This window comes from Mesorhizobium jarvisii (genome assembly GCF_003601985.1).
Lineage (GTDB): Bacteria > Pseudomonadota > Alphaproteobacteria > Rhizobiales > Rhizobiaceae > Mesorhizobium > Mesorhizobium jarvisii.
This window is the reverse complement of sequence record NZ_QZXA01000022.1, coordinates 1-56185: the sequence shown is the minus strand read 5'-3', so window position 1 is coordinate 56185 and position 56185 is coordinate 1. Positions and strand designations below refer to the sequence as shown.

Annotated in this window: 54 protein-coding genes (1 of these 54 cut by a window edge); 26 read left to right on the top strand and 28 right to left on the bottom strand. The window is 64.9% G+C overall.

All coding sequences use genetic code 11. The features are described from left to right. On the top strand, positions 1-212 hold the 3' portion of the coding sequence (locus D3242_RS32635; RefSeq protein WP_147377523.1) for a hypothetical protein. 976 nt of this gene lie to the left of the window's left edge; the window shows 212 of its 1188 coding nt (coding positions 977-1188); the start codon falls outside the window, past its left edge; the stop codon is at positions 210-212. A 47-nt stretch (positions 213-259) separates the two neighbouring features. Here D3242_RS32635 and D3242_RS32630 read toward each other — a convergent pair whose 3' ends face one another. The 10 genes from D3242_RS32630 to D3242_RS32580 form a co-directional block, all read right to left on the bottom strand. After that, positions 260-1504: an amidohydrolase family protein gene (locus D3242_RS32630; RefSeq protein ID WP_120145573.1), complete on the bottom strand. Its 1245-nt coding sequence runs from the start codon at positions 1502-1504 to the stop codon at positions 260-262. A gap of 324 nt (positions 1505-1828) precedes the next feature. After that, positions 1829-2362, bottom strand: coding sequence for an isochorismatase family protein (locus D3242_RS32625; protein WP_019859516.1), 534 nt, complete (start codon positions 2360-2362; stop codon positions 1829-1831). A gap of 90 nt (positions 2363-2452) precedes the next feature. After that, positions 2453-4048: a transcriptional regulator gene (locus tag D3242_RS32620; protein WP_064985760.1), complete on the bottom strand. Its 1596-nt coding sequence runs from the start codon at positions 4046-4048 to the stop codon at positions 2453-2455. Positions 4049-4392: 344 nt separating this feature from the next. Beyond that, on the bottom strand, positions 4393-5163 hold the full coding sequence (gene xth, locus D3242_RS32615) for an exodeoxyribonuclease III (protein WP_064985762.1): 771 nt from the start codon (positions 5161-5163) through the stop codon (positions 4393-4395). A gap of 7 nt (positions 5164-5170) precedes the next feature. Continuing rightward, positions 5171-5815, bottom strand: coding sequence for an alpha/beta hydrolase family protein (locus tag D3242_RS32610; RefSeq protein ID WP_064985765.1), 645 nt, complete (start codon positions 5813-5815; stop codon positions 5171-5173). 215 nt (positions 5816-6030) lie between these two features. After that, positions 6031-7155: a tetratricopeptide repeat protein gene (locus D3242_RS32600; RefSeq protein WP_019859519.1), complete on the bottom strand. Its 1125-nt coding sequence runs from the start codon at positions 7153-7155 to the stop codon at positions 6031-6033. Then, positions 7152-8060, bottom strand: coding sequence for a non-homologous end joining protein Ku (ku, locus tag D3242_RS32595; protein WP_064985767.1), 909 nt, complete (start codon positions 8058-8060; stop codon positions 7152-7154). Before ku ends, D3242_RS32600 begins: the two co-directional genes overlap by 4 nt. Positions 8061-8338: 278 nt before the next feature. Beyond that, positions 8339-10840: a DNA ligase D gene (ligD, locus tag D3242_RS32590; protein WP_064985769.1), complete on the bottom strand. Its 2502-nt coding sequence runs from the start codon at positions 10838-10840 to the stop codon at positions 8339-8341. A 70-nt stretch (positions 10841-10910) separates the two neighbouring features. Continuing rightward, entirely contained in the window at positions 10911-11135 is a 225-nt protein-coding gene (locus D3242_RS32585; protein ID WP_064985771.1) for a hypothetical protein, read from the bottom strand. A gap of 101 nt (positions 11136-11236) precedes the next feature. After that, a complete protein-coding gene (locus tag D3242_RS32580; RefSeq protein ID WP_019859523.1) occupies positions 11237-11413 on the bottom strand; it encodes a Flp family type IVb pilin in 177 nt (58 codons plus the stop codon). A 438-nt stretch (positions 11414-11851) separates the two neighbouring features. Between D3242_RS32580 and D3242_RS32575 the strand changes: the two genes are divergently transcribed. After that, positions 11852-12166 carry an EthD family reductase gene (locus D3242_RS32575; RefSeq protein WP_019859524.1) on the top strand — a complete coding sequence of 105 codons (315 nt, stop codon included), beginning with the start codon at positions 11852-11854 and terminating at the stop codon, positions 12164-12166. 71 nt (positions 12167-12237) lie between these two features. Here D3242_RS32575 and D3242_RS32570 read toward each other — a convergent pair whose 3' ends face one another. Genes D3242_RS32570 through D3242_RS32555 form a run of 4 tightly spaced genes read right to left on the bottom strand, consistent with a single transcriptional unit; the run spans position 12238 to position 17196 of the window. Then, complete coding sequence (locus D3242_RS32570) at positions 12238-13461, bottom strand: GNAT family N-acetyltransferase (protein ID WP_064985773.1); 1224 nt, start codon at positions 13459-13461, stop codon at positions 12238-12240. A gap of 28 nt (positions 13462-13489) precedes the next feature. Further along, positions 13490-14725: a GNAT family N-acetyltransferase gene (locus D3242_RS32565; RefSeq protein ID WP_064985775.1), complete on the bottom strand. Its 1236-nt coding sequence runs from the start codon at positions 14723-14725 to the stop codon at positions 13490-13492. 3 nt (positions 14726-14728) lie between these two features. Continuing rightward, on the bottom strand, positions 14729-16030 hold the full coding sequence (locus D3242_RS32560; RefSeq protein ID WP_064985778.1) for an MATE family efflux transporter: 1302 nt from the start codon (positions 16028-16030) through the stop codon (positions 14729-14731). Next, on the bottom strand, positions 16027-17196 hold the full coding sequence (locus tag D3242_RS32555) for a glycosyltransferase family 4 protein (protein WP_081296230.1): 1170 nt from the start codon (positions 17194-17196) through the stop codon (positions 16027-16029). The genes D3242_RS32560 and D3242_RS32555 overlap by 4 nt, the downstream gene beginning before the upstream one ends. A gap of 442 nt (positions 17197-17638) precedes the next feature. On the opposite strand from D3242_RS32555, the gene D3242_RS32550 reads away from it, so the two are divergent. Together D3242_RS32550 and D3242_RS32545 are read left to right on the top strand one after the other, a co-directional pair. Continuing rightward, complete coding sequence (locus D3242_RS32550; RefSeq protein WP_064985783.1) at positions 17639-18808, top strand: DUF1972 domain-containing protein; 1170 nt, start codon at positions 17639-17641, stop codon at positions 18806-18808. Beyond that, positions 18805-20067 carry a glycoside hydrolase family 5 protein gene (locus D3242_RS32545; protein ID WP_064985786.1) on the top strand — a complete coding sequence of 421 codons (1263 nt, stop codon included), beginning with the start codon at positions 18805-18807 and terminating at the stop codon, positions 20065-20067. Before D3242_RS32550 ends, D3242_RS32545 begins: the two co-directional genes overlap by 4 nt. Before the next feature lie 42 nt (positions 20068-20109). On the opposite strand, the gene D3242_RS32540 is transcribed toward D3242_RS32545, so the two are convergent. Both D3242_RS32540 and D3242_RS32535 read right to left on the bottom strand, forming a co-directional pair. Further along, on the bottom strand, positions 20110-21444 hold the full coding sequence (locus D3242_RS32540) for a VpsF family polysaccharide biosynthesis protein (RefSeq protein ID WP_064985788.1): 1335 nt from the start codon (positions 21442-21444) through the stop codon (positions 20110-20112). Between the two features lies 1 nt (position 21445). Continuing rightward, positions 21446-23533, bottom strand: coding sequence for a GumC family protein (locus D3242_RS32535; RefSeq protein ID WP_019859532.1), 2088 nt, complete (start codon positions 23531-23533; stop codon positions 21446-21448). 328 nt (positions 23534-23861) lie between these two features. On the opposite strand from D3242_RS32535, the gene D3242_RS32530 reads away from it, so the two are divergent. Both D3242_RS32530 and D3242_RS32525 read left to right on the top strand, forming a co-directional pair. Beyond that, positions 23862-25385 carry a glucosamine inositolphosphorylceramide transferase family protein gene (locus tag D3242_RS32530; RefSeq protein ID WP_064985791.1) on the top strand — a complete coding sequence of 508 codons (1524 nt, stop codon included), beginning with the start codon at positions 23862-23864 and terminating at the stop codon, positions 25383-25385. A gap of 113 nt (positions 25386-25498) precedes the next feature. Then, positions 25499-26683, top strand: coding sequence for an FAD-dependent oxidoreductase (locus tag D3242_RS32525; protein WP_064986094.1), 1185 nt, complete (start codon positions 25499-25501; stop codon positions 26681-26683). Between the two features lie 177 nt (positions 26684-26860). On the opposite strand, the gene D3242_RS32520 is transcribed toward D3242_RS32525, so the two are convergent. Both D3242_RS32520 and D3242_RS32515 read right to left on the bottom strand, forming a co-directional pair. Then, positions 26861-27715, bottom strand: coding sequence for a sugar phosphate isomerase/epimerase family protein (locus D3242_RS32520; protein ID WP_019859534.1), 855 nt, complete (start codon positions 27713-27715; stop codon positions 26861-26863). Positions 27716-27763: 48 nt separating this feature from the next. After that, positions 27764-28819, bottom strand: coding sequence for a LacI family DNA-binding transcriptional regulator (locus tag D3242_RS32515; RefSeq protein WP_064985794.1), 1056 nt, complete (start codon positions 28817-28819; stop codon positions 27764-27766). A 201-nt stretch (positions 28820-29020) separates the two neighbouring features. On the opposite strand from D3242_RS32515, the gene D3242_RS32510 reads away from it, so the two are divergent. From D3242_RS32510 to katE, 3 genes are all read left to right on the top strand, one after another. Further along, positions 29021-30052: a hydroxyacid dehydrogenase gene (locus tag D3242_RS32510; RefSeq protein WP_064985796.1), complete on the top strand. Its 1032-nt coding sequence runs from the start codon at positions 29021-29023 to the stop codon at positions 30050-30052. A 274-nt stretch (positions 30053-30326) separates the two neighbouring features. Beyond that, on the top strand, positions 30327-30542 hold the full coding sequence (locus D3242_RS32505) for a CsbD family protein (protein ID WP_019859538.1): 216 nt from the start codon (positions 30327-30329) through the stop codon (positions 30540-30542). A gap of 150 nt (positions 30543-30692) precedes the next feature. Then, positions 30693-32801 carry a catalase gene (gene katE, locus D3242_RS32500; protein ID WP_064985798.1) on the top strand — a complete coding sequence of 703 codons (2109 nt, stop codon included), beginning with the start codon at positions 30693-30695 and terminating at the stop codon, positions 32799-32801. Positions 32802-33002: 201 nt separating this feature from the next. Here katE and D3242_RS32495 read toward each other — a convergent pair whose 3' ends face one another. Next, positions 33003-33296 (bottom strand): hypothetical protein, encoded by a 294-nt coding sequence (locus tag D3242_RS32495; protein WP_019859540.1) that lies wholly within the window; start codon positions 33294-33296, stop codon positions 33003-33005. Between the two features lie 270 nt (positions 33297-33566). On the opposite strand from D3242_RS32495, the gene D3242_RS32490 reads away from it, so the two are divergent. From D3242_RS32490 to D3242_RS32465, 5 genes are all read left to right on the top strand, one after another. Beyond that, complete coding sequence (locus tag D3242_RS32490; protein ID WP_038648254.1) at positions 33567-33812, top strand: hypothetical protein; 246 nt, start codon at positions 33567-33569, stop codon at positions 33810-33812. Positions 33813-33954: 142 nt separating this feature from the next. Then, complete coding sequence (locus tag D3242_RS32485; protein WP_019859542.1) at positions 33955-34314, top strand: low affinity iron permease family protein; 360 nt, start codon at positions 33955-33957, stop codon at positions 34312-34314. 66 nt (positions 34315-34380) lie between these two features. Further along, positions 34381-34980 (top strand): SOS response-associated peptidase, encoded by a 600-nt coding sequence (locus D3242_RS32480; protein WP_064985800.1) that lies wholly within the window; start codon positions 34381-34383, stop codon positions 34978-34980. Between the two features lie 621 nt (positions 34981-35601). Further along, positions 35602-36366: a helix-turn-helix domain-containing protein gene (locus tag D3242_RS32470; RefSeq protein ID WP_064985802.1), complete on the top strand. Its 765-nt coding sequence runs from the start codon at positions 35602-35604 to the stop codon at positions 36364-36366. A 151-nt stretch (positions 36367-36517) separates the two neighbouring features. Next, the gene (locus D3242_RS32465) at positions 36518-37189 is read left to right on the top strand and encodes a GntR family transcriptional regulator (protein WP_064985804.1); all 672 of its coding nucleotides are present in this window, start codon (positions 36518-36520) and stop codon (positions 37187-37189) included. A 65-nt stretch (positions 37190-37254) separates the two neighbouring features. On the opposite strand, the gene D3242_RS32460 is transcribed toward D3242_RS32465, so the two are convergent. Both D3242_RS32460 and D3242_RS32455 read right to left on the bottom strand, forming a co-directional pair. Then, positions 37255-38256: an NADP-dependent oxidoreductase gene (locus D3242_RS32460; RefSeq protein WP_064986096.1), complete on the bottom strand. Its 1002-nt coding sequence runs from the start codon at positions 38254-38256 to the stop codon at positions 37255-37257. Positions 38257-38383: 127 nt separating this feature from the next. Then, positions 38384-39199: an oxidoreductase gene (locus D3242_RS32455; protein ID WP_064985807.1), complete on the bottom strand. Its 816-nt coding sequence runs from the start codon at positions 39197-39199 to the stop codon at positions 38384-38386. A gap of 107 nt (positions 39200-39306) precedes the next feature. On the opposite strand from D3242_RS32455, the gene D3242_RS32450 reads away from it, so the two are divergent. Further along, complete coding sequence (locus D3242_RS32450; RefSeq protein WP_064985810.1) at positions 39307-39894, top strand: TetR/AcrR family transcriptional regulator; 588 nt, start codon at positions 39307-39309, stop codon at positions 39892-39894. Between the two features lie 146 nt (positions 39895-40040). Here D3242_RS32450 and D3242_RS32445 read toward each other — a convergent pair whose 3' ends face one another. Further along, positions 40041-41288 (bottom strand): NAD(P)/FAD-dependent oxidoreductase, encoded by a 1248-nt coding sequence (locus D3242_RS32445; RefSeq protein WP_064985812.1) that lies wholly within the window; start codon positions 41286-41288, stop codon positions 40041-40043. Positions 41289-41349: 61 nt separating this feature from the next. Continuing rightward, positions 41350-42738 carry an aminotransferase-like domain-containing protein gene (locus D3242_RS32440; protein ID WP_064985815.1) on the bottom strand — a complete coding sequence of 463 codons (1389 nt, stop codon included), beginning with the start codon at positions 42736-42738 and terminating at the stop codon, positions 41350-41352. 286 nt (positions 42739-43024) lie between these two features. Between D3242_RS32440 and D3242_RS32435 the strand changes: the two genes are divergently transcribed. The 8 genes from D3242_RS32435 to D3242_RS32400 all read left to right on the top strand — a co-directional run bounded on the left by D3242_RS32435 (position 43025) and on the right by D3242_RS32400 (position 51362). After that, a complete protein-coding gene (locus D3242_RS32435; protein ID WP_064985816.1) occupies positions 43025-44158 on the top strand; it encodes an ABC transporter ATP-binding protein in 1134 nt (377 codons plus the stop codon). A 43-nt stretch (positions 44159-44201) separates the two neighbouring features. Then, the gene (locus D3242_RS32430; protein WP_081296213.1) at positions 44202-45254 is read left to right on the top strand and encodes an ABC transporter substrate-binding protein; all 1053 of its coding nucleotides are present in this window, start codon (positions 44202-44204) and stop codon (positions 45252-45254) included. A gap of 6 nt (positions 45255-45260) precedes the next feature. After that, the gene (locus tag D3242_RS32425; RefSeq protein ID WP_064985820.1) at positions 45261-46541 is read left to right on the top strand and encodes an ABC transporter permease; all 1281 of its coding nucleotides are present in this window, start codon (positions 45261-45263) and stop codon (positions 46539-46541) included. 2 nt (positions 46542-46543) lie between these two features. Then, positions 46544-47371: an ABC transporter permease gene (locus tag D3242_RS32420; RefSeq protein WP_081296214.1), complete on the top strand. Its 828-nt coding sequence runs from the start codon at positions 46544-46546 to the stop codon at positions 47369-47371. Positions 47372-47819: 448 nt separating this feature from the next. Beyond that, positions 47820-48125, top strand: coding sequence for a hypothetical protein (locus D3242_RS32415; RefSeq protein WP_064985822.1), 306 nt, complete (start codon positions 47820-47822; stop codon positions 48123-48125). Positions 48126-48260: 135 nt separating this feature from the next. Beyond that, positions 48261-48758, top strand: coding sequence for a DUF2306 domain-containing protein (locus D3242_RS32410; protein ID WP_064985825.1), 498 nt, complete (start codon positions 48261-48263; stop codon positions 48756-48758). A 138-nt stretch (positions 48759-48896) separates the two neighbouring features. Continuing rightward, positions 48897-50867 carry an acyltransferase family protein gene (locus D3242_RS32405; protein ID WP_064985828.1) on the top strand — a complete coding sequence of 657 codons (1971 nt, stop codon included), beginning with the start codon at positions 48897-48899 and terminating at the stop codon, positions 50865-50867. A gap of 192 nt (positions 50868-51059) precedes the next feature. Next, the gene (locus D3242_RS32400; protein ID WP_064985830.1) at positions 51060-51362 is read left to right on the top strand and encodes a hypothetical protein; all 303 of its coding nucleotides are present in this window, start codon (positions 51060-51062) and stop codon (positions 51360-51362) included. Positions 51363-51420: 58 nt separating this feature from the next. Here the strand turns inward: D3242_RS32400 and D3242_RS32395 are convergent, their stop codons facing one another. From D3242_RS32395 to D3242_RS32380, 3 genes are all read right to left on the bottom strand, one after another. After that, positions 51421-52014 carry a DUF6456 domain-containing protein gene (locus tag D3242_RS32395; RefSeq protein WP_064985833.1) on the bottom strand — a complete coding sequence of 198 codons (594 nt, stop codon included), beginning with the start codon at positions 52012-52014 and terminating at the stop codon, positions 51421-51423. Positions 52015-52188: 174 nt separating this feature from the next. Further along, positions 52189-52566: a hypothetical protein gene (locus tag D3242_RS32385; RefSeq protein WP_147377521.1), complete on the bottom strand. Its 378-nt coding sequence runs from the start codon at positions 52564-52566 to the stop codon at positions 52189-52191. Further along, on the bottom strand, positions 52487-53188 hold the full coding sequence (locus tag D3242_RS32380; RefSeq protein ID WP_064985837.1) for a YdaU family protein: 702 nt from the start codon (positions 53186-53188) through the stop codon (positions 52487-52489). The genes D3242_RS32385 and D3242_RS32380 overlap by 80 nt, the downstream gene beginning before the upstream one ends. An 80-nt stretch (positions 53189-53268) precedes the next feature. Between D3242_RS32380 and D3242_RS32375 the strand changes: the two genes are divergently transcribed. Together D3242_RS32375 and D3242_RS32370 are read left to right on the top strand one after the other, a co-directional pair. After that, positions 53269-53550, top strand: a complete 282-nt coding sequence (locus tag D3242_RS32375; RefSeq protein ID WP_019859563.1) for a DUF982 domain-containing protein — start codon at positions 53269-53271, stop codon at positions 53548-53550. Between the two features lie 84 nt (positions 53551-53634). Further along, positions 53635-53952 carry a DUF982 domain-containing protein gene (locus tag D3242_RS32370; protein WP_032921203.1) on the top strand — a complete coding sequence of 106 codons (318 nt, stop codon included), beginning with the start codon at positions 53635-53637 and terminating at the stop codon, positions 53950-53952. Between the two features lie 199 nt (positions 53953-54151). Here D3242_RS32370 and D3242_RS32365 read toward each other — a convergent pair whose 3' ends face one another. After that, entirely contained in the window at positions 54152-54829 is a 678-nt protein-coding gene (locus tag D3242_RS32365; RefSeq protein WP_064985839.1) for a GcrA family cell cycle regulator, read from the bottom strand. A gap of 128 nt (positions 54830-54957) precedes the next feature. Further along, positions 54958-55119, bottom strand: a complete 162-nt coding sequence (locus D3242_RS34215; protein ID WP_223217902.1) for a hypothetical protein — start codon at positions 55117-55119, stop codon at positions 54958-54960. Between the two features lie 298 nt (positions 55120-55417). On the opposite strand from D3242_RS34215, the gene D3242_RS32355 reads away from it, so the two are divergent. Next, positions 55418-56122 carry an XRE family transcriptional regulator gene (locus tag D3242_RS32355; protein WP_019859568.1) on the top strand — a complete coding sequence of 235 codons (705 nt, stop codon included), beginning with the start codon at positions 55418-55420 and terminating at the stop codon, positions 56120-56122. The last annotated feature ends 63 nt before the right edge of the window (positions 56123-56185 follow it).

Genomic DNA, 56185 nt, shown 5'->3' with positions numbered 1-56185 from the left:
TCGGTAAAAGCAGTGGCTCTGGCGTCATTGTCGACAGCGCGGCAAATTTTGGAAACATAACTGGAAACGTTTACCAGTATCTAAGGGTCGCAAATTCTCTTGGTGCAAGCTCAAGCGGATGGAACATTCAGTCGAACGCCTACGGCTCAAAGATTTCGAAGTGGAACATAAATTCTGGCAAGAGAAACAAGGTCGGCGGCGGCTCCCCGTAATCAACGCTTGTTTCCCTTGTCGGGGGGAGGCTGCTGGCCAACACCCCTCACCCCATCTTGCCATCCTCCGCTACCGCCCTGCCCCGGCGATAGACCGTGCGGTCCTTTGGCACGGCGACCACCGCCTCGGGCACGTGCTGCGCCGACATGGCGACGAAGTCGGCGCTGGCGCCGACAACGATGCCATAGTCCGCCAGCCCCAGCGCGCTGGCGCCGGCACGGGTCACCACATCGAACGCCGCCTCGAGCTCGCGGTCCTCGTAGAAGCCGGAGCGATAGCCGATCATGTTGGCCCGGTTCAGCATGTCGCCATCGCCGTAGGGCCACCAGGAATCGCGGATGTTGTCGGAACCGCTGAACACGGTGACGCCAGCCTGCCGCAGGGCCGCCACCGGCGGGAAGGCATGGTTGCCGGGCGCGTTGGTCATGATCGCCACGCCGGCGGCCGCCAGCATCGCGCCGGCCTTCGCCACGGCGTCGGCGGGGATGTCGCCAAGGCCATAGGCATGGCTGACGGCGACATGGCCCGCCATGCCGAGCGCCTTTGTCCGCGCGGCGATCTCCTCGACCTGGAACACGCCGAGCGCGCCGCCATCATGCAGGTGGATGTCGACGCCGGCGCCATGCTTCTGCGCCAGGGTGAACACCACATCAAGATGGCCGTTCACGTCGCGGTCGAAGCTGGCGGGGTCGAGCCCGCCGACAAGGTCGCAGCCGAGCTTCAGCGCCTCGTCGAGCAGTTCCGCCGTGCCAGGCGAGGACAGGATGCCGCTTTGCGGGAAGGCAACGAGCTGGATGTCGATGAGGTCGCGGTATTTTTCGCGCACGGCCAGGATGGTTTCGACATGGCTGAGCCCGACCGAGGCGTCGACCATGACATGGCTGCGCATGACCAGGCTGCCATTGCCGACGCAGAGCTCGAGCTGGTTCTTCGCGCGCTCCGCCATCGGCGCGGCGCCGGCAAGGTTTCGCGCCTGGAAGGCGACACGCTCGCGCACGTCGAACCCGTTGGTGCAGGGAATGTGCGGGCGCCAGGCATCGCCATAAAACGAGGTGTCGAGATGGATGTGGCCCTCGACGAAGGCCGGCACGACAAGCTGGCCATCAAGGTCGATGATGGCGGGGTCGACGGTGCCGGGGGCAACGGCGGCGAAATCAGCCGGCGGCGCCTTGCCGGCTGGCGCGATGGCGCTAAAGCGGCCGCCGGTGACGAAGAAATCCGCCAGCGACCCATCGGCCAGCTTCGCGTTGCGGAAAATCGTCTGTTCGCTCAAAATCGTCCGCTCGCTCATGGGCGCCATCTCTCCTGAAAGCGCCAGTCCTCGCCGCCCGCCCGCCGCGGGTCAATGCGGCGGCGGCGAAAAACTGTTTCACGAAATTGCCCTTGGCGAATGTTCCGGCGAGGCAGAGCGCGAATCCGCACCGCGGCTCTTGCCTATTCCGCTTTCGCGGAAGTTTCGGCGGCCCGGCAATGTGCCATTGTGTTATCGCGGCGGTACGAGCCGCCCTGGTTGACGCGGGCGCCCAGCCATCCCAACAATGCGCCCCCCCGCCCGCGTCGGCCATGGCTTGGCACTGTGATCCGTCCGGCGGGCCGGCCTGCTATGACTGCCGCTTCAGCCGCCAACCAGCACCTTCGTCGTCACCAGATTGACGCCGGCCTCGGCGAATTCGTCATTGTGCCGGGCGATGATCCGCTCAGCGCTCTCGCTGGCGCTGTCCAGCGTGCTGTGGGCATCGGAAACCACGGTGACACCGAGCCCCCTGGCGATCGCGCCCCTGACGGTTGCCGCGACGCAAAAATCGCTCTGTGCGCCGAGGATCACGACGCCCCCGTCTCCCTGCCCGGCGACCCAGTCGCCAAAGGCCGGATTGCTGAAAGCATCGCGCACGGATTTGGCGAAGGTCGGCTCATCGTCGGCCTGGCCAAGGGCTGGCCACACCGGCCAACCCGGTTCGCCCGGCGCCAGCGGATCGCCTTCGGGTCCATCATGCCTGACGAAAGCGACCTTGCGTCCACCGCGCCTTGCCCAGTCGATCACCGCCCGGGCGCGCTCGGCAATGGCAGGTGCGTCGTGTATCGGCGGCTCGTGCCGGCCGTCGAACATGCCGGTCTGAAGATCGATCACGACGAGTGGCGCTTTGGCCATGAGGCTGGGTGCTGACATGATTTTTACATAGCATGGCGGGGAAGGCGATCAAGAACTTGCCCAACAAGAAGAACCAGCCTCACCAGACCCTCAACCCGGGGCGCCGGCAAACAGCACCACACCATCCCCTCCAGCCGCTGGCCAATCCCTGATGGTTCGGTCGTAGCCGCCGGTCAGCACCGTGCCGTCGGGGGCGAAGGCCACGGCGTAGATCGGCCCGGTCTGGCTGTCGAACAGGGCGATCTGGTTGCCGGTCTCCATGTCCCACAGCCGTGCCGTGCCGTCGAGCGAGCCCGACAGCAGGCGCTTGCCGTCGGCCGACAGCGCCAGCGTGTAGACCGTGCCTTCATGGCCTTCGAAGCGCGTCACCTCGCGGCCGTTGTCGAGATCCCAGACCTTGATCGTCAGGTCGCCGCTTCCGGTGATCAGATGGTGCCCGTCGGCGGTGAACACCGCGCCATAGGTGCCTTGCTCGTGGCCGTGCCAGCTGCGCAATTGCTTGCCGCTCTCGATGTCCCAGAGTTTCAGCGTGCCGTCGATGCTGCCGCTGAGCGCCTGCTTGCCGTCGGGCGAGACGGCGACCGCGCTGATCGACCAGTCGTGTCCGGTCAGCACATGCAGCACGGAATTGTTGACGAGATCCCAGACGATGACATTGCCGGTGTCATGCCCGCTGACGGCACTCTTGCCGTCCGGGCTGATCGCCAGCTTGTTGACGCCGCCATTCTGGCCGGCCTGGAAGACATGCAGCACGGCGCCGTCGGCAAGTTTGCGCAGCACGATCTCGCCATCGTCGCCGCCCGTCAGCGCGCTGACGCCGTCGGGCATGTAGAGCGCGGTGCGCGCCATGTCCTTGTGGACGCCGAGGTTGCGGATGAGGTGCTTGCCGCCAATGTCCCACAGCTTGATCACACGATCGGTGCTGGCGCTCATGATCGATCGGCCGTCCGGCGCGACCGAAAGCCAGACGACCGCGTCGCGATGGCCGTCCGGCTGCGTCGGCGCCGCCGGCGGTGGTGGCGGCAACGGCGCCACGGTGGGCGGCGGAACGACCGCGACCTCCGGCGGAGCGGCCGGCGCCTGCGGCGCGGATGCCGGCGGCGGGTTGGCGGCTATCGGTGGCGGAGCTGGTTGCGGGGCTGGCGCAGGGGCAGGCTCAGGTGCCGGTGGTGCGCTGGCGACATCCTGGCCCTTCGGCTCAGCGGGTTTGGGCTCGGCAAGTTTGGGTTCATCGGGCTTGGGTTCACTGGGCTTGGGTTCACTGGGCTTGGGTTCGGCCGTCTTCGGTTCATTCGGCGGTTCGTTCGGCAGGCTGGCCACCTCGCCGCCGCCCCACGGGCCGAACCGGTCGACGGCCAGTGCTGCGAGCACGATCAACGGCAACGCGAAAAAGATCTTGCGCAGGCCGGGCCTGCCGGTCTCCTGCGCCTCGGCCGCGCGGCCGAATAGCGGTGTCCCGGCCAGATGCGTCGGCCGCCCCGGCAATAGCCCGGCCCAGAACAGCACCGCGCCGACGAGGCAGGCGAACGCCAGCAGCGAGAAGGCCACCAGCTGCGTCGCCCAAGGCTCATGCATGGCCGTCAGACCGAAACCCTTGCCGCCCGGCAAGAGATAGAGATGGACAAGGCAAGCCGCGGCCAGCGCCATCAGCAGCACCGCCATCAACCTGTCAGCACCCCTGGTCATGGCGCAAGGCTCATGATGCCGCCGATGACGGCATCGGCCTCGATATTGGCAGGCTGTGGTCGCATCGAATTCCCTCGCCGCGACCGATCTTACGCAAGACCGCGGCGGAGTCGAGTGGCCGCCGGAGCGAATGCCGCGTGGGCGCGAACGCACGGAAATGGCTGGACATTCCGTGCTTCGTTCGAAACAAGGCTGGGCCAATCAAGGGAGCGTCCATGACACAGGCGACCAAACCGGTGCTGACCGGCAGGACGGTAACGAGCCTGTCGACGCCCAAATCATGAGCCTGCTGAAGCGCGAATACTCCGGGGCGTCGCCGCTTGCCGGGAGATGACCAAGGCGAGCTACTTCAACTCCACCCAGACAGGCGCATGATCGCTGGCGCCATCCTCGCCGCGCACGTCGTGGTCGATACCCGCCCCCTTCAGTCGGCGGGCGAGCGTCTTCGACAGCAAGATGTGGTCCAGCCTTAAGCCCGCATCGCGCGGCCAGCGGTTCCTGCGGTAATCCCAGAAGGTGTAGAGCGTCTCCTTCGGATAGACCTTGCGCAACGCATCGACCCAGCCCTGCTCGATGAGGGCGGCGAATGCGGCGCGGCTTTCCGGCTGCACCAGCGCGTTGTCGTCATAGGAGCGCGTGGCATAGATGTCGCGCGGCTCGGGCACGATGTTGTAGTCGCCGGCCAGCACGACCGGCAGGCCGGTGTCGATGAGTTGCGCCGCATGCGCCTCCAGCCGCTTGTGCCAGCCAAGCTTGTACTGGAATTTCGGCCCCGGCTGCGGATTGCCGTTCGGCGCATAGAGGCAGGCAATGACGATGCCGTCGACCGCCGCCTCGATATAGCGGCTCTGCCGGTCGGCATCGTCGCCGGGCAAGGCATCGCGGGTCAGCACCGGCTCGGCGCCACGCGCCAGGATGGCGACGCCGTTCCATGTCGGCTCACCCTTCCACACCGCGCCATAACCGGCCTCGGCCAGCGCCGTGCGCGGAAACTGCATGTCGCGCGCCTTGAGTTCCTGCAGGCAGACGACATCGGGCTTCGCCACCGCCAGCCATGCCAGCAGGTTTTCCAGCCGGTTGTTGATGTTGTTGATGTTGAAGGTGGCGAGTTTCATGGTTGTATCAGGAGGCGATCCGGCCTGCCCAAGCCTTCACCGTCTCCGCCATGGTCTTCAGATGATCGGCCGTCGAAAATCCCGAAATGCCCTTGCGCGGCTTGAGGTCATGGTCGCCATCCTCGAGCCAGATCACCTCGATCGCATCGGACAGCCCATAACCCGCCACCTCGTCGCGCGTGCCGAACTCGTCGCGCGTGCCCTGAAAAATCAGCGTCGGCGTCTTCAGCCCGGTCAAATGCTTGGTGCGCAGCTGGTCGGGTTTTCCGGGCGGATGGAAGGGATATCCGAAACAGACCAGCCCTGAAATCTCGCCCTTGGCAAACATCTCGTCCGCGACCATCGAAGCGACGCGCCCGCCCATCGACTTGCCGCCGATGATAAGCTTCCCGGTCACGCCCTTGGCCCTGAGATCAGCAATCGCCTTGATATATTCCGGGTTGACCGTCTCGGCACGCGGCGGCGGCTTGCGCTGGCCGTAGCGGCGCGCAGCCATATAGTGGAATTCGAAGCGCGCGACCTGGAAGCCGGCGGCGGCCAGCGCCTTGGCGGTGGCGGTCATCGAGGGGGAATCCATCGAAGCGCCGGCGCCATGGGCGAGGAGGATGGTGACGGGAGCGGTGTCGAAGCCATCGAAGAGGAAGCTGGTCATGGGGCGGTCTTCCCGGAAAGGCCGCGTTCTGGCACACCCCCCTCTGGCCTGCCGGCCATCTCCCCCGCAAGGGGGGAGATCGGCAGCTCGCACGCCCGGCCCACCTTTGCAGCGCTGGAGATTGGCGAAAGCGGGTGAGCGCGCAATCTCCCCCCTTGCGGGGGAGATGTCCGGCAGGACAGAAGGGGGTGTTCAAGCGCGACCATTGATCCCCCTCACCCCGCCGTCCGTGCCAGCTGCATATCCACGAACTGCACGCCTTTAGCAGCCACCCCGGCCCATTCGGACTCCGCGTCGAGCTCCAGATACCGCACCCACAGCCGCCGCGCCTCGGGCAGATTGCCGGCGTCGAATTCCAGCCTGGCCAGGTTGAACACCGGATCGGCATAGCTCCTGTCGAGCGCGATCGCCCTCTGCAAATGCCGTCGCGCGGAAGCATCGCGGCCTTGCTCGCTCATCAGCCCGGCGAGGTTGAACCAGGCCTCGACAAAGGCCGGATCGAGCTTTATCGCCCTGGCATAGTCATGCGCGGCATCCGCCGCGTGGCCGCCGGCGCGCAGGCAGTTGGCGCGGTTGAAGGCGGCGATGGCGTCGCTGGGGTCGATGGCGAGGCAGCGCTGGTAAAGTGCGGCAGCACCTTCGTGGTCGCCGCCCTCCTCCGCCGCTTCGGCCTCGGCGAACAAATCTTCCAGCGTGTCGTCGCCTTGTGCCGCGGCGCCCAGATCGAACAGCAATTGCCCGTCGAGCTCGCTCTGGCCGCCTTCGAGATAGATTGCGTCGGGGCGGCCGTGCTGCGAGCCGACGTTGAGCGATTTGGCGGTGAGCGAGGCGACCGGACCGGAGCGGTGCACGGAGCGCGCGATCGCGCCCCAGGTCGCGCCGCCGGCCACCAGCCCGGCATATTTGCGCGCCAGGATCAGGTCGCGGAAGGAATAGGGTTCGCAATCGTGCTCGAACGCATCGAACAGCGACAGCAGGTCGAGGTCGGCGCCCAACAGTCGCGATTGCTCGATCAGCGATTGCCGCGACAGTGATGACGCCTCCGGCGCCTTCATCAGGCCGAGCAGGCGCAAAAAACCGTTCTCGCTGATCAGCGTGCGCCCGGCCGCGCGCTCGACGGCGACGCGGCGCTCGATCCCGACATCGCCGTTTTTCGTCAATCCGGCCTTGGCGAGCAGCGCGCGGCCGAACACGACATGCGTCGTGCGCCTGGTGATGCCGCGCCTCAGCTGGCCGTGCTGGCGCTCGACCTCCCGCGCGGCGAGCCGCAAGGGAAATGCCGCCAGCGCGCCGATGGTACCGAAGACGGCCCCCGGAACCGAAACGGCCGGTGCCGTCATTTCTTGCTCTTGCCGACCGCCTTGAGCAGACTGGCCTTCAGCGGATTCTCAGGCGCGCCGCCCGCTGCCGCCTTCTTGGCGGCGGGTTTGGCCACCACTTCGTCGGCCTTGCTCTTCGACTTGGCCGGCGGCTTCGACTGCGACAGGCTGGCCTTCAGCGCATCCATCAGATTGATGACATTGCCACGCTCGGGGGCGGCCGCGATGATCGGCTTGTGGCCCTTCAGCTTCTCGCGGATCATCGCCATCAGCGCGATCTCGTAGCGGTCCTCGTAATCCTTCGGATCGAAGGTGGTTTCCTTCTGCTTGATCAGCGCTTCGGCCAGTTCGAGCATTTCCGGGTCGGGCTTGCTGGCCGGGATGTTGCCGAAATATTCAGCCGTGCCACGCACTTCGTTCGGGTTCCTCAACGTGCACACGAACATGCCGTTCTCGCGCGCGCCGATCGTCACCACCCGCTCGCGGCTGGACAGCACCAGCCGGGCGATCGCCAGCTTGCCGGATTTGCGCATGGCTTCGCGCAGCACGGCGAAGGTTTCCTCGGCCATCGCCCCGTCCGGCGCCAGGTAATAGGGCGCGTCCTGGTAGATGACATCGACCTCGCCCTCGTCGACGAAGGCCTCGATGTTCATCGTGTGGTTGGATTCGATACGCACCGCGTCGAGGTCGGCATCATCGATGATGATGTACTGCTTGTCCTCGTACTCGTAGCCCTTGACCAGGTCCGAGCGCTCGACGAGCCCGAGTTCTGGATCGACCGGCTTCATGTTGATGCGGTTATGCGTCTTCTTGTGCAGCTGATTGAACGAGATGCGCTCGCTGGTCGTCGTCGCCGGATAGAGCCGGACCGGACAGCTGACGAGGCTGAGCTTGAGATAACCCTTCCAACTTGCCCTGGGCGCCATGATACACTCCTACGCGGCCATGCACTGATACTGCTCAGCGCTTTTCGTCCGAAGGACGAACAAGGCTGCGCAAATCCTACACCGACCCCGCAAGATACTGGCAAATCCCTGACGAAGTGTTTTAGGGCGCTGGAGGGTCGCGGGCGGAGGATAATTCAAATTGTATGAAGCGTCGATGGACTGGACTCCTTGGCCTAGACAGAGGTTGACAACGACAAGCGCCCCATTTCTTCGTCATCCTAGGGCGGAGCAAGGAGCGAAGCGACGCGGCGCAGACCCTAGGATGACGAAAGATGGGTCGGCAAATCCCGCGCAAAATCCTCGATATCCGCCCAGGGATCGCCCGACGTCTCCAGCAGCCCCGGCAGCGAGGAATAATTCAAGTCCTGCGGCGCATCGATCGCCTCCAGATCGCTCCAGCTCACCGGCGTCGAGGCCGGCAGATTGGTGCGGGCGCGCAGCGAATAGGGCGCGGCGGAAGTGTGGCCGCGGGCGTTGCGGTGGTAGTCGATGAAGATGCGCTTCTTGCGGTTTTCCTTGCCCATGGTGGTGGTGAATGTGTCGGGCGCGGTCGCCGCCAGATGGGTGGAGATGGCGCTGGTCGCCTGGTGCAGCTTCTTCCAGTTCTGCTTTGACGTCACCGGCACGGTGATGTGGATGCCGCTGCCTCCTGACGTCTTGGCGAACGGCACCAGCCCCAGCCCCTCGAGCTCGCCCTTGATGTGGACGGCGGCTTCCACCACTTCGCGCCAGGAAATCCCCGCGCCCGGATCGAGGTCGAAGACGATCTGGTCGGGTTTGTCGAGGCTGGTGCGGTGCGTGCCCCAGGTGTGGAACTCGACGACGCCGAACTGTGCCAGCGCCAGATAGCCTTTTGCCCCTTCGACCGAGAGATAGGATTTGGTCTCGCCCTCGGAATTGGTCGCCTGGAACGTCACCACCGAAGGCGGCATGCCGGTGAAGGCGTGGCGCTGAAAGAAGCAATCCTTTGGCAGGCCGGTCGGGCAGCGCACCAGCGACACCGGACGGCCAAGGATGTGCGGCAGCATGAAGTCGCCGACCAGCGCGTAATAGACGGCGATATCGAGCTTGGTCGGCCCCGTCTTGCCGAACAGCCGCCGCTCCGGATTGGTCACCCAGATGGTGGCAAGATCCGCCTCCGAGATCAGCCGCTTGCGCTTGGCCGAGACCGGCGTCGACAGGCCGACATCCCTGAGACCGCGAAACACGCCATGGCGCAACGCATTGTCCGCCGTGCGGTTGGCGTAATGGATGCGCGCCGAGAACAGCGGCTTCACCCAATGCATATCGCGCATGATCTCGCGCGGCACGCCTTCCGGCGCCGTGGCGCCGGATGTCAGCGGCTCCAGCCGTGCCAGCAGGTCGGCTGCCGTCTCGGCATCGAAGCCGGTGCCGACCTTGCCGCGATAGTGCAGCTCGCCTTCCTCCCACTCGGCCATGCCGAGTGCCGCCAGCCCTTCCGCCGCGTCGGAAATCGTGTAACCCGCGATGACGAAATCGTCCTTCTGCAGCGCCTTGCACTTGGTCCAGCTCTTGGTGCGGCCGCTCTGGTAGATCGCGCTAGCGCGCTTGGAGACGACGCCTTCGAGCCCGAGCTCCGTCGCCTGGTCGTACAGGCCCTGCCCCGAGCCCTCGACATGGTCGGAGAACTGGATGGCGGAATTCGCCCCGAGCCCGCCAAGCAGCTCAGCCAGCAGCGCCTTGCGCCGGATGAGCGGTGCTTTCAGCAAATCCCAGCCGTCGAGATGCAGGAGGTCGAAGGCATAGAAATGCAGCTTGCTGCCGGCGCCTTCGGCCAGCGCATCCTGCAGCAGCGCAAAGCGGCTGATGCCCTTGGCGTCGAGCACCACGATCTCGCCATCGATGATCGCCTCGCGGCACGGCAGTTTGGCGAACGCATGCGGCAGGTCGCCATAGCGCTTCGTCCAGTCGATGCCGCCCCGGGTGATCAGCCGCACCTGCCCGTCGGACAGATGCGCCATGGTGCGGTAGCCGTCGAATTTGATCTCGTGAAGCCAAAGTTCGTTGGTGTTCTCGGCAGGGCCTTCGCCGCCCGGCGGCTTCAGTGCCTGCGTCGCCAGCTGCGGCTCGATACGGCTGAGCGCCGGCGCCTTCACCGCGCCTGGCAGTTCGCCGGGCTTCAGGGAACCCGGCTTTGGCGCGGACTTCGCTGGCGGTTTCGCGGCGGCCGCCAGTTCCTCGATGCACAGGCCGGATTTCACGCTTTCCGGCCGCGCCTCCAGAATATTCAGCGCCGTGTCGGCGGCGAGGTCGCGCTCCTTGAACAGCAGCCAGTTCTTCTTGTTCTCGTCTTCGCCAGGCTTGGGCTTCAGGCGGGTCAGCATCCAGCCGCCATTGAGCTTTTCGCCGGCCAGCCGGAACTTGAAAGCGCCGGTGCGCAGGCTCTTCTCGACATCGTCCATCGGCGCCCAGGTGCCGGTGTCCCAGACGATCATCGGCCCGCCGCCATATTCCCCCTCGGGAATGACGCCCTCGAAATCGATATATTCGAGCGGATGGTCCTCGGTCTCGACCGCCAGCCTCTTGTCGGCCGGATTGAGCGAGGGCCCACGCGGCACCGCCCAGCTCTTCAGCACGTCGCCGACCTGCAGGCGCAGATCATAGTGATCCGCCGTGGCGTGGTGCTTGTGGACGACGAAGCGGTTGTCGTCGCCAGTGATCAGCCCGCCGGCCGGTTCCGGCGTTTTGGAAAATTCGCGCTTGGCGCGATAGGTTTTGAGTTTGGCGGGAGCGGGCATGGGTCAGCGCTCGAAGCGCTTGGCAAGCAGGAGCAACCGCCGCGTTCCGGAACGGATGGAAGTCACGCTGTCAATCGTCGGCGGCAGGCGTCAGCTCGAGCTCGGCCGGCGACAGGCCCTGCTGCAGCTGGCTCAGCCGAAACTCATCCACCCAATAGGCCTCGCCGTCGACCAGCACGCGGGCGCGGTAGGCGCCGTCAGAAAAGCTCTGCGCGGTGATGTAGACCTTGTAGGCGTCGAGCGCCTTGCGCACCGCGGCGCGCTTGGCATTCTGGCTGGTGACGGGACTGAACATGACGCTTCCCTCGGTCGCCCTGACACATCAGGCGACTGGCTCAAGGATGACGGAGACGAACTGTCCTGTCAATTTCGCGGGTTGGCGACCGTGGCCGACCGTTACGACCCGCTGCTGTTGAGCGTGTTGCCGATTTTCGTGAACTTGGCGTTGATCGCATTGCCGAGCGCACCGGCGCCGGCGATGATGGCGAGCGCGATGAGGGCGGCGATCAGGCCATACTCGATGGCGGTAGCACCGGTTTCATCTCGCATGAAACGGGAAACAATTGATGGCATTGCAAGCCCTTGGTTTCTTAGCCCTCACACAACCTAATACAGATCGTGAGTTGCAGTTCGGTTAAATTCTGCCAGAGTTTTGAAGGTGCTTGCCCGCGGGATTGAATCAAAACATGAAGCATCGGCCATGGCTAGGGACAGGCAGTCCGGACCGGAGCTGTTTTCAACTTGCCGGTCCGGAACCACCCACCGCCTTGTGTCCTTCCCAAGACACTGAACCAGATAAAAGCATCGACGCCGATCCGCTTTGACATGGATCAAGTGCGCAGCCGCAGGCACCGGCCGGCGGCCAAGATGGCGAGGCGCGGAACGTCTCCTGGCGCCGGCCCCATGCCGTTGGTCTCGCGAAAACCCGCATCCCTGTCGAAATCCGCTTCCGGCGAACGACATTGGTGCGGCGCCGACGAGGCGCGATCACCTCAAACAGGGAGCACCTCCATGGCCAAGATGCTTGTCATCTACAAAACCCCCGCCGATCCGGCGGCCTTCGAGCGTCACTACCACGACATTCACGTGCCGCTGGCCAAGCAATTGCCCGGACTGCATCGCTACGAGATCAGCCGGTCGCCGGTCATGAACGTCCTGCCGGGCGAGACGCCCTACAGGGTCGCCATCCTCTATTTCGACAGTCTGGAGGCCATTCGCACAGCCTTTGCCAGCGAGATCGGCCGCGCCTGCGCGGAGGACCGGCGCAAATTCGCCGGGGATGACGATCTGGTGACGATGCTGCTCTTCGACACCGAGCCGCTGTGAGCCGTCACGTCGTGGCGCACGGCCATCAATTCCTGCTCCCGAAGCCGCTTCGGGAGCCGTTCTTCAATTCTTCAATTCTTCAATCGCCGAAATCGCCGCATCACGCCCTGCACGGCCTTGTACAGCCCGGGCTTGGAGCGCACGAAAAGCTCGGTCTTGCCGCGCAACTGGATAAAGGTGGTCGAGCCCCGGCCGCGCAGCGTCACCGCCTCGCACAATTCTGCCAGCACCGCGCTCGAAGCGCCGATGTGCTGCTTGTAGCCCTGGCTGCCGACCGACAGGTCGAAACAGTCGAGCCCCTGCGCCACCCCCCACATCATCAGCTTGCCCATCGTCGTCAGGCCTGGCGAGGCGTTGGCCACCGCGTCGTGATCGATCCCGAGCAAAAGCGCGTGCAAGGTGCCCTTCATGACAAGTACGTACATGACGGCGAGATAGGCTTCACCGACACGCAGCCCAAACAGCCGCACAGAGCCGTCGGACAGGCCCTGCAGGGCGGCATTGCGGTAGAATTCGACGATCGGCGCCTGCGTCAGCAGGTCGAAGCGCCCGAGTTCGCGGAAGCGGTTGAGCCTGAGCTCGAGCAGCGTCGCGAAATGCGCCTCCACCATGTCGGGCGTCTCGGCTTCGACCAGATCGAGCTTGCCCATCTGTTCGAAGCGGCGGCAGTGCTTGTGGAAATTCTTGGCGAAGGACGATTTGCAGATGCGCTTGATCAGCGTCTCAGGATCGCCGCTCAGGGCCAGGCTCGAAGCGATCTGGATGGAATCGCGCGCCTGCGAAAGCAGCGCCAGCGGATTGGCGACGCCGTGAATCTCTCGCGGAATCCCCGCTATGTGGAAGCGGTCCGTCGGCGGCAGCACGGCGCGCACCGCCGCCCAGGCGGCGTCGGCGCTCTGCGTGGTCCAGGGTCTCGCATCGGCCAGCAGCGGCGCGGAATAATCGCACACGCCGCAGCTCAGCCATTCGATCACAAAATGGCCCATGGCCCGGCGGCGCATCAGCGGCAACAGCATGACAGGCGCGCCCGTTGCGGCGTCGTTGACCTCGACGACCAGCAGTTCCGCGCTTTTAGGCATCAGACGGTTTGCGATCCCTTCCACCCAGGCAAGGCCCTGATGGCCCGTGCACAAGCCGGTCGCCTCGAGGCGCAACCACAGCGGCCTTACGGAATCGAAGCTGGTGTGCAGCCGCGCGGCAAAGCGCGCGGCGGCGCCCCAACCGGCGATAATTGGGGAAAGAGGTTGGTCCGGTGCATCCCCAACCGCGACTATTCGCACTGCCTGGCCCGCCACGTACTTCTCCCGTCGTTCAGGCCTGCTCTCAACGTCCTCCACGCGAACGCCGCAAACCTCGCATCAGTCTCTGGGCCACATTGAGCAGCCGTGGTTTGGATCGCACGAAGGCCTCGGTCCGGTTGCGTAGATCGATGGCGTTGCTCGCCGCCCTGCCCCGCATCGTGTACCCGTGGCAGAGTTCCACAAGAACCGAACCCTTGGCGCCCATATGTTCCTTGTAGCTCTGGTTGCCGACCGACAGGTCGAAATAGCCGAAGTCTTGCTCGCGTGCCCAACTCATCAACCTGCCAATGATCGCCATTCCAGGTGAGACGTTGGGCACGACGCTCTGGTCCATAGCTATCAGGAGAGCATGAACAGTCCCTTGATGGACAAGCAGATATTGAACCGCGATCAGGGAGCCGCCGACGCGCAGCCCGAAGAGCCGCACCGAGCCGTCCGACAAGCCCTGGATGGCCGCGTCACGGTAGAAATCGACAACCGCCTCCTGCGTAAGCAGGTCGAAGCGGCCAAGCTCGCGGAAGCGGCTGAGCCGCATCCGGACCAGTTCGCCGAAGATTTCCTCCACCTGGTCCGGCGAACCGGCCTGGACGAGTTCCACATCGCCGAGCCTTTCGAGCCGGCGCCAGTCCTTGCCGAATTCCTTGGCGAAAGATGGCCTGCAGAGACGCTTGAGCACGGTTTCCGGGTCGCCGTCGATGGCAAGACCGAAGGTGGTCTGGACGGAATCGCGCGTGGTCGTCAGCAAGGCCAGGGGATTGGCGACGCCGCCGATCTGCTGCGGTATTCCCGTGATATGGAAGCGATCCGCCGACGGCAGCACGGAACGCACCGCCGCCCACGCAGCCTGCGCCGATTGGGCGGTCCACGCACCCGCATCGGCCAGCAGCGGTGCCGAATAGTCGCACACGCCACAGCTCAGCCACTCGATCACCCGATGCCGGAAGGCTGATCGCAGCATCAGCGGCACCAGCATCAAGGGCGCGCCCGTCACCGCGTCGTTCACTTCAACGATGAGCGGCTCTGCGCCTGCCGGCATCAGCCGCGCCACGATCCCCTGCACCCACGCAAAATGCTGGTGGGCGGTGCAGACACCGTCCATTTGGAAGCGCAGCCAGAGCGGCCTGACCGCTTCAAGGCTTGTGTGCAATCGCGCCGTGTACGCATCGTTCGCGGGGACGGTCACCGGACGGGAGGCTTCCCCTACGGGCAAGCCGTCATCCACCGCAGCAATTTGTACCACCTGGCCAGCCACATCCATCTCCTATCGCTTTACCGCGGCGAACGTGACCGCCCGCCGCCAGGAGCCCAAACGGCTGTTACGCTGCTGGTCCGGATGCTCGATGTTCCACATGCGATGGTGCGCGAAATACCATGATGCCGCGAGCACGAAGGTCTCGGAGACCGCGGAGCCCAGCAGCGCCCATGGTGGGGACGCGACGGCCAGCAGGATGGCGATCAGCGCCAGCCCGACGATGGCGCCGCCCATGGTGATGAAGGCGACGATGCGGAAATCACCGAAGATCTCCAGGACGATGCGGGGCATGATGTAGAGCATGATCGGGATAAAATTGACCGTCACGAAAAGCCCGATGAACTCGACCGAGGCATCCTGCAGGGCCTGGGACTTGATCATCGGCAGGACGAACAGGATGGCGCATCCATAGGCCAGGCCGCCGAGCCCCATGACGACCGACCAGATCTTCGCCTGCGACCAGACGCGGCGCGTTTCATTGTGCCGCATCAGCTTGGCGAGCTCCGGCTGCGTCATGTTGACGAAAGCAAGGCTGATGATGCGCAGCGGCGCGAACAGCACGATCACCGCCGCCAGCGGCGCGTAGGCCGCGGGTCCGGCAATGCCGGCGACCAGCAGCGCCAGGCACTGGCCCTGGATGTTGGTGGTGGTCGCGCTGAACGCCGACCAGCACAGCTGGCGCCAGAGTTTGGTATAGCGCCGCCGCGTCGGCATGCGGAAGCTGATGCGAAGCGTGCGGGGCGCCAGCCGGGCCAGCACGAGGATGCCGATCACATTGGCCGCGGCAAGGGCATAGAAGACGGTCTGCAGCGCGGCGTCGGCGTACCAGATCGCCAGGCCGGCGAACACGGTGCCGGCGATTGTGAAAGCCGCGTCGCTGACGGAGACGATCACCTGCTGGCGGCGCGCGAAGAATGCCGTGCGCATATGGCTGCGCAGCGACCAGGCGCCGACAAAGCAGCCGGCCGCGATGCCGCTCGGGTCGCCCAGGAGACGCATCAGGATAACCGTGCCGACGGCCATCAGCAGCGCCACCACCAGCGCCGCGGATCCGAAGGCCACGTCATGAGCATCGACGCCGGCACTGTTGGTGCTCTTGCCCATCCATATCGAGGCGGGAACGGCAGTCAGCGATCTGATGTAGGACAGGCCGACGCCGCCCATCACCATGGCGATGGCGAAAAGGCCGTAGCCTTGCGCCGACAACATGTGCAGCAGCGCGATGTTGAGGGCGAAATGAAAGCCGCTCTGCATCGCCTCGCCGCCGATCATCAGCACGAGGCGCCGCACCAGATGGAGGGGGAACTTCACGGCCGCGTCTCCGCCTGCCGGGTGCTTGCCGTCCGGCCCGGCCTGGCGATGGCAGCCTTCAGCTTGTCGGCGGCGATCGCCGCGATCGCGGCCGCGGCGACCGGTTCGCTGAACACCGTCTCGTAGCGCTTGCGCCCGGCGGCGACGAAACCGCGCCAGGTCTCGGGGGCGAGGATGATCTCCTGCAACTTCGCGGCCAACGCCGCTGCATTGCCTGGCGGAACATGCCAGCCGGTCTCGCCGTCGGCCACCACTTCGACCAGCCCGCCGATCGCCGACACCAGCGGCGGCCGGCCATAGGCCATGGCCTCGATGGCGACACGGCCGAGCGATTCCGGACGCCGCGACGGCACGGTGACGATGTCGGCCCAGCGATAATGCTCCGAAGGGTCCGGGATGAAAGGCAAGGTGCTGACCTGTCCGGCCAGCCCCATGGTATCGACCAGTTCGGCCAGGGCGCGCTCGCGCTCGACGCTTTCGAAGGCGCCGCCGACCAGCCGCACCTCGATCCTTGACTTGACTTCGGCCGGCAGCGAGGCGATCGCCTCCAGAAGCACTTCCTGGCCCTTGATCCGGTTGACGCGGCCAAGCAGCAGCACCCGCAGCGGGCGCTTGCCGTCATAGGTCATCGCCTCCGCCGACGCCGGACCGGCAACGCCATTATAGACGACGTAGGAGCGCGCGGATCTGGGCTCGCCGAACGTGTCGCGCGTCGCTTTCGAGTTGAAGATGAGATCGGCACGGCTCCAGTGCATGAGCCCGACGAGGATCCGGCGCAACACGCCTTCGGGAATTTCATGGATGTGCAGCAGCGCCTTGGAAGGCAGCAGGCGCGAGGCCAGCGCATAATCGGCGACGATCGAAGTGTTGACATAGACGAGGTCGCAAGCGCTGAGGCGCCGCCATGCCCGCCACAGCGCGACCGGCAGCCGCGCCATCTCGATGGTCGCCAGCCTCAGCATCGCCTGGCGCCTGAGCACCCAGAGCGGCTCGAAGACGATCCGGCTGGCATGAGGCTTCAGGATTTCGACGATCGGTCCGCTGCGCGGCAGGACCACTTCGATGTCGGCCGACGGAAACGCGGCGCGCAGCGCCGCCACGCTCTCCGCGAAGCTGCGGTCGGAGCCGTAGAGTTCGTACCCCTGATGGATGCAGGCAATCCGCATCTTCACGCGCATCTTTCTGCCAGGGGTGGTGTGACGATTCCGCCGCCTGACCATACCGGCGACCGGAAACGTCAAGCCCAACACCCCTTTGGACTTCACTGGTTTTCAGTGCGGTCACGAAACGGATCTGGATCCGGTTCACCACACCAACGCTGCACGCCTTCCGCCGTTTCCGGCGCGCAGAAGTCCATCAGCAAGGTTCATGCCGGGCTAATATATCCATTTATATCCATTCGCGGGCCGACTGGCCCCGGCATCGCCTCGTTTCGGTACACATACGTTCGGAAAGTTGACCGATAGTGAAACAACTCCGGCGGCTGGAACAAATATTTTACAACCCGAATGCGACAATGGCTGGAATCGGGCCTGGCAGGCTTATTGCAAGGCCGAGACGGGACAGCCTTCCACAGCGGGTCGGACGGATTTGAAAGCGCCAGCAGCCATGAAACCGGAACAGCCTTCCATCCTGATCCTGGGAACGCGCGGCATCCCCGCGGCCCATGGCGGCTTCGAGACCTTCGCCGAGAGACTGGCGCTTTTTCTGGTCGCACGCGGCTGGAAGGTCGGCGTCTACTGCCAGGAAGAGGTCGAGCGGGTCGACCAGAGGGTGCGCCTCGACAGCTGGAGCGGCATCGACCTTATCCACGTCCAGGTCGCCTCGAAAGGCCCGCGCGCGACGCTGGAATTCGACTGGCAATGCGTGCTCGACGCTGCGCGCCGGCCCGGCGTCTGCCTGGTGCTCGGCTACAATGGCGCGGTCTTCCTGACCTGGCTCAGGCTGATGCGGCGCAAGGTCATCACCAATATGGACGGTATCGAGTGGCGCCGCCCCAAATGGGGGCGCGCGGCGCGCACCTGGTTCTGGCTCAATGAGTGGATCGGTGCCTGGGCTTCGCACCGGCTGGTCGCCGATCATCCGATCATTGCCGATCACCTGGCGACGCGCCGGCCGCGCAGCGCCATTTCCACCATCGCCTATGGCGCCGATCCGGTGACATCGGCACCCGAAGCGCCGGTGCGCGCGCTCGGCCTCCAGCCCGGAAAATACCTGATCTCAATCGCCCGCATCGAGCCCGACAACAGCATCCTGCCGATCGTCGAAGCCTTCTGCAGCCGCAAGCGCGACATGAAGCTGGTGGTGCTGGGCACGCTGTCCGACCAGATCCCCTATCATGCCGCGGTCCGCAAGGCAGCGAACGCCTCGGTGGTCCTGCCCGGCGCCATCTACGACCAGGCGGCGGTGAAGGCGCTGCGGTACCATGCGCGCGCGTACATGCATGGCCACACGGTCGGTGGCACCAACCCGTCGCTGGTCGAGGCGCTGGCCGCCGGCAACATGGTGATCGCGCACGACAATCCCTACAACAAATGGGTCGCCGGAGCCGCCGCCATCTATTTCACCGATACGCAAAGCTGCGCCGAGCGGATGCAGCAGGCGATGGAGGACGACGCGCTGGTCAAGGCCTGCGGCGAGGCCGCGAGGACGCGCGCCCGCGAAGCCTTCCGCTGGGAGGATGTGCTTCTGGCCTACGAGAATGAGGCCTACCGGCTTCTCGGCGTCCCATCGGCCCGAACGGCCGCGATCGACCGCCCCTCGCCCGGCGCGGTATGACGGGCTGGTCGCGCCGGCGGCTTCTCACCACCGCGCTGTCGACGGCGCTGGTGCCTGCCGCGCAGGCGCCGCTTTCGTCCGCGCGAGCGGCAAGTGGTGAATGGCGTTTCCGCCGTGGCGTCAACGCCTGGCCCTGGTTCGCGCTGACACGCGAATTTCCCGCGCCGCGCACCGACTATGACTGGCCGCCCTTCCAGTCGCAGCGGCCGGTGCCGACCCCGGACGACCTTGGTCGGCTGCGCGCCACCGGGCTCGATTTCATCCGCCTGCCCGTCGATCCCGGTCCGTTCCTGGCGGGAGACGACGCCACGCGCGGCAAGCTGCTGGACATGCTGGACGCCGCCGTCGCCGCCACGCTCGCCGCCGGTCTCGGCATCATCGTCAACGTCCAGGCCAATGGCGCCACGCATTACTGGAACCCCGATCGCATGGTCTCCAGCACCGAGGCTCCGGCCTTCGACCTCTACCGGGCGCTGGTCGGCGAGCTTGCCGGCAGGCTGGCGCGGTTCACGCCAGGCATGGTGGCGCTGGAGCCGGTCAACGAACCGGCGCAATCCTGTGACTCCAACGTCTGGTCGCAGGTCCAGGCGTCCCTGCTGACGGCGGCCAGGGCGTCAGCCCGGACCTTGCCGCTGGTCGTCACCGGCGGCTGCGGCTCGATGGTGAGCGGGCTGGCGGCACTCGAGCCGGCGCCGCTGGCATCCTTCGAGCCGATTCTGTTCACCTTCCACTTCTACGAGCCCTATCTGTTCAGCCATCAGGGCGCGCCCTGGATGCGCGAGCCGGTCTACCGCTCGCTGAACAATGTGCCGTGGCCGGCCTCCGCCGGGTCGCTCGACGCGACGCTGGCCTCGGTCAGGACGCGCATGGCGCAGGATACCGAGACCTCGGAAGCCGACAAGCAGGCCGCCTACGCCGAAACCGAGCGCGTGCTGAAAGTCTATTTCGACGCCCGGCCCGACCGCTGGTTCATCGACAAATATCTCAGCCAGGCGCGCGACTGGGCCGACAGAAACGGCATTGCCCCGGAGCGTGTCATCATGGGCGAATTCGGCGCGCTGCGCACCGACGCCCGTTACACCGCCGCCCCCAACCCCGACCGCGCCCGGTACATTTCCGATGTCCGCCAGAGCGCCGAGGCGGCCGGCTTCCCCTGGGCCTTCTGGGACCTCTTCGACGGCATGGGCATGATGGACGACACCACGCGCGCGCTGGATCCGGCGATGATCGAGGCGCTTGGGTTGGTGATGCCGGGATAGGCACCCACCGTTCCACACAGGCAATCGTCGCGTTCTACGGCGCTACCTTCGCCCGGCTTGCACCCTCTGCCCCACCACACCCCTTGCCGGCCTATAAAGCACCAGCGCGATCACCACGAATTTGGTCATCAGCGTCGTCTTCGACGCCAGGCTTTCGGAGGTATTGAGCAGGATCAGCCAGCCCAACATCAGCAGCCAGATGCCGGCATGGCAGCGGCGCGCGACTTCGTGCATGAACAGCGCGAAGCCGACGAACAGCAGCAAGGTGAAGAAGGCGCCCTGGTAGAGGACCATGCGGATGATCGGGTTCTCGATGCCTTGCTCGAGGCCGCTGATGCGGCGCAGGCTCTCGATGAGGTCGATGTCAGGCCCCACGATCAGGTCGCGCAGTTCGAAATGTTTGAACAGTTCGAACATCTCGACGCGGGCATTGGCGCTGCCGGAGTCCGACACGAAGCGCTCGAGCAGCGCATCGAAAAAGCCGTATGCCGCCGCGACCGCGATGACGACCGGCACCAGCGCGGCAAGGATCAGGCCGAGCGCCGCGCCGAGCAGGTTGACGCGACCCGTGCGCAAGCCGCGCAGCCCCTGGATGAGCAGGTAGCAGCCGCCGAGCACGATGGTGAGCACCATCGCGGAGCGGCCGCCAAAGGCGACGAGAGCCGCAAATTGCAGGCCGATCAATCCGAGCCGCAGCGGCATCGACAGGGATCTCGAACCGGAGAGCAGCGCCAGCACATAGATCGAGGTGACCGTGGCGTTGGACAGCGGATGGCCCTGAAGCGCCGTCGAGCGCAGGTCGCTCATGAACGCCTCGCCGTCGAGCCGATAGGGAAAGAGCAGCGTCTTGGTGGCGAACTCGAACAGAGCGAGCAGCGCGTTCACGGTCATGATGGCGTGAACGACGGTCTGCATCCGGGCGAATGTCTTCTCGTCGTCCTCGGCCAGCATCATAACCAGCAGCGCCGGCGCCACGAACGTGTCGACCATTCCGGCCATGCCGGGACGCTGCCTGGCGACGACGACCACCAAGAGCACGATCGAGATGACCGCCATCAGCGTGCTGGCCGGCCGCCGGTCGGCGACGGCCACCATATAGCCGACCGGGTTGCCGAAGGTGCAGGCGCGCCAGGCAAACACCAATACGAGCAGATAGGTCGACGGATGGATCTTGGTCGCCGGGTTGCCGGTCAGGCCGTCGTAATTGTAGCCCACCAGCCACAGCATGCCGCCGGAGATGGCGAACAGCAGCGCCACCGTCGCGACCAGGCCGAAGCGCGTGATCCAGTCGACGGAATCGCCGGCGCGGACTTGACCGGAACCGGCCCAGCCGGCCGCCGGGTTGGCTGTCCGGGTGTCGGTCCCGGTCGCGGCCACGTCAGGCCGCCTCGTCGACCAGCAAGGCGCCGGTCGGCAGCCGCCCCATGACGGAAATGGCCTGCGAGGCCGCCGTGACGTCGCGCATCGGCGTCGAGTTCAGCGTCGCGACCATCACGATCTCGTCGACCATGGCGACCAGCGGCGAGGCATTGAGATTGTCTGCCAGCGCGCCGCCGTCGACGACGACGAGGTCGAAGTTGCGGCCGGCCTGGGCCAGCATGTGCTGCGTGAAGTAGACGCCCTGCGCCTCGGAGAAGACGGCCTTTTGCCGGCCCCTACCCAGCACCGCGACATTGCTGCCGGCGGTGTGCTGGCTCACCGCCTCGAAGGCATATTCGCCGCGCAGCACGTCGAGCAGGCCGGGCTGCGGCTCCTTCTTGCCGCTGACGGCATTGGTGTCGATGAACAGGACGCGGCTGCCCCTGGCGGCCGCGGCATTGGCGAGCAGGCGCGCCACTCGGCCCCGATGCGCGGCGTCTTCCGGCGGCGACGTCAGCAGGATGGACGGCACCAGCGGCCAGTTCGGCGGACGCCGGCTGGAGGCGAACAGCCGTCTCAGCGCCAGGCCCGCGACCGCATCCGTCTTCTGCCCGGCCGCGGCGGCGGCGCCGCTGAAAGGCCACCAGCGGCGGCCACTGCCTGCCTTTGCCGGCAGCACGCCAAACACCGGCGCGTCGATGGCCGATTGCATCTGCGCGCTGGAAAGCACGGTCGGCGAGGAATATTCCGCGATCAGCGCCAGCGCGGTGCCCAGTCCCAGCCCGCCGAAGAGGGCGCCGAAAACCAGCAGCGGCAAAGGCGGCCAGCTCTTGTTCAGGGCGGGCATCGCATTGGAGATGATGCGCGCATTGGTGCTGTCGACATTGATTTGCTCGCGCGTTTCCTGCGCCCGCTGCAGATAGGTGGCGTAGACCGAACGCACCGCCTCGAGGTCGCGCTGCAATTCGCGCAGCTTGACCGAGGCCTGGTCGGTGTCGAGCGACTTGCTCTTCATGCCGGCGACCTTGGCCTCCAGCGCCTGCTGGTTTGCCAGCGCCCGCTCGTAGTCGGTTTCGGCGGCGGCGCCGATGCGTCCGAGTTCGCGCGCGATGAGGGCGCGCGTGTCGCGCAGCTGCTGCTGTGCGGCGATCATCGAGGGGTGGCGCGGCCCAAGTTCCGTGCCAAGCTGCGAGACCTGGTCGACAAGCGTCGCCTCCTGCGCCCGCAGGCTGGAGATGACCGACGAGCGCATCGCTTCCGAGGTGGCGTCCGGCGCGCCGCCGGAGCGGCGCAGCTGGTCGACCTGCGCCTTCAGCGCCGCGGTGCGGCTCTGCGCCGCCGAAAGCTGCGTGTTGATCTCGGTCAGTTCCTGGTCGCTGACCAGATTGCCCGCCGCCATCACCATGTTGTGGGCGGATTTGTAGGCCTCGACGGCGTTCTCGGCCTGCTGCACGCGCTTGCGCTGCTCCTCCAGCCGCGCGGTGATGGAATCGGAAGCGTCCGTGGCCATCTTGGCGCGCGCGCTCGCCTGATCGGCCAGATAGGCCTGGGCGATGGCGTTGGCGAGCTTCGCCGCTTTGTCGGCGCTCTTGGCGGTGACGATCACGTCGAGCACCAGCACCTTGTCTGCCCGCTTAACCGCCAGCCGGCGGCGCAGCGCATCGAGCGTCTTGCCCGTCCTGTCGGTTTCGGCCGACCCCGAGCCGAGCAAGCCGCCGAGCAGACGGCTCACCAACCCGCCCTGCCCGTTGAATTCCGGATCCTCGGTCAGCTTGGTCGCCTCGATGGCCTTGAGCAGGACACCTGTCGACTGGACGACGCTGACCTGGCTTTCCACCATGGTGATGCCGCCATCGGGCGGAACGCGGCTCGGATTGACGTCGTTGGTGACCACCTGCAGGTCTTGCGGATCGATGAGGATTTCCGCCACCGAGCTGTAGAGCGCCGGCGTCAGCAAGCCATAGGCCAGCGCCCCGAGGGTCAGCAGCGCGGCGGTCAACAAGATCAGGAAACGGCGGCGCACCAATATGCGCTTCAGGTCACCCAGCTCGACGGTCGAGGATGCATAGGACGCCGTCGGCACTGGCTCCGGGGCGGCATATTGCATCGCCTCCGAAGCGGGTTGTTGCGGCAACGAGAGCAGGGATGATTGCAAAGGTCGCTCCGACAACACTCCGTGTGCCTGCAAGTGTAAATTGCAGCTTCGACCTAGCTATTCCTCCAACTGTTAAAACACTGTTAATTATGTTGAGAGCTCTTCTGATTTTTGGCACGGAGTTTGCCTGATAAAGGCACGTGCATGTCGACACGGCGCTGGTGAACAGGAGACGGATGGAAATGGGGCAGCAGATCAGTCCAGACCATCCGTGCGGCCATCTCTCCTGCCCCATTTTCGAACACCGGCCCGACACCGATCAAGATGCTAGGGGTGCTACATGCAAGTGAGCCTGCGCCTGGACAGCGAATGCGTCCGTGCTTTTCACCTGCTGCTGCTGCAGCGCCTGGCGGCACTGGCGCAGGTCGAGATGTCGGTCGATGCCAGGCCGGCCGGGGGCGGCATTCCGGGCAGCGCTGCCGCGCTTTTCCAGCTTGAGACAGCCATCCATGGCTTGCCGGCGGACGGACTGGCCAAGCGCCTGCCGCTGTCGGCGCTGGCGCCTTATCGGACGCAGCCGCCCGCCTCTCCCGATCTGGTGATCGACCTCTGCGGCGATGTGAGGCTGGAAGGAACGCGGGTCTGGCGCGTCACCTATGACGGCGCCGCCGGCGAAGCAGCCTTGCTGGCGCTGATCCTGGACGGCCGCACCCCGATTGCCCGCGTCGAGGAGAGCGGCGCCACCGTTGCCGAAGGGCGCCTGGGCACCGAATATGGCGGCATCGCGCTGGCCTCCTTCCAGGACATGCTCGCGCGCACCGCAAGCCTCATCCTCGCGGCAATGCCCCCCTCGGCAGTGAATGGCGCGGCGCGGGCCGCCCTGCCGGTGCTGCCCGAACCGGCGCAAGCCGGTGCCCCGCCGCAGATACCCTCGCCCACCAAACTCGGCATCAGGGCAGGCAAGGCGCTGGCGCGGCGCATCGTCCAGAAGATCTACCATCTCTGCTACAATGCCCCGCACTGGAAGGTCGGCTGGCGCGAGACCAAGGGGCAGGATCTGTTCGACCTGCGCGTCCATCCGGCAGCCGGCTGGCAGGTGCTGCCCGACGACGGCAGCCGCTTCTACGCCGATCCGTTCCCGATCCTGTACCGGGGACAAGTGACCCTGTTCGTCGAGGATTATATCCACCGGCTGGGCCGGGCCATCATCTCCGCCGTGCCGTTCGGCCCGGCGGGGCCGATCGGCCGCCCCGAGCCTGTGCTCGACCTGCCCTACCACCTCTCCTACCCCTTCGTCTTCGAGCGCGACGGCGAGGTCTGGATGGTGCCGGAAAGCTGCGCCAACCGCACAGTCGATCTCTATCGCGCCACCGCCTTCCCCGGCGGATGGGTCAAGGAAGCCACGCTCTTGTCCGACATCGTCGCCAGCGACGCCACTCTGGTCGAGCATGGCGGGCGCTGGTGGCTGTTCGCCACTGTCAGGGACGGCGGCGGCGCCTTCTCCGATGCGCTGCATCTTTGGTCGGCGCCCGACTTCCGCGGCCCCTGGACACCGCATCCCAAGAACCCCGTGCTGGTCGACATCGCCTCGGCGCGACCGGCCGGCCGAATGGTTGAGCGCAACGGCCAATTGCTGCGCCCGGTGCAGGATTGCCGCAGGAGTTATGGCGCCGCCCTTGGCATCGCACGCGTCGCTCACCTTGATTTGAACGGCATGGAGCAAGTCGTCGAGACCATCTTAACTCCTGGGGCGCTATGGAATGGGCGCAAGCTGCACACGCTCAACGAGGCGGGCGGCCTGGAATTCATCGATGGCTCGGCGATCGCGCCGCGCTGGAAACAGAAGCGTTCGTCGTTAACGTAAACAATCGTTACTACCAGCCACCCGCGCTGGTTGCTTGAGGTTGATATGGGGCCGGAAGATATTTCCACTGCAGATTGTGGCAGGCGCAAGATGACCAGCAGAAAGGCAAAGACATGACCACCGCCGCGGCTGGCCCGACCGAAGTCGACGTAGCGATCGTCGGCGCCGGAATGGCCGGCACCACCCTGGCAACGCTGTTGGGAAACGCCGGCCGCAAGGTGGCGCTGATCGATCCGCACCGCGTTCATCACGACGAATTCCGGGCCGAGAAGATCGGTGCGGATCAAATGCAGCTGTTCCAGAAGCTCGGCCTCGACAAGATGGTCATGCCGCTCGTCACCCCGTTTACCGACATTGATGTCTTCCGCCTCGGTCAATTCTTCGCCCGTGAAAAGAAGTGGGAGTACGCATTTTCCTATGGTGCGCTGATCAACGGCCTGCGCGATGCCTTGCCGCCGCAAGTGCCGATCACGATCGGCAAGGTGGCCGAAGTCTCGACCGGACCTGACCGGCAGCGGCTTGTGCTGGCCGACGGCGCCGTCATCGATGCCCGCCTGCTGGTGGTGGCCACCGGCTACAGCGAATTGGTGCGGCGCGCCATCGGCGTCGAGCGCGTCGAATTGTCGAAGGCGCATTCGCTGTCGATGGGGTTCGACCTCGCTGTTGCGCGGCGTGACTGCGCCTTTGGGGCCGTCACCTGCTACGGCAAGCGAGCCTCTGACCGAGTCGCCTATCTCACCGTCTTTCCCATCGGCGACAAGATGCGCGCGAACATGTTCGTCTATCGCACCGTCGCCGAACAATGGACGCGGGACTTCCGCGCCGATCCGCAGAAAATGCTTCGCGAACTGATGCCCGAGATCGCGGCGCAGTGCGGCAACTTCGAGGTGGCGAGCCCGGTCGAGGTCAGGCAGGTCAATCTGACCACGACACAAGGCCATCGCCGCGACGGCGTCGTCTTCATCGGCGACGCATTCAACACGACATGCCCGACGCCGGGCGTCGGCATCGGGCGGGTCATGGTCGATGTCGATCAGCTCCATTCCGTTCACATTCCGCGCTGGCTGGAAACACCAGGCATGGCGGCTGACAAGATCGGCGCTTTCTATGACGACCCGGTCAAGGTGGCCTCCGATAAGGCAGGCATGCGAGTGAGCTTCTACGCCAAGCAGATCACCACCGAAACCGGACTGGAATGGCGCGTGCGGCGCCTGCGCAACAACACGGCGCGTCAGCTGATGATCATCGGCCGCAAGATGCGCCATTTGGGACCGCGCCGGGAGCCCGGAATGGCGTGAGGGTCCTCCCACTTTCTCCCGCCATCCAAGGCCGAGGCGTGTTCCCTTCTCCCTTCCCGCGGAGACGGGAAGCGCGCCAGGCCCAGGATTGTGGGCTGAGAGCAACGCGCTAACGCTTTGATGTTATTGCTTACATCCGCCGCCCAGCGCGGCGAGCCACATAATCCGAGGAAACCCTCACGCCAATTGCAGCCCCGCCTTCCTCGCCGCCTCGCGCAGGAACGGCAGGCCGACACCGATGACGTCGTCCGGGTTCTCCGCCACTGGGCGCCAGACGGCGAGCCCGCCGGCGATGTCGGCGTCGACATGGTTCATGCTTTCGAGCGTGATGGCGCCGGTGTAGCCGATGTCAGCGATGGCCTTCATGCAGGCCGCCCAGTCGAGCATGCCGCGTCCCGGCACGCCGCGATTGGCTTCCGAGACGTGGACATAGCCGAGATAGGGCGCCGCCGCCCTGAAGCCGGCCTCGAAACTCTCCTCCTCGATATGCATGTGATAGGTGTCGAGATGGATGAAGATGTTGTCGGCGCCGACGCGTTCGATGATCCGCGTCGCATCGATGCCGCGGTTGATCAGATGCGTCTCGTAGCGGTTGCAGGGCTCGATGCCGAGCTTCAGCCCATGCGCCTTGGCGGCCTTGGCCGCGCGCACCAGGAAGCGGCACATGCCGTCGATCTCGTCTTCGGTTGGCGCGCGTCCCGACGTCTTGCCGATGGTGCCATAGGTGACGCCGCCCAGCGCGTTGCTGCCGACAGCCTCGCAGACGCCGAAGGCCGGCTCGAGAAAGGCCAGCGCCTCGTCCGGCCGTGCCGATACGTCAAGTGAAGCCGGCAGGCCAAGCGACGGAATAAGCTCGACATTCCAGCGTTCGGCAAACGCGCGCGTGCGCCTGGTGTCGATCTCTTCCGGTCGCAGCAGCGGGATTTCGAGCAGGCCGATGCCCAACCCCTTCAGCCGCTCCATCTGCGGCTCGATCAGGTCGAGGTTCCAGACCGGGGCGATGGCGAAAGTGTGCAGTCCAAAAGTGTTCATCTCAGCCTCTGTGATCGCGCGGTCGCGATGCTGTTGTCGCCGAAGCTTCTATTGCGGTTTTGCGGAATGCGGGCCGTTGCCTGGCGAGCCAACGGATTCCCGCATAAAAACCCGGCAAGGTTCGAGACGGGCCGTTGGCGGCCCCTCCTCGCCTTCAATCCTGGCAAACAGCGCCTCCATGGCGTGGCCGGCGATCTGGCGCACCGGCTGCACCACGGCGGCGATGGCCGGCCATGTCACCTGCATCCATTCGGCGTCGTCGAAGCCAACCAGCGAAATGTCGTTGGGGCAGTGCCAGCCGCGCCGCCGGAACTCCGACAGCGCCACCAGCGTGCCCTTAAGGAACAGCGAATAGACCGCCGTCGGGCGCTCGCCTTCTGCAAAGTAATCACGCAGCTGTGCCCTGAGCGGCTCGACATGGCTTTCGGCAAGCACGACATCGATGCGCACATCCGGCGCCAGGTTCAACGCGGTGGTGCGAAACCCGTCGAGACGGGTGCGCACCGTCGCCGCCTGCTCGCCAAGGCCGACGGCAAGGATGTGACGATGACCCTTGCCGATCAGTTCACGCGCCACTTCGGCGCTGGCCGCCGCACTGTCGGCCGACACCGTGTCGAAGGCGTCGTCGGACAGCACGCGGTCGATCAGCACGCCGGTCATGCCGTTGGCCTTCATGAAGGCGGCCGCCGGGCCATGCTCGTTGCGCACCGGCGCCAGCACCACGCCGGCGACCCGCCAGTCATGCATACGGGCGAGGATTTCCGTTTCGCGGGCTTCGGATTCGCGGCTCGACGCCGCCACCAGCGTATAGCCGCGCTGCTCGGCCAGGCTTTCGAGCTGGGTGACCATCTGGCCGAAGAACTCGCTTTCGAATTCCGGCATGATGGCGCCGATGATGCGGCGCTTGGCCCGGCGCATGTCGGAAGCCAGCGGATCGACGCGGTAACCGAGCTGTTCGATGGCGTCAAAGACGCGCTGCGCATTCTCGGGCTTCACCGTGGCGACGCCGGCCATGACCTTTGAGACGGTGGCCGCCGACACGCCGGCACGGCTGGCCACGTCGTGGATCGACGCACGCCGCTGCTGGTCCTGCCTGTGCGCCATTGCTCCTCCTTCCGAGGCGCGGACAGAGGCATTTCTGTCCGCATGAGAAACGAGTAAATCGATTTTTCGCAGTTGTAAATCGTTTCATCGGCGGTATTTTAGCTGCGGAGCCACATGTCGCCCAAAGATGTAAACGGTTTTGGGGCAACGACATGGGCAAAGCAAAAATGCGCGGCGTCGACCGCGTCGGGAGGAATCATCGTGCCAAACAACGATTTGCCGCTGGTGATCAGCGCGCCGGAACCGCGCTCGCTGGAACTGATCTTCACGCCGCCGCAGCTGGCGCGCTTCCGGGCGAAATACCGCATCGTCGAGACCACGGCCGACGGTGTCGCCGAACTGCCGGCCAATGTGCTGGCGCAGGCCCGCTATATTGTCGGCCAGCCGCCGATCTCGTCGGAGACGCTGGGTCGGATGACGGCGCTGCGCTGCGTCTTCAATGTCGAGTCCAACCTCCTCAACAACATGCCTTACGAGACGCTGTTCGCGCGCGGCATCCATGTCGTCACCACCGGTCTGGTGTTCGCCGAGCCGGTGGCCGAGCTTGGCCTTGCCATGGCGCTGAACCTTGCCCGCGACATCGTCGATGCCGACCTCGCCTTCCGCAAGGGCGAAGAGCTGTGGGGCGGCGACGGCAACCAGACGGCGCGGCTGCTGTCGGGCGCCGATGTCGGCATCATCGGCTTCGGCGATCTCGGCCGCGCGCTGAACCGGCTGCTGACGGGTTTCCGCGTCAACACCAAAGTCTTCGATCCCTGGCTGCCGCCATCGATCCTGATCGACAATGGCGTCGAGCCCGCCTCGCTGGACGAGGTGCTGACCTCGAGCGACTTCGTCTTCGTCGTCGCCTCGGTGACCTCCGAGAACCAGGGTTTTCTCGGTGCGGAGGCCTTCGCCAGCATGCGCAGGGGCGCCGCCTTCATCCTGCTCAGCCGCGCCGGCGTCGTCGATTTCCCCGCGCTGATGGCGGCGGTGAAGAGCGGCCACATCGTCGCCGCCAGTGATGTCTTCCCGGAAGAGCCGCCGGCACTGGATCATCCGGTTCGCACCCTGCCCGGCTTCCTGCGCTCGGCCCACCGCGCCGGCGCGCTCGACATCGCTTTCAAGCGCATGGGCGACATGGTGCTGGAGGACATGGACCTGATCGACCGCGGCCTGCCGCCGCTGCGCTCCAAGCGTGCCGAGCGCGAGACGGTCTCGCGCATGCGATCGAAGCCGGTGGACCGGAACTGACGGGCGAGGTACCGCATTTCCATCGTCCTGCGAGATCTTGCGAAAGCCCGGAAGCGGGCGGGCTTCACGTCGTGATGGAACGATCACCCCGCTGACAGGTTTTGTAAAAGGCCGGGCGGTGGGACGCCCGACCTACTCCAGAAGGCCCGTCACGATTCGCGTCGGTGGCGGGCCTTTTCGTTTTGCCGCGCTCTTCATGGCATGAGGAACCTTCCTGACAAAGCGACGTTGGTCCCCGCCGGTCAGGCAGACAATTCGCAAAAAGGAACATTCCATGGGAAGCACAAGTGACAAGGCCTCTGGTCTCGCCAATCAGGCCGTAGGCAAGGCCAAGGAAGGCGTCGGCAAGGCCGTCGGCAATGACCGCCTGCGCGCCGAAGGCGCCGCACAGGAGGCCAAGGGCAAGGTCCAGAAAGCCGTCGGCGACGCCAAGTCGGCCGTCAAGGACGCGACCAACAAGACCGCGGCCGCAATCAACAAGAACCTCTGAGGGTTCTTCGCTTTCTAGAGACAATTGGAGGCCGCCGTTCGAACCGGCGGCTTTCTTTTTTGCGGATTTGAAATCGGCCGGGAACGCATTGCCATTCCAGAGATTGAGGAACCAGCGCAGCCCGCGCGTTGACCCCAGGGATTTTCAGTCATGGCGAAGCAAGCATCCAAAGCGGCCGGGACGGCCGCGACCATCCACGATCAGAAACTGCAGCGCGGCGAAGGCGGCGAACTGCACCAGACCGCTTCCGGTTCGGCAGAGGTGCTGACGACCGCACAGGGCGGCCCTGTCTCCGACGACCAGAACTCGCTGAGGATCGGTGCCCGTGGGCCAACCGTGCTTGAGGATTTCCACTTCCGCGAAAAGATCTTCCATTTCGATCACGAGCGCATTCCCGAACGCGTCGTCCATGCGCGCGGCTATGGCGCCCACGGCTATTTCGAGACGTACGAATCGCTGGCTAAATACACCCGCGCCGACATCTTCCAGCGCGCCGGCGAAAAGACACCGGCCTTCGTGCGCTTCTCCACCGTTGCCGGCAACAAGGGCTCCGCCGATCTTGCCCGCGACGTGCGCGGCTTCGCCGTAAAACTCTACACGCAGGAAGGCAACTGGGACATTGTCGGCAACAACATGCCGGTATTCTTCATTCAGGATGCGATCAAGTTTCCCGACCTGATCCATGCCGCGAAGGCCGAGCCCAACAGCGATTTCCCACAGGCACAGACCGCGCACGACAATTTCTGGGATTTCATCTCGCTCACGCCGGAAAGCATGCACATGATCATGTGGGCAATGTCGGACCGGGCCATCCCGCGCTCGTTGCGCTTCATGGAAGGGTTCGGCGTCCACACGTTCCGGCTGCTCAACGCCAAGGATGAATCGACCTTCGTCAAATTCCTCTGGAAGCCGAAGCTCGGCCTCCAGTCGGTCGCCTGGAACGAGGCGGTCAAGATCAACGGCGCGGACCCCGACTTCCATCGCCGCGACCTCTGGGACGCGATCCACGCCGGGAATTTCCCGGAATGGGAACTGCAGTTGCAGCTTTTCGACCAGGCCTTCGCCGACAGTTTCGACTTCGACATCCTCGATCCGACCAAAATCATTCCCGAGGAGGTGCTGCCGCCGATCGCGGTCGGCCGCCTGGTGCTCGATCGCATGCCCGACAATTTCTTCGCCGAGACCGAGCAGGTGGCGTTCATGACGCAAAACGTGCCGCCCGGCGTCGACTTCTCCAACGACCCGCTGCTGCAGGGCCGCAATTTTTCCTATCTCGATACGCAGATCAAACGGCTGGGTAGCACCAACTTCACCCACATCCCGATCAACGCGCCGAAATGCCCCTTCCACACTTTCCAGCAGGACGGACATATGGCGATGCGCAACCCGGTCGGCCGGGCCAACTACCAGCCCAATTCATGGAATGAAGGCCCGCGCGAATCCCCGCAAAAGGGCTTCCGTTCCTTTGCCGAAGCCGAAGCCGGACCGAAGGCCCGTTTGCGCTCCGAAAGCTTTGCCGATCACTACAGCCAGGCACGCCAATTCTACATCAGCCAGCACCCCGTTGAACAAGGCCACATCGCCTCGGCGCTGACCTTCGAACTGAGCAAGGTGCAGACCCCGGTCATCCGCGAGCGCATCGTGTCCCACCTTCTCAATATCGATGATGCGTTGGCTCGCAAGGTGGCGGATGCGCTCGGCCTGAAGGCGATGCCGAAGCCCGCCGATGCGGCGGTGCCGACGCGCACCGACCTTGCCGCGTCGGACAAGCTCAGCATCCTCAAGAACGGCCCCGGCCGCTTCGAGGGCCGCAAGCTCGGCATGCTGGTGACCGACGGCACCGACGCAGCTCTGCTCAATGCGCTGAAGCAGGGGATGACCAAGGCCGGCGCCAAGTTCGAGATCATCGCGCCGAAGGTCGGCGGCGCCAAGGCCAGCGACGGGAGTTGGATCGACGCGCAACAGATGATCGCCGGCGCGCCGTCTGTCCTCTACGACGCCATTGCGCTGCTGCCGGCAAAGCCTGCAATGGCCGAACTGCTGAAGGAATCGACCGCCCGCGATTTCGTCGCCGACGCCTTTGCGCACTGTAAGTTCATCGGCTTCGTCGAGGCGGCGACCCCGCTGCTGGACAAGGCCGGCATTGTCGAGGACGAGGCGGTCATTGCGCTGGCTTCCGCCAAGGATGTCGCGGGCTTCATTGCCAGTCTCGGCGACCTGCGCTTCTGGGCGCGTGAGCCGAAGGTGAAGCTGGGTTGAACTCGGAACTGGACCTGGCTGCGCACACGCCGCAGCCAGGTCCAGCGATTGTGAAGTCGGCGGCGAGATTGCCGCCCGCGTCGGCAGTGGGGGCATCACCGGATATTAGGGCTGACGGATACGGATGGAATCTGGCCGACCGTTGCGGGGATCCTGCATCAGCCCGCACAACCAAACCAGCCGAAACCCGCCGGCCAAGCGTCAGGCGGCGCGGCCGAATCCGTTTTCGACGATATCGAGCAGCAGGCCATTATTGTCCGCGCCGACAGGCTCCCTCGACCGCCAATCGCGGGCTGAGCGGTCGAACTCGATCGGCGCCGAATAGAGCTGGGCGAAGCCCAGCACCAGCCGTTCGGCGTCGGCAAGCGACAGGTCGCAATGGCGGCCGGCCAGTCGAGCGGCAAGGACTGGAACGTTGACGATTCCAAAATCGTAGATGGTCTTGATCAGCGTGCGATTCAGGTCGTCGCGCAGTTCGATCGGGTAGTTGTGCATGGCAAACTCCTGTCCAGCGGACTGGGTTTTCCCTCACTTTCACCATGCGCCCCACGATTCGTTAAAGCAAGCCAATTGTGAAAAAAGTATTAATAAAATCAATTAGTTAGTATGTTGAGCCAGTGATGTAACCGGAGCACTTTGAGGGACTGATGCAACAAATGTATTTGGCTACCTCGGAACCAAACAGGCCATTGGCAGATTGTGAGGCACATAAGTCACTTACTCATTCGGCTCACCGCCTGCATCGCCGGAAGAAGGATCTCCACGATGGCTGATAATCTCGAGCGTCCTGAACGCCTGCAGGTCATGCTGAACGAGGAAGAATTCGCGGCCCTCGACACATGGCGTTTCGACAAGCGCATGCCAAGCCGAGCGGCCGCCGTGCGTGAGTTGCTGCGCCGTGGCCTCGCCGCCGATGGCTTCCTGCATGCCAACAGCGGCACGCGTTCAGCGGATTTTGGTCTTCTGAATGGCGAACAGGACGCCCGCAAGACGAAGCCCTCGAGGGAGTGAGGATTGCGGTGTGGCCTGGATGCGGTCGTTCTCCTGAAACGCATGCCCGTGCCTGTGTGATGCAATTCCGTACTGCGAGCCGTTCACAATTTTCCTGGAACTGCTCTGGCCCTGGTGAACATCTGGAGGGTCGGTGGGCAGCATGAACAAATTCCTCTTCGCCAGCGCTGACTTCCTGTCTCGCCCGCCGGGTTTCTACGTCATCATCGTCGCCATGGTGGTGTGCACTGCCCTGGTGCCCTTCGGCCTGACAAACGCCGTCACCTATGCCTTGTCCGTGGCGGCTATCATCATCACCGGCGTCGTCCTGATCCAGGGCTACCGCGACACCGCCGCCATCCACGCCAAGCTCGACGAGATCATCGTCGCGCTCAACGACGCCAGGAACGACGTGGTCGGTCTCGAACATGCCGACCCGAAGGAGATCAAGGCAAAGCTTGGCAAGCTCGAGGAAGAGGCGGCACGGACACTGGTTCGCCGCGCTGAAACCGAGGCCGGCTAAGCACTTCATCGGCGGCGGAGGAATCCGCTATACGAGAATCCAGCGCATTGAGAGCGAGTGCCGGATATGTGCAATGACTACGAACAGCATGTGGCATGGGCCGAGTATTGCCGGATGATGGAGTCCCTGGCGCTTCGAATACCCAGCCACCAGAGCGAACTTGACCTGCCTCAAGCCGATGACATTCGCATCAACGACCCGGCGCCCATAATGCGCGCCACCGCCGGCAGCGACGCTATCGAATTGGCGTCGATGACATTCGGATTTCCGCCGGCCGGTCCCAAAGGCGGGCCAGTGTTCAACTTCCGCTCCGAAGGCCGGCAATTCGCAAACAGCAAACGTTGTCTCGTCCCGGCGTCCGGCTTCTTCGAATTCACCGGCGCGAAATATCCGAAGGCGAAACATCGCTTTACGCTCAACGGCTCCCCGTTCCTGGCCATTGCGGGGCTTTGGCGTGAAGCCGTCGGCAACAAGCCCCCCACTTTCACCATGCTGACGACGGACCCCGGGCCGGATATCGCGCCCTACCACAATCGCCAGGTTGTCGTTCTTCAGCCCGCTGATTGGGCGGCCTGGATCAACCTGACAAAACCGGAAGCCGAACTGTTGCGTCCACTTCCGGCTGGAGCGCTTCAGGTGGAGACCGTGCGCCCCGAAAGTGCGTAACCGCAAGGAACCATCATACCGATGCCCTCCCCTGCGGCTATGTTGCCGACAGAAGAAGAAATCAGGAGTCTGATGCGTGGGCCCGCAAAGCCCCACGAAAAATCATCGACGTCGACTGACGCGGCGCGGGCACTCTCAAGGGCGGCAAAGTCTACTTGCGCACAATCCAGTCCAGAATATCCTGGTCGATTCCGCCAAGCACCCTGGCCTTCGCCGAAGGCCAGGGTGGGCACCTCGGGCTTGCCGCTTTCAAACGGCTCTAGGGCTTCGGGTTCAATATCCGCGCTTCGCGCAACAGCGATGTCCAATTGTTCCGCCCAAGAAAGGCGACAAGCTCGCGGGCCTGCGCTTCGGTGATCCCGGTTTTGTTGACCAAACGGCGAACAACGTCGTCCGTCGCGGCCGGTGGCTTCTCTTGCTCGTCAGTCATTTTTCGGATGTCCCTTCCGTGCGACCCAACGGCTGGCCGCACGCATTGGTTCCTGGCTTGAACAAGGATAATCCCGCGCCGCGCCATATTGGTCGAAGGTCCCATTCGCAGCGCCGCGATGTTGTGCGAGATTGGCGCAATATAAGCGATTACTTGAATAATGGTTCGGACGACTGTCGAGGGGCGGTTTCGTGCCAATTCGCAAGAATCTTGCCGCGAATCTGCGACGGCTGGTCAGCAGCCATGCGTCGGTGGCCGCCGTGTGCCGCGGGCTGAACATGAACCGCACCCAGTTCGAGCGCTATCTGCAAGGCAAGAGCGTGCCCAATCGGGCGACAGCCAGGATCATCTGCGACTATTTCCATATCGACGAGGATGAACTGTACCGCGCGCCGGAAGCCGCCGCGACCGCACACCCGACCTTGCTGCCGATCCACCAGACGCTTTACGAGAACATGATGCGCGGCCCGGCTCCCGCCATCGCCGGCGGCACCTACTTCACCTACTTCACGATTCCCGACCGTCCCGACCTGCTGGTGCGGTCGGTCACCTTTGTGCGGCGCGAGCCCGAACTGGTGACCTTCCGGCGCGTCACCCGCTGGGCCGAGGGCCATCGACAGGGTGGAGCGCGCGTGCCCGGCTGGCATTATGGCGTGGCGATCTCCCGCCTGAACTGGATCTATTTCGCCGGCATCAACCGCCGCCAGACCAGGGAGCCGTCTGTCATAACCGTACAATGGGCACCCTTCTCGGACCCGGTTCTGGTCGGCAAGGCATTCGTCCTGACCGGTTCCGGACCGGCCTGCGTGTCGGTCATCATGCGCCAGGAAGTCGGCAGGATCAGCCTCAGGCAGGTGCTGGGGATGTGCCGGCCCGTCAGCCTCGACGACCCGCTCCTCGACCAGATCGTCGTCAGCCTTGTGCGCGAAGGCCAGGCAATTCCAGCAAAAGTGTGAAACGGTTTTCCCGGGGAAATGCGCGCGGCACTTTCCCCGGGGAATTGCGCCCAGCAGGGAAATGCAGTGGTTAGGCATTTCCGTGAAACGATGAACCGCTTTAGACTGGCATTCCCGGTGGACAGGAAGCCGGGAGCAGCAGGGATACGCGATGCTCAACAGCTTCGACTATGGCGGCAAGGAAGCCGACACCGTGCATGCGCTGGAGGAAGACATCATCTTCGGCCGGCTGGCGCCCGGCACGCGCCTGGTCGAGGATGCGCTTTTGGCCCGCTTCCCGGTCTCGCGCCACATCATCCGCCAGGCGCTGTATCAGCTGGAAAAACTCGGCATCGTCACGCGCGAGCGCAACAAGGGCGCCATGGTGCGCCAGCTCTCGCCGGAGGAAGTGCGGCAGATCTACGAAGTGCGAGAAATGCTGCAGCGCCAGGCGGCGCTGATGATCCCCCTGCCGGTCAGCGAGGCGCTGATCGCGCAACTGGAGGAGATCCACCGCATCTACAGCGGCCATGTCGATGCAGGCTATCTCAGGGGCATCCACGAGGCCAATGACCGCTTCCACCTCACCATGTTCTCGGCCTGCGGTAACGCCTATCTCGTCTCCTCGATCGAACATTATATGCGGCTCAGCCTGCCGGTGCGGGCCAATTCGCTGGCCGACAGGGAAAAGCGCGACGTCTCGCGCCAGCACCACGCGATGATGATCGAGGCGCTGAAGCGCCGGGACAATTGGGTGCTGGCGCAGCTCTGCGTCGATCACCTACAGCCAAGCAAGGTGTTTTATCTCCAGGAGATCGAGACGGCGTCGGCAACCAGCGGCTAGCTGACGAAACGACCATCCGTCCGCAATGGCGCAAAGGGAACAAGGAGATAGAGTGGTTCGCTCATCTACTTGACCTTGACGACGATCTTGCCCTTGGCACGCCCCGTTTCGACGTAGGCCAATGCCTCGTTGGTCTTCTCGAACGGAAAAGTCCGATCCATGACGGGTCGTATGATGCCGGATTCGATGAGCGAAGTGATCTTGCCCAGCTGATCGCCCTGCGCCCACATGAACAGGAAAGAATATCCGACACCGGCGCGTCTTGCCTTGCTGCGTATGCCGCGGCTCAGCAGGCGCAGCACCAGCTTCAGGACCATGTTCAGCTTCTGCTTTCCGGCAAATTCGGGATCCGGCGGGCCCGAAATGGAGATGAGTTTCCCGCCCGGCTTCAGCACATGCAGGGACTTTTCGAGCGTTTTGGCGTCCTGGCTGTTCAGGACGACGTCGTAGCCTTGCAGGATTTTCTCGAAATCGTCTTTCTTGTAGTCGATGACGATATCGGCTCCGAGGCCTTTCACCAGATCGGCATTCGCCGCGCTCGCCGTCGTCGCGACGGTCGCGCCGAGATGCTTCGCCAGTTGGATGGCGAAGGTCCCCACTCCGCCCGAGCCGGCCTGGATAAACACCTTCTGGCCTTTCTTCAGCCCGGCTGTCTCGACCAGCACCTGCCAGGCGGTCAGGCCCACCAGCGGGATCGAGGCGGCTTCTTCCATGCTGAGGTTTTTTGGCTTCAGCGCCACATCGGCTTCATCCATGGCGATGGATTGGGCGAACGTGCCGATCCGCCCGTCGCGCGACCGCGCATAGACTTCGTCACCGAGCTTGAATTTGCGGACTTTCGATCCGGCCCGCACAACGATCCCCGCCACGTCATGGCCCAGGATGAACGGCGGGCGATAGGGCAATATCGGCTTGAACTCCCCATCCCGAAGCTTGGAATCGAGAAGGTTCACCCCGGCGGCGTGTATTTCGACCAGGACATCATTGTCCCGCAACTCGGGTTCCGGCATCTCGGCGAGCCGCAGGACACCCTTCTTTTGATACTTGTCGACAACAAAGGCCTTCATCATGGTCGCTTTCTAAAAATGATTTTCGGTGGCCGGCACGAACGGCCAAGCCGCAAGGCGTCGTCGGGCGCACTCGCGGAAGCACCGGACAAGATCGGCGATGCTGCTGTTAAATCCGCGGCTTCGTTCAGACAGGCAGGCGAAATTGCTTGCGCAAGATTTTGTCGAACATCGCTGTCGGCGCGAACCGGCGCAGCATGCTTACCTGCCGCGCTGCCTTGCCGGCGGTGTAGCGCCGCAGCGGATGCCCGTCGCTCGCAGCCCGCAGAACCACCTTGGCCACCACTTCCGGCAGATCGGCCTTGGGCATAACGTCGCGAAGCAATGCCTCCAAACCGGCCCGCGCCTCATCATATTCCTTCATGACGGAATCGGGCTCGAATCCGTTCTGGTCGAACACGGTGCGCACGAATGCCGGTTCGATGACCGAGACACGTATGTTGAAGGCGCGAACCTCGTGGTCGAGCGATTCCGAATAGCCTTCAAGCGCGTGCTTGACGGCTGAATAATGGGCCGAGTACGGCGCCGGGACCAACCCCAGGATCGAGCCGATATTGACGATGCGCCCCTCGCCTAGCCGCCGCATCGACGGCAGCACCGCGTGGGTCATCCGCATGACGCCAAACAGGTTGACGTCGAACAGGGCCTGCGACTGCGAGACCGAGGACTCTTCCGCGCCTCCCAGCAGCCCGATACCGGCATTGTTGACCAAGAGGTCTATCCGGCCGGTCTTGCCGAGGACAGTTGAGACAAGGGACGCGACAGACGCGTCGTCTGTCACGTCGCAAACCAGCATCGATATGCCGTTCGAGCTCTGGTTGGATGCCTTGCGGCTGGTGCCGAAGACAGTGAAGCCGGCGCGTGCCAAAATCTCGGCGCTGGCACGGCCAATGCCCGAGGAGGCGCCGGTCACAACAGCGGTCTTTCCCGAATTCCGGTTCATTGTGAAGGCTCCAAACGTGAGAGGTCTTGCCTGCGATCGGCGGTTGAATTATGATCGTAATATCACATTATGCTCATAATGCAATAGAGAAACGAGAAGGAACCATCATGCGCTATGACAAGGGCCGGAAGGACGCGTCACGCAGCCGGATCATGGAGGTCGCTTCGCACCGCTTCCGCGGTGACGGCATAGCCGCCTCCGGACTGGCCAGCATCATGAGCGACGCCGGGATGACGAATGGCGCCTTCTATCCGCACTTCCAGTCAAAGGCCGATCTCGTTCGCGAGAGCGTGGCATCGGCACTGGAGACCCAGTCGCAGCAATTGCAACAGGCACTGGCCTCAGGCGGCCTGGAACTGGCAATGGCGATGTATCTGTCGCCCGAGCACCGGGATCATCCGCAGACCGGCTGTGCTTCCGCCGCCCTGTTGCCGGAAATCGCGCGACAACCGCCCGAGACGCGCGGTCTCTACACCGAAAAGCTGCTGACCCTGGTCCACCAGTTGGCCAAGGACCTGCCACCGCACACCCGCGATCCCGAAGGCGTGGCCTTGGGTGTCTTTGCTGCGCTCATCGGCGCCCTTCAATTGGCCCGTGCGGTGGAAGGAACGGAATTGTCGGACCGCATCCTCGCTGCGGGAGCGGATGCGGCGCGCGCGCTGACCCTGCCGAGGCAGAAGGATGAAGCATCCTAGAGCCATTGACGATCAGCTATTCCCTCTAGAGCAATTCCAGGAAAAGTGTGAGCGGTTTTCCGTCCGGAATTGCATCAAAAACAAAGAGTTAGAGCGGTTCGCCGTTTCCATGAAACGGGTGAAACGCTCTAAGTGCCGACGGAAGGTCAGAACCGGCCGGCGGCGAAAGGCGCAAGTCTTTCGCTGTTGGGCCGCCGGCCGGCGATGAGATCGCCAACCAGCCGCGCGGTGATGGCCGAGAGCGTCAGCCCGAGATGGCCGTGGCCGAAGGCGTAGATCACATTCGCATTGCCGGGCGACGGGCCGATGACGGGCCTGGAATCCGGCAGCGACGGCCGAAAGCCCAGCCATTTTGAAGACGGCTGGCCGAGCGCGGGGAAGAATTGCCGCACGCCGCGATCGAGCAACGCCAGCCGGCGCGGATTGGGTGGCGAGGCCAGCCGGCCGAGTTCGACCGTGCCGGCGACGCGCAGCCGGCCCGCCATCGGCGTCATGTAGAAGCCGAGATCGACCGGGCACACCGGCCGCGTCAGCAGCGGCGCCGGCGTCGCGAATTCGAGGTGATAGCCGCGCTCGGTTTCGAGCGGGATGCGGTCGCCGGCCTGCGCCGCCAGTGGTCGCGAAAAGGCACCGGCGGCGATCACCACCTTGTGGGCGCGCAGCCGCAGGCCGGGACCGCTGAGGTCGACACCGCCGGCATCGGCCTGCAGTTCTGTCACCTCGCCCCGCAGCAAGGCGACGCCCCGGCCTGTCGCCGCCTTCAGCAGCCGCGCCATCATGGTCTGGGGATCGGTGAGGTTCATCGACTGCGGAAAAAACAGCCCGCCACCCTGCACCGCCGGCAGGTTCGGTTCCAGCGCGGCCACTTCCTCCGGGCTGAGCACCGCCTGGTCGACGCCGAATTCGGCGCGCAACGCCCGGCTCGACGCGCCGCCGGCAAGATCGCCCGGGCGACGATAGAGATAGAGACAGCCATTGCGGCGCAGCAGATCGGCGGCATCGGCCTCGACAGCCATCTCCTCCCAGGCCGGCAGGGAATCGGCCAGCAGCCCGGCCATCGCCACGGCATTGGCATGGGTGGCGGCCGGCAGCGACTGCCTGACAAACCGCAGCAGCCACGGCGCCAGATGCATGAGCGCGCTCCAGCGCAGCGAGAACGGACTGTCGGCGTCAAGAAGCAGTTTCGGCAGCGCGCGCAGCACCGCGGGATTGCCGACCGGCATGCAGGCATATTCGGCGAGCGTCCCAGCATTGCCAAACGAGGCGCCCGAGCCCGGCTCGTTGGGATCGATGAGCACGACTTCGCGGCCGTCGCCGGCCAGCCGCAGCGCCGTCGCCAGCCCGACCACGCCGGCCCCGATGACGGCGATCTCGACACTCTTCGAAGCTGTCACTTGTTGTTCCCCCACGCCTGTCCTTGTCGCAAAACCACGCCGCCCTTTTGGGCGGCAGACATCAGACAAAACCCGGCAATTGCAGATGCCCGGCCGACAGCAGTTCGGCCATGGTGGTCAGCGCGGTGCGCAGATCGTCCTGCGAACGCGCCGCACCGACATTGATGCGCACGCCGTGCTGGACCGGCTCGCGGCCGACGGCGAAGGCATCGCCCGGCAGCAGCGCCACGCCGCGTTCCAGGCAGGTGCGGGCAAAGCCGGCGCCGCGCCAGGGTTCGGGCAGGCGCAGCCAGGCATGGGTGGCGCTCGGCTGGCTCTGCACATCATAGCGGCCGAGGATTTCGCTCAGGATCGCCTGGCGCTGGCGCAGTTCCTGTTTTTGCACCTCGATGACGCGCGCTGCTGCCCCGTCCTCGATCATGCGCGCGCCGATCAGCGCCGTCAGCGGGCTGATGCTCCAGCAATTGATGCGCAGCGCCGCCGCCACCTGGCCGGCAATGGCGCGCGGCGCGATGACGAAGCCGAGCCGCAAGCCGGGCGCCAGGCATTTCGACAGCGCGCCGATATGCACCGTCAACTCCGGCTCCAGGCTGGCGAAGGAAGGCAGGGCCTCATCCGCCAAGGGCCTGTAGACGTCGTCCTCTATGATCAGCACATTGTGGCGGCGCGCCACGGCGGCAAGCTCGTGGCGGCGCGCTTCGCTGAGCGTAATCGTCGTCGGGTTGTGCAGCGTCGGCACCAGGAACACCGCGCGGGGGCGCAGCTGCGCGCAAGCGGCGTCGAAAGCATCCGGCCGCATGCCGCCGCGATCCATGGCAACGCCCCTGAGATCCAGCCCGTGCACCCGGCAGAGCGCGTTGATGCCCTGATAGGTCACCTCGTCGGCCAGCACCACCTCGCCCTGCCGCGTCACCGCGCCGAGCAGGCAATCAAGCCCGTGCTGGGCGCCGGCCGCCAGCACCACGCGGCCGGGGTCGCCGTCGCCGGCAACCGCTTTGAGCCAGTCGGCGATCGCCGCGCGCGCCCACAGCGGCCCTTCCGGCGGGTGATAGTCCTGCAGCGAGGCATAGTGCGGATCCCTGGACAGGCGCGGCAAAAGAGCCGCCAGCGCGTCGAGATAGGCCGAGGTGGCGGGCCGGTTGACCGAGAGGTCGATGATGCCGCTCTCGTCGCTCGGCGCCGAGACGAAACCGGGCCGCTCGCCGGCCTGCCTGGCCGCCACCGTCGTGCCCCGCCCTGGCCGCGCCTCCAGCAGGCCGCGCTGCTGCAGCGTCGCCAGCGCCCGCGTCACCGTGGTGACGTTGATGCCGAGCGCCCGCGCAATGTCGCGTTGCGGCGGCAGCCGGTCGCCGACCGCCAGCGTGCCGGCGGCAATACGCTCGGCGATCGCGTCGGCGAGACGGCGATAGACCGGACTTTCATCCTCGGTAAGGCGGAGATCACTGAGCATGCGGACAGGATTCGGCTGGAGCTGATATAAGCGCTCTAGCATAAGACAATCCGCCGGACAATAGCGCTTGTGTGACTCAAAACCGGAGAACTCCAAGCAAAAATATCACACAATCGCCGAAAAACTGGCTTGACGCCCAAAGTTGTATGCATCTATGCTCAGATTCAGAATGATTGTGTGAGCATACAAGTTTGGACGACCCGCGAGAAGCGGGCTTCCAATGGGATGGAACCATGCATCACAAGGCGCATAATGCTTCAGCCGGTACGTTTCGGGATCGCGCCCGATGAGCGCCCTGGCCGCATCATCGCCAGCCTCGGCTTCTGCCGCCGGCCCGGCTTTCGTCGATTTCGTCGATGTCGAAAAATCCTATGACGGCCGCGCCTTCGCGGTGACCAGGCTGAACCTCGGCGTGGCGCGCGGCGAATTCCTCACCCTGCTCGGCCCATCCGGCTCGGGCAAGACGACGACGCTCAACATGCTGGCCGGCTTCGAACGGCCGACCAGCGGCACCATCACGCTGGAAGGCAGGCCGGTCGACCGGCTGCCGCCCTACCAGCGCAACATCGGCATGGTGTTCCAGAACTACGCGCTGTTCCCGCATATGAGTGTGGCGGAGAACGTCGCCTTCCCGCTCTCCGTGCGCCAGGTGAGCAAGGCCGACATTGCCGGCCGCGTCGGCCGCGCGCTGGACATGGTGCGGCTGAAGCAGTTCGGCGACCGCAAGCCGGCACAGCTTTCCGGCGGCCAGCAGCAGCGCGTGGCGCTGGCCCGCGCGCTGGTGTTCGAGCCGAGCCTGGTGCTGATGGACGAGCCGCTGGGCGCGCTCGACAAGAAATTGCGCGAGCACATGCAGCTCGAGATCAAGCAGATTCACACTATGCTCGGCGTCACCATCGTCTACGTCACCCATGACCAGAGCGAAGCGCTGACCATGTCCGACCGTGTCGCCGTCTTCAACAATGGCGCCATCGTCCAGCTCGGCTCGCCCGACGATCTCTACAACGCCCCGCAAAGTTCCTTCGTGGCGAGCTTCATCGGCGAGAACAACACGCTGGAAGGCATCGTCGACCGCGTTTCGGGCAAGGAATGCCGCGTGCGGCTGACCGGCGGGGGCGAACTCACGGCGCTCGCTATCGGCGTGGCGCAGGGCAATGCCTGCCATGTCGCCATCCGCCCCGAGCGGCTGAGCCTTATGCCGGCCGGTGCCAACGCCCTGCCCGCGACGGTCGACGGCCGCATTTATCTTGGCGACCATCTGCGGCTTCTGGCCCGGCTCGGCAACGACCAGGTGCTGACCGTCAAGGTCGGCCCCGAGGCGACCATGGCCAATGGCGAGGCCGTCACGGTCTCCTGCGCGCCGCAGGACTGCCGCGCCTTTCCCGCAGATGCCGCGGCCGCCAAGGCAGGGCCGTCCTGAACCAAGCCAAGAACAGATCCATCTCAAAAACAGGGGAAGAAAAATGAAAATCGCAAAGACCCGAATGCTCGCTTTCGCCGCGGCCACCGCACTGTTCAGCATCGGCCACGCCGCGCTTGCCGATGAATTGTCGATCATGGCCAGCGGCGGCGCCTGGCAGGATGCCCAGCGCAAGGCCTGGTTCGAGCCGTTCAGCAAGGAGACCGGCGCAAAAATCCTCGAGCAGGAATATCTCGGCGATCTCGGCAAGGTCAAAGCCATGGTTGACACCGGCAACGTGCCGATCGACCTGGTGACGGTCGAAACCGCGACCGTGCTGCAGGGCTGCGACGCCGGCATTCTGGAACGCCTCGATTATTCCAAGATCGGTCCGCGCGACAAGTTCATCGAGGGCTCGGCGCTCGATTGCGGTGTCGGTCTCGATGCTTACGGCGACATCCTCGCCTATGACCCGACCGTGCTGAAGGAAGCGCCGACCTCGGTGCTCGACCTCTTCGACACCGAGAAGTTTCCGGGCAAGCGCGCCATGCGCAAATTCCCGGCGCAGAACCTCGAATGGGCGCTGATGGCCGACGGCGTCGCGCCCGCCGACGTCTACAAGGTGCTGGCGACACCGGAAGGCGTCGACCGCGCCTTCAAGAAGCTCGACACCATCAAGAACGACATCGTCTGGTGGGATGCCGGCGCGCAGCCGGCGCAGCTGCTCGCCTCCAAGGAAGTGGTGATGACAACCGCCTGGAACGGCCGCATCCAGAACGCCATCGACACCGACAAGAAGCCCTTCAAGATCGTCTGGAACAACCAGATCCTCGAATACGACATGATCGCCATTCCGAAGGGCGCCAAGAACCCTGAGCTCGCCTACAAATACCTGGCCTATATCTCCAAGCCGGACAACAACGCCAAGCTCGCCAGCTACATCACCTATGGGCCGGTGCGCACCGATGCGGCTTCGTTCGTCGCGGCCGATGCCTTGCCGAAACTGCCCAACGCGCCCGACCATCTGGCCGGCGCCTACCTCGTCGCCGACACCGAGTTCTGGGGCGACTATGGCGAGGACCTAGTCAAGCGCTTCAACGCCTGGCTGGCGCAGTAGACCCTGATGTCGGCGCTGCAGCCCAGCGAACTCGACCGGCCCGCGCTGGCCCGCGGCCGGCCGGCCGCCGGCGCGGATCCCAAAACCGCGTCGGCGGCGATGCGGCGCGCCGAATTCGGCGACCGGCTGCGTTCGCTGGCGCTGGCAGCACCCCTGCTCCTGCTTTTGGCCCTGAGCTTCGGCATCCCGATCGTGCTGCTGCTGTCGCGCGCCGTCTACGACCCGACCATCGCCGACGCTCTGCCGCGCACCAGCCAGGCCCTTGCCGACTGGAACGGCCAGGGCCTGCCTGCGGACGCCGCCTTCATCGCGCTCGCCGCCGACCTCAGCGAAAACCAAGCCAAGGGCACCGCTTATGAGCTGGCCAAGGCGCTCAACGCACGCCTGCCCGGCGCCCGCAGCCAGGTGCTGAAAACCGTGCGCCAGCTCGAAGGCGCCGCCGGCAAACCGCCGCTCGAGATCGTGAAAGCCGTGCCCTTCTGGTCGGCGCCAGGCACCTGGCCGACCATCGCCAACGGCACCCACGCCCTCACCTCGTTTTACCTGCTGAGCGCCCTCGACCTCAGGTGGAACGCCGATGGCGGCATCGAGCGCGTGCCGCCCGAACAGGCGATCTTCCTGCAAGTGTTCCTGCGCACCTTCTTCGTCGCCGCCGCCGTGACGCTTGCCACCTTGCTGCTCGGCTTTCCCCTCGCCTATCTCATAGCGAGCGTGCCGAAAGGGCTGGCGGCGATCCTGATCGTGGCGGTGCTGTTGCCGTTCTGGACCTCGATCCTGGTGCGCACCGCCGCCTGGACGGTGCTCTTGCAGAAATTCGGCCTGGTCAACGACATGCTGCTGTGGCTCGGCTTCGCCTCCGAGCGGCTCGATTTGATGTACAGCCGCATCGGCCTGATCATCGCCATGACGCATATCCAGCTGCCCTTCACGCTGCTGCCGATCTACTCCGTCATGCGCACCATCGCGCCCTCGCAGATGAAGGCTGCCTATTCGCTCGGCGCTAGACCCTTCACTGCCTTCCGGCGCGTCTACCTCCCGCAGGTTTTCCCCGGCGTCATGGCCGGTTGCCTGCTCACCTTCATCCTGTGCCTCGGCTACTACATCACCCCGGCCCTGATCGGCGGCGCCAGCGACCAGCTGATCAGCAACTTCATCGCCAATTACGTCAATGTCGAACTGAACTGGGAGATGGCGGCGGCGCTCTCCTTCATCCTGCTGGTCTTCACCCTGGCCCTGTTCGGCATCTTCGCCCGCATCCTCGGCCTCGACCGCCTGAAGATGGTGTAGCCATGCTGCTCTCGCCCTACCCCACTCCTGGTGAACGCATCCGCGTCGCGCTGCTTTGGCTGTGGTGCGGGCTGGTCATCCTGTTCCTGCTGGTGCCGATCCTCATCCCTGTGCCGCTTTCCTTCAACAGCGGCGCCTTCTTCATCTTCCCGCTCGAAGGCCTGTCGACGCGCTGGTACGAGGTGGTGCTGGGCACGCAGCGCTGGCAGTCGGCGATCGGCAACAGCCTGATCGTCGCCTTCGGCACGACGCTGATCGCCACAACGCTCGGCACGCTGACGGCCATCGCACTGTCGAACGAGAAATTTCCCGGCCGCCGCATCGTCATGCCGCTGCTGCTCTCGCCGCTGATCGTGCCCGTGGTGATCACCGCCGTCGGCTCGTATCTGTTCTACGCCCGCATCGGGCTCGCCAGCACCTATGCCGGCATCATCCTGGCGCATACCGCGCTTGCCAGCCCCTTCGTCGTCGTCACCGTGGGCGCCAGCCTCACCGGCTTCGACCGCAATCTGATGCGCGCCGCCGCCATCTCGGGCGCGAAACCGCTGACCGCCTTCTTCCGCGTGATGCTGCCGCTGATCCTGCCCGGCGTGCTTTCGGGCGCGGCGTTTGCCTTCGTCACTTCCTTCGACGAGGTGGTGGTCGTGCAGTTCCTGGCCAGTGCCGGCCAGCGCACCATGCCGCTCGAAATGTTCATTGGCCTGCGCGAAAAACTCTCGCCCGCCATCACCGCCGCCGCGACGCTGATGATGGCGCTGTCGATCGTGCTTTTGGTGGTGGCGAACCTGCTTGCCCGACGCGGCCAGGCTCGCCGGCCAGCAAGCGGCTGAGCCCGACCATCGGCGACAGCCGGCGTACGCGACGGTGAAACTTTTCGCATGTCGTTCCCGTGGCTTTTTGGGATCGCCTCCCGGGCGATCGCAGACCTCCGATCAATGCCCCGCCGGTCCTGCCGGTGGGGCCTTTTTTGAGGCCGCCGGCGCGGAACAATCAGAGAGCCGGGAAGTTCTCAAATCGCTGGGCTCCTAGACGTCCGGCCAACTTCGGCGCTGGCCACGGTGCACGTCGGGGCAAGTCGTTGTGCAGCCATCCACCAACAGATGAGAGCTTTTCGCCTGCGCGAATGAATGAAACTCGCAAACTTTAAAATCTTTCGTATGCCATTTTTAGAAATACGAGTTCATTTTGCGTGGGAAATTGGAACTTTTACCCAAATCCTCCCGTTACACCCTTGATCGTTGCTTAGACGGTCACAAAGCAACAGGGAAGGAATCCATTATGAATACCAAGATGATCTGCTTTGGCGCCATGGCGCTTTCGATGGTTGCCGGCTCGGCTCTCGCCGCATCGGGCAGCGGGACCTCGGCTCTCGACGACCCGGCCAAGATGCAGCCCTTCTACACGGACTCCACCATGAAGACGATGCGCAGCAATGACGAGTTCATCAAGGCCTGGAAAGCGCTGACGCCGGAAGACCAGAAGATGGTGATGGCGGCCTGCGATGATGAGGCCAAGAACGCCAATCCCACCAACGCCCATCCGGAATTCTGCAGCAGCGTGAAACAGAACGGCGGCAGCAAGTAACGCTCCCAGACCATTGAAAAAACAGCCCCGTTGGCGGGGCTGTTTTTTTGGGCGGCCGGATCGAGAAGTCGCATCGCCGTCCTTGCTGCCTCAGCGTCTCATCGGCCATAATCCGCGATATCGTGGAGAACACCGATGTCGCTCAGCCCCTTGTTCCATGCCTCGCCCGTCATCCAGCTCCACGCGCTGATCGCCATTGCCGCGCTGCTGCTCGGCGCCGTGCAGCTTTGGCGCACCAAGGGCGACCGGCTCCACCGCGCGCTTGGCCGCGTCTGGGTGGCGCTGATGGCGACGGTCGCCGGCTCCGGCCTGTTCATCTGGACGATCCGGCTGTGGGGACCGTTCAGCCCGATCCACCTTCTGTCGCTGTTCGTACTGGTGATGCTGTGGCGCGGCGTGCGCGCCGCGCGCGGCGGCAACATTGCCGCCCACCGCCGCATCATGCAGGGCACCTATATTTTCGGGCTCATCATCACCGGACTTTTGACCTTCATTCCCGGCCGCACCATGTATGCCGTCGCCTTCGGCCCGCAGGGCGCGACACCGCAGAAGCTGGCGATCTTCGCCGCTTTGGTCATCCTCGCGGCAGCGGCCGGCCTCTACGCCTCGCGCAGTGCGCGGGTGCCGGGCTGAGTGTCAGCCGGCGAAGCCGCCGCCTTTCCGACCATTTCCTTGTTCTGGCCATGTTGCACTGCGAAAACATTGTTGCATTGCGATATCGGCCGGTTGCGCCGAGACAAGTGGCGGGCTTTAAGTAACGAAGGAGCTGTCGTGGCGGCATCGTTTCGGCCTGATATACAGGGATTGCGCGCGCTGGCGGTCGGTGGCGTCGTGGCCTATCATTTCGGGCTCTCGGCACTGCCCGGCGGCTTTGCCGGCGTCGATATCTTCTTCGTCATTTCCGGCTGGCTGATAACCACGCACCTTATGGGCGAGATCACCGAGACCGGCCGGCTCGACCTCTGGCGCTTCTATGCGCGGCGCGCCCGGCGCCTCCTGTCGGCGGCCCTGTTCGTCATCCTGATGACGCTTGGCCTCGGCTATTTCATCCTGGCGCCGCAGGAGCAGGCGCTCTATTCGCGCGGCGCCATGTTCGCCTCGGCCTATGCCATCAATCTGTGGCTGCTGCGCTGGTCGTTCGATTATTTCGCCGCCGACGCCTTGAGCAACCCCTTCATCCACTTCTGGTCGCTGTCAGTGGAGGAGCAGTTCTACCTCGTCTGGCCGGCTCTGCTGCTCTTCGCGGCCTGGCTGCGTCCGGACCGACGCATGGCTGTCGTGGTGATCGGCGTCGCCGGCCTCGCCTCCTTCGCTGCCTGCCTGTGGCTGACCAGCCTCTCGCCGGCCTGGGCCTTCTACTTCTCGCCGCTGCGCGCCTGGGAGTTCGCCGCCGGCGGCCTGGCGACGCAGGCGCCGGCGGCCTTGTGGCAACAGCGGCCATGGCTTCGATCAGCGGAAGGCTGGCTCGGCCTGGTGCTGATCGCGGTCGCCTATCTCAGCTTGAGCGAGGACCTGCCCTTCCCCGGCTGGTATGCGCTGCTGCCGGTCGCCGGCACGGTGCTGGTGCTGCTGAGCGGCGCCGGCGAAGAGAACGATGCGGCGGAAACCAGCCCGGCCCGCTGGCAGGCTCTTGCGCCTGCCTCCGTGCTTTCGCTAGCGCCCCTGCAGTGGGTCGGCACGCTCTCCTATTCGCTCTATCTCTGGCACTGGCCGGTCATCGTCTATGCCGGCATGCTGGCGCCGGATCTCAGCATCCTCCGGCGCTTCGGCTGCGGCGCGCTGGCGCTGGCATTCCTGACCTATCATCTGATCGAGAACCCGGCGCGGCGCGGCGGCTGGCTGACCGTTGGCGCTCGAGCACTCGCCCCCGCCCTGGCGCTGACCGGCATGGGCGTGGCGGCGGCCTATGCCAACGCGCATCTGGCGGCACGCAACATCGACTCCGCCCAGCGCGGCATCGAACAGGCCGCCGAACAGCCCTCCATCGCGCGCGCCGTCGACAAGAACTGCCTGCTCGACTTCCACACGGTGAAGCCGAAACCCTGCACCTTCGGCCCGGCCGACGCCGCCCACACCATCGTGCTGTTCGGCGATTCACACGCCGACCATTGGTCGACGCCGCTGGTCGAAGCGGCCAAGCGCAACGACACCAAGGTGGTCACCTATCTCAAATCCTCGTGCCGCGCGTCACGGCTTTCGACCTTCAACACGGTGCTGAAGCGCGACTACACCGAATGCGACGCCTGGCGCGAACAGGCGATCACGGACATCATCCGCCGCAAGCCGCGCCTGGTGGTGATCTCGGAATTCTCGATCGGCAATCTGACGCGCGACATGCCCGCCGCCGGCCGCAAGGCCGAGACCGCGCGCTGGCAGGCCGGCCTGCGCTCCACGTTGCAGGCCTTCAGCCAGGCCGGCGTCGAGACCGCCGTCATCCGCGACACGCCGATCGGCGACAGTTTCGCCGATTCCTGCGTGGCCCGCGCTTTGTGGTGGCGCGAGGCCCCCTCGCGCTGCGACACGCCGAGGGCGCAGGCCGCGAACGACAGCACTGCGGCGCAAGAGCGCGCCGTGGTGAAAAGCGTGCCCGACACGCGCTATGTCGACCTCACCGACCGCTTCTGCGGCCCGACACAGTGTCACGTGTTCATCGGTGGCAAACTGGCCTTCCGTGACCGGCATCATCTGGCGACGGCCTTTGCGGAGACGCTGGAAGGGCCGTTGGAGAAGGCGCTGTTTTAGGGAGACAAAGCGCTTCTTCCTTCTCCCCTTGTGGGAGAAGGGAAGAGCCCCTAACCCGGCCTCAACCGGTTCCGCCACATAGCGCCCAAGCGTCACCTTTCCGCGCTCTGGTCTGGTCGGTGGATCGTAAAATCCATGGAACGCGCTCGCCTCCCGAGAGTTATATTAGATCAACCTGAAAAGGAGGTAGCCATGAAGAAGCTCCTGCTTGTCTCGGTTATCGCCATTGCTTCGGCGGCGGCGATGATCGCCCCGGCCGCCGCCCGCAGTCACGTCTTTATCGGCATCGGCGGCTTCGACAATTATTACGGCAATGACTATTACGATGGCTATGGGGACTATGGCGGCGGGCGTTATGTCTATAGCCCCTACGACCCCTATGATGACGGCTACAGGCCGCGTTATTTCCACCGGCACCACCGTTGCCACATCGAAGTGATCAATCACTGGCGCCATCATCACAGGATCGTCGAGGAAGTCCGCGTCTGCGGATAATCTGATCCCGTGAACTGATCCGGCCGGCATCGCCGGCCGGATTGGTTCGCGCCGGCCCTCACCGCCCCATCATCATCCCATAATGCACCGCCAGCAGGTCCAGCCCGACCTTCAACAGCTTCGTCACCACGTCCCTGCCCTCGCCGGTCTGCTCAGCCAGGCTCTTGATCGAGCCGCCCACGCAGCAGACTTGTCGTACCACCACCGCGACCTCCCAGTGCCCCAGCGCCCTGGTGGCGGCGGCATGCGCCCGGCCGGAGTCGAGCACGCTGTCGGCGATGCCGCCGCCATGGCGGCGGCCGTCGACGCGCTCACTCCAGCGCATCGGCTTCACGCTCGCCTGCTGGCTGCACTGGAAATCCTCGCGGTAGCGCTGGCCGGCCTCGCGCTGCTGGCGCGACAGCGAGGTGATGCCCAGGAGCGGGTCGACATTGCGCACCCGCACGATGCCACCGGTGGAGGTGTAGCCGTCATTCGACACTTCATAGACGCGCCGCGCTTCGGCCGTGCCGGTGGCCAGCCGCTTGCGGCCGAAGGCGTCGTCGCTGAGCGCGAAATCATGGCCGAGCTCGCGGCGGATGCGCACCTGCTCTGCCTCGCCCTTCGGCAGTTTGGGGGCCTGCGGCTTGGCGGCTTTGGCTTTTTTGGGCATGGGTGGCTCCTTGGGTTGGGTGGTTGGATGGTGAGCTGGCCTTGCAGAACTTGGGTTCCTCGCCCCCGCGAAGCGGGGGAGAGGTGGATCGGGCGAAGCCCGAGACGGAGCGGGGGTAGCGCCGACGGTCGAAGGGAAACGGCCCGACGTACAACGGGATTTCGTGCTCCATCCTCAACCGGCTTTGGCTTGGCGGAGGTCGCCCCCCTCTCCGTCCCGGCTTCGCCGGGCCACCTCTCCCCCGCCTTGCGGGGGCGAGGAACCTAAGATTTGTGAGGCCGCCCGCCGAGCCATCAGCTCGCGCATCACCCGTCGCTCCCGCAGCTCGATGCAGAGCTGCGCGCTCGATGGGCAGAACTGGGCGTTGCCGCTTTTCACCTCGCCGCGCACGAAGCGCTGGATGGCGGCCTGCAGATCGGCAAGCTCGGCGTCGCGCACCGCGCCGAGATAGCCACGCATCTGCATCTCGACGTCAGTCAGGGCGGATTGCGGGAAGCATGAGAACATCGCGGCCAGCGCTTTCGTCGCCTGCTGCAGTTCGGCTGCGGTCATGGCTGCGAATCTCCTCGATGATGGCGTTGGCGGCGTCGGTGTGGGTTTTCGGCCGCTGCCAGGCGGGTTTCTTCCCCGAAAAACTGGGAGTTGGTCTGTTTCTGCCCGCAGCAGGGGACAAATGCTGCGCATTTTCAGAGGAGCCCCCTGCCACCTCGTGATCTCCATGAGTCGAAAAATGCTGCGCATTTTCAGGGGAAAAAGCGGAAGCTTTTTCACTCTGGTTTCTGGAGTCTGGAGAATGCCGTGGCAAAACGCCGGCATTTGCCGCCCCATGAGCCTTTGTTTTCAAGGCGGTGGCGGTTCCACCGCGTGCGCCGGCGGCGGCCCTCGCCTCGCTTTTGACCTGCGCCTTGTGCAATTCCCTGGTCAGCCTCTTGTGGCCGATCTCGCCCGCCTCGCGCTCGAAGAAGCTCAGCAGATCGACGCTGATGGCGCGCCATCTTTTCAGGGAAAGGCGCGCCACCCGCGCCAGCTTGGCGTCGTCGTCGGGCAGCCGGCCGCCGGCGTTCCACATCGCCATCAGGATCAGCATGTAAGCGCCGATCTGCTCGGTGGAGAGCGGCAAGGTGTCGCCGACGAAATCGGAGACATAGAGCTGCATGAAGGGCCGCTCGCTCATGTGGTGCCTGCACGCAAGCTAATGGAACCAGCCGCCGGCCCGCACGTTATGACGCGTCCGTGCCAAGGGGAGGTTTGCCGATGACGGCGTTCATGCCGATTACGCTGCGCTTTTGCGACAACAAGACCATGCTGGTCGGCTCGGTAGCCGACGCCGAAACGGCATTGCGGCACCAATGGCCCGACAAGACCGCACCCGCCTATATCGAAGCCGCAAGGCTGGTCAGGTTGGCGGTCGAGGGCAGTTGCTGCCCGCGAACGGCCTTCGAGGCCTTCAGCAAGACCGCCAGGCAACAGGGCATATTGGTGGTGAAGCCGAGAAGCCGCGCGCATGACTGGCTCGACGCCGCCGCCGGCCCGTGACGCCGCGGCGATGCAACCGCGTGGCGGCCTTGCGCGTTTATAAGCGCGGGCTTTATAGTCTCGCTGAGATCGAAGGTGAACGCCGTGGGTACGCTGAAAACCGGAGTGCCGCTCAAAGTCAACCTGGAAGGGCATGTCGAGGAGATCGACAGCGTCAGCGATGCCGCCGATTTCCTGCAGCGCTGGCCGATCGAGCGGCGCGGTCACGTCTACCGCAGCGCGCTCAATGCCTGCAGTGCCGCGATCGCCGCGCAGATCTCCGAATCCGACGCGATAAAGGTGTTCACCGGCTTTGCCCGCGTCGCGGGCATCCTGGTTGCCGAGGGTGGCCCGCCGATGCGGCTGGAGGCACGAACCGTGCAAAGCCGCATGCCCAAACAGGGCCGGCAGATACCGAAATAGGCCAAGCGTCTTTCTCCCCGTCACTATAAGGGGAGAAATGCCCGGCAGGGCAATGAGGGGCGGCGCCGGCGTCTGAACGAGTAGCGCCTGAACTGGATGCTTGACGTTCATATCTGCTTTTAATCCTGCCATGTCAGCGCTGCCCCTCATCCGCCTGCCGGCACCTTCTCCCGTATAGAGACGGGGAGAAGGCAAGCTCTCACGTGCAAACCCGCCGCTGGAACCGCGCCTGGTGGTAGCCGCAGTAGCTTTTCTGCTCCTTGGTTCGCATGCCGCAGCACAGCATGTCGGCGCCGGGCCGGCCGCCCGGCGCGTCGTTCTCCGGATCTTCTTCCAGGGTCAGATCGAGCGGCGCGCGGCAGCGGTCGAACAGGCAGTCGATGAAGCGCATCGCCACGCCATGCGGCTGGCGGCCGATCGGTCCACGCTGGGGCGCGGGCGGCTCTAGACGGTACGCCTCGCCATCGGCGATCAGCACGCCCACCTCGCGCACGAACAGGCGTGGCGGCAGCCAGGCCGGCGAGGAATCGCGCCTGGGCCGGGCCTTGTTCTTGCGCGCGCCCTCTGCCGGATGGACGCCGGCGCGCTCTTGCGCCACTGCTTTGCCGCTGGCCTTGCCATTTGCACGCTCTACGGCCGCCGGCTTGCGCATTGTCCTTTCGCCGGCGGCTTGTCTCGCGACCGGCGGCATCCCCTGGCCATTGGCAAAGCCGATCGCGCCCAGCATGGCGTTGCGGTGGACGATGCCGATGATGGCGTTACGTGACACCTGGCTGCCGCGCAGTGCGCTGAACGCCGCCGCGATCCTCGAGGCCGAAAGCCCCTCCTTCAGCCAGCGGGCGATCTCTTGCAGTTCGGCGTCGCTGTAGCTTGCCATGTCCAGGCTCCATCCAGGGGTGCGCCTTCGGCAGCACTGGAGAGCGCGCCGTCGGCAAGGCGTCAGGGTTCGGGCCCGGTCCGGGCCACGGTCAGGGTTTTCGGTGTTAAAGCCGGCTCTTGGCCGGATCAGCCGGGGCGGATCGCGTGTCCGGCAGTCAGGCGCGCCAGCCGCGCCTCCGCCGTCTTGCTGTCGGGAGCGGAAACCGCCCTGCCCGTCATCGGCTCGAATAGGATGACAGTGCCGTCCTGCGTGCGGATGCAGGAGCGCACGTAGGGACCGGCGGACAAAACGGGCCGGTCGAATTGGGGGCCGGAGCCGAGGGGAGCGGCGGCTCCGGCCGTTCCGGCCGCCAGGGACAGGCGGGCCGGACCCGAGGCGTCAAAGCGCTCGGGCTTAGCCCCGGCCGGGGAGACGGCCAGGACGGAAGGGAATGGGCGGCGACTTCAGTCGCCTTGTTCGCCTCACGCGAGGCCGGCGCTATCGCGCCATGAAAGCTGGACAGGTTCTGCATGACCAGATATAAGCATAACTCAAAAATATATGCAAGCTATTCTTTCATAGACGAGAACCGCTTTCATCGCTCACATGGGCGCCATGGCCAAAACGGAACTGTCGATCAAGGTCGGGGCGGCGATACGCCAGGCGCGCAAGCAGCGCGGCCTGGTCATGCGCCACATTGCCGAGCACAACGACACCGATGTCGCCGCTGTCGGCAATTGGGAAACCGGCCGCAACCTGCCCAAGACCGAGAACCTCCTGAAGACCGCCGCCTTCCTGCGCGTCGACCCGGTGGCGCTGGGCAAAGGCGAGGTCGTCTTCCTCGACGATGCCGGCCCGGTGGCCGACGCCGAGATCGTCACCGATGCCGGCCCGATGCCCGCCGGCTCAATGGATATCGAGGTGCTGGGTGCGGCGGTCGGCGGCGACGACGGCGACTTCACCTTCAACGGCGAGCCCGCCGGCTATGTCCAGCGCCCGCCGGGCGTGCGCAACCTGCCCAAGGTGTTCGCGCTGCATGTACTCTCAGACTCCATGGTGCCGCGTTACGAACCCGGCGACCTCATCTATTGCGGCGGCCGCGACGCCGTGCCCGGCGACCATGTGGTGATCGAGACGTTTCCGGAAGAAAACGAGAAGAACGGCAAGGCCTTCGTCAAGAAACTGGTCAAGCGCACAGCGAGCGAGCTGGTGGTCGAGCAGTACAATCCGCCCAAGACGCTGACCTTCAACCGCTACGCGATCAAGCATGTCTGGCGGGTTATACCGCTGAAGGAATTGCTGGGATATTAGCGCACTTTTTTCCTTCTCCCCTTGCGGGAGAAGGAAAAACCACCGCCACCCCCTGTCAAGCCC

Excerpts from the sequence above, each read along its gene's own strand:
- D3242_RS32630 (WP_120145573.1), bottom strand. The coding sequence starts at position 1,504 with ATGAGCGAGCGGACGATTTTGAGCGAACAGACGATTTTCCGCAACGCG.
- D3242_RS32625 (WP_019859516.1), bottom strand. The coding sequence starts at position 2,362 with ATGGCCAAAGCGCCACTCGTCGTGATCGATCTTCAGACCGGCATGTTC.
- D3242_RS32620 (WP_064985760.1), bottom strand. The coding sequence starts at position 4,048 with ATGACCAGGGGTGCTGACAGGTTGATGGCGGTGCTGCTGATGGCGCTG.
- xth (WP_064985762.1), bottom strand. The coding sequence starts at position 5,163 with ATGAAACTCGCCACCTTCAACATCAACAACATCAACAACCGGCTGGAA.
- D3242_RS32610 (WP_064985765.1), bottom strand. The coding sequence starts at position 5,815 with ATGACCAGCTTCCTCTTCGATGGCTTCGACACCGCTCCCGTCACCATC.
- D3242_RS32600 (WP_019859519.1), bottom strand. The coding sequence starts at position 7,155 with ATGACGGCACCGGCCGTTTCGGTTCCGGGGGCCGTCTTCGGTACCATC.
- ku (WP_064985767.1), bottom strand. The coding sequence starts at position 8,060 with ATGGCGCCCAGGGCAAGTTGGAAGGGTTATCTCAAGCTCAGCCTCGTC.
- ligD (WP_064985769.1), bottom strand. The coding sequence starts at position 10,840 with ATGCCCGCTCCCGCCAAACTCAAAACCTATCGCGCCAAGCGCGAATTT.
- D3242_RS32585 (WP_064985771.1), bottom strand. The coding sequence starts at position 11,135 with ATGTTCAGTCCCGTCACCAGCCAGAATGCCAAGCGCGCCGCGGTGCGC.
- D3242_RS32580 (WP_019859523.1), bottom strand. The coding sequence starts at position 11,413 with ATGCCATCAATTGTTTCCCGTTTCATGCGAGATGAAACCGGTGCTACC.
- D3242_RS32575 (WP_019859524.1), top strand. The coding sequence starts at position 11,852 with ATGGCCAAGATGCTTGTCATCTACAAAACCCCCGCCGATCCGGCGGCC.
- D3242_RS32565 (WP_064985775.1), bottom strand. The coding sequence starts at position 14,725 with ATGGATGTGGCTGGCCAGGTGGTACAAATTGCTGCGGTGGATGACGGC.
- D3242_RS32555 (WP_081296230.1), bottom strand. The coding sequence starts at position 17,196 with ATGCGGATTGCCTGCATCCATCAGGGGTACGAACTCTACGGCTCCGAC.
- D3242_RS32550 (WP_064985783.1), top strand. The coding sequence starts at position 17,639 with ATGAAACCGGAACAGCCTTCCATCCTGATCCTGGGAACGCGCGGCATC.
- D3242_RS32545 (WP_064985786.1), top strand. The coding sequence starts at position 18,805 with ATGACGGGCTGGTCGCGCCGGCGGCTTCTCACCACCGCGCTGTCGACG.
- D3242_RS32535 (WP_019859532.1), bottom strand. The coding sequence starts at position 23,533 with ATGCAATATGCCGCCCCGGAGCCAGTGCCGACGGCGTCCTATGCATCC.
- D3242_RS32530 (WP_064985791.1), top strand. The coding sequence starts at position 23,862 with ATGCAAGTGAGCCTGCGCCTGGACAGCGAATGCGTCCGTGCTTTTCAC.
- D3242_RS32525 (WP_064986094.1), top strand. The coding sequence starts at position 25,499 with ATGACCACCGCCGCGGCTGGCCCGACCGAAGTCGACGTAGCGATCGTC.
- D3242_RS32520 (WP_019859534.1), bottom strand. The coding sequence starts at position 27,715 with ATGAACACTTTTGGACTGCACACTTTCGCCATCGCCCCGGTCTGGAAC.
- D3242_RS32515 (WP_064985794.1), bottom strand. The coding sequence starts at position 28,819 with ATGGCGCACAGGCAGGACCAGCAGCGGCGTGCGTCGATCCACGACGTG.
- D3242_RS32505 (WP_019859538.1), top strand. The coding sequence starts at position 30,327 with ATGGGAAGCACAAGTGACAAGGCCTCTGGTCTCGCCAATCAGGCCGTA.
- katE (WP_064985798.1), top strand. The coding sequence starts at position 30,693 with ATGGCGAAGCAAGCATCCAAAGCGGCCGGGACGGCCGCGACCATCCAC.
- D3242_RS32495 (WP_019859540.1), bottom strand. The coding sequence starts at position 33,296 with ATGCACAACTACCCGATCGAACTGCGCGACGACCTGAATCGCACGCTG.
- D3242_RS32490 (WP_038648254.1), top strand. The coding sequence starts at position 33,567 with ATGGCTGATAATCTCGAGCGTCCTGAACGCCTGCAGGTCATGCTGAAC.
- D3242_RS32485 (WP_019859542.1), top strand. The coding sequence starts at position 33,955 with ATGAACAAATTCCTCTTCGCCAGCGCTGACTTCCTGTCTCGCCCGCCG.
- D3242_RS32480 (WP_064985800.1), top strand. The coding sequence starts at position 34,381 with ATGTGCAATGACTACGAACAGCATGTGGCATGGGCCGAGTATTGCCGG.
- D3242_RS32465 (WP_064985804.1), top strand. The coding sequence starts at position 36,518 with ATGCTCAACAGCTTCGACTATGGCGGCAAGGAAGCCGACACCGTGCAT.
- D3242_RS32460 (WP_064986096.1), bottom strand. The coding sequence starts at position 38,256 with ATGAAGGCCTTTGTTGTCGACAAGTATCAAAAGAAGGGTGTCCTGCGG.
- D3242_RS32455 (WP_064985807.1), bottom strand. The coding sequence starts at position 39,199 with ATGAACCGGAATTCGGGAAAGACCGCTGTTGTGACCGGCGCCTCCTCG.
- D3242_RS32450 (WP_064985810.1), top strand. The coding sequence starts at position 39,307 with ATGCGCTATGACAAGGGCCGGAAGGACGCGTCACGCAGCCGGATCATG.
- D3242_RS32440 (WP_064985815.1), bottom strand. The coding sequence starts at position 42,738 with ATGCTCAGTGATCTCCGCCTTACCGAGGATGAAAGTCCGGTCTATCGC.
- D3242_RS32435 (WP_064985816.1), top strand. The coding sequence starts at position 43,025 with ATGAGCGCCCTGGCCGCATCATCGCCAGCCTCGGCTTCTGCCGCCGGC.
- D3242_RS32430 (WP_081296213.1), top strand. The coding sequence starts at position 44,202 with ATGAAAATCGCAAAGACCCGAATGCTCGCTTTCGCCGCGGCCACCGCA.
- D3242_RS32425 (WP_064985820.1), top strand. The coding sequence starts at position 45,261 with ATGTCGGCGCTGCAGCCCAGCGAACTCGACCGGCCCGCGCTGGCCCGC.
- D3242_RS32420 (WP_081296214.1), top strand. The coding sequence starts at position 46,544 with ATGCTGCTCTCGCCCTACCCCACTCCTGGTGAACGCATCCGCGTCGCG.
- D3242_RS32415 (WP_064985822.1), top strand. The coding sequence starts at position 47,820 with ATGAATACCAAGATGATCTGCTTTGGCGCCATGGCGCTTTCGATGGTT.
- D3242_RS32410 (WP_064985825.1), top strand. The coding sequence starts at position 48,261 with ATGTCGCTCAGCCCCTTGTTCCATGCCTCGCCCGTCATCCAGCTCCAC.
- D3242_RS32400 (WP_064985830.1), top strand. The coding sequence starts at position 51,060 with ATGAAGAAGCTCCTGCTTGTCTCGGTTATCGCCATTGCTTCGGCGGCG.
- D3242_RS32395 (WP_064985833.1), bottom strand. The coding sequence starts at position 52,014 with ATGCCCAAAAAAGCCAAAGCCGCCAAGCCGCAGGCCCCCAAACTGCCG.
- D3242_RS32385 (WP_147377521.1), bottom strand. The coding sequence starts at position 52,566 with ATGACCGCAGCCGAACTGCAGCAGGCGACGAAAGCGCTGGCCGCGATG.
- D3242_RS32380 (WP_064985837.1), bottom strand. The coding sequence starts at position 53,188 with ATGAGCGAGCGGCCCTTCATGCAGCTCTATGTCTCCGATTTCGTCGGC.
- D3242_RS32375 (WP_019859563.1), top strand. The coding sequence starts at position 53,269 with ATGACGGCGTTCATGCCGATTACGCTGCGCTTTTGCGACAACAAGACC.
- D3242_RS32365 (WP_064985839.1), bottom strand. The coding sequence starts at position 54,829 with ATGGCAAGCTACAGCGACGCCGAACTGCAAGAGATCGCCCGCTGGCTG.
- D3242_RS32355 (WP_019859568.1), top strand. The coding sequence starts at position 55,418 with ATGGGCGCCATGGCCAAAACGGAACTGTCGATCAAGGTCGGGGCGGCG.